At 69.1% G+C, this 57237-nt stretch carries 51 protein-coding genes and 2 pseudogenes (2 of these 53 cut by a window edge); 16 read left to right on the plus strand and 37 right to left on the minus strand.

Features of this window, described 5'->3' with window-relative positions:
• The 6 genes and pseudogenes from G6N48_RS07355 to G6N48_RS07380 all read left to right on the plus strand — a co-directional run.
• Nucleotides 1-903: the 3' portion of an SDR family oxidoreductase gene (locus G6N48_RS07355; protein ID WP_085271043.1), read on the plus strand. It extends 39 nt beyond the left edge of the window; 903 of the gene's 942 nt are visible here — the last part of the coding sequence; its start codon lies off the left edge, out of view; its stop codon occupies nt 901-903.
• A 28-nt stretch (nt 904-931) separates the two neighbouring features.
• The gene (locus tag G6N48_RS07360; RefSeq protein WP_161494241.1) at nt 932-1090 is read left to right on the plus strand and encodes a hypothetical protein; all 159 of its coding nucleotides are present in this window, start codon (nt 932-934) and stop codon (nt 1088-1090) included.
• A 6-nt stretch (nt 1091-1096) separates the two neighbouring features.
• Nucleotides 1097-1552: pseudogene (locus G6N48_RS07365) on the plus strand (amidohydrolase family protein); the annotation flags it as partial.
• Between the two features lies 1 nt (nt 1553).
• Entirely contained in the window at nt 1554-2801 is a 1248-nt protein-coding gene (locus G6N48_RS07370) for a M24 family metallopeptidase (protein ID WP_085271044.1), read from the plus strand.
• The gene (locus tag G6N48_RS07375; RefSeq protein ID WP_085271045.1) at nt 2791-3915 is read left to right on the plus strand and encodes a M24 family metallopeptidase; all 1125 of its coding nucleotides are present in this window, start codon (nt 2791-2793) and stop codon (nt 3913-3915) included. The genes G6N48_RS07370 and G6N48_RS07375 overlap by 11 nt, the downstream gene beginning before the upstream one ends.
• 129 nt (nt 3916-4044) lie before the next feature.
• A pseudogene (locus G6N48_RS07380) lies at nt 4045-5415 on the plus strand (HNH endonuclease signature motif containing protein); the annotation flags it as partial.
• Between the two features lie 11 nt (nt 5416-5426).
• Here G6N48_RS07380 and G6N48_RS07385 read toward each other — a convergent pair.
• The 7 genes from G6N48_RS07385 to G6N48_RS07415 form a co-directional block, all read right to left on the minus strand.
• Complete coding sequence (locus G6N48_RS07385) at nt 5427-6740, minus strand: hypothetical protein (RefSeq protein ID WP_085271491.1); 1314 nt, start codon at nt 6738-6740, stop codon at nt 5427-5429.
• On the minus strand, nt 6734-7498 hold the full coding sequence (locus G6N48_RS07390) for an SDR family NAD(P)-dependent oxidoreductase (protein ID WP_085271492.1): 765 nt from the start codon (nt 7496-7498) through the stop codon (nt 6734-6736). The genes G6N48_RS07385 and G6N48_RS07390 overlap by 7 nt, the downstream gene beginning before the upstream one ends.
• Entirely contained in the window at nt 7495-9828 is a 2334-nt protein-coding gene (locus G6N48_RS07395; protein WP_085271493.1) for a CaiB/BaiF CoA transferase family protein, read from the minus strand. The genes G6N48_RS07390 and G6N48_RS07395 overlap by 4 nt, the downstream gene beginning before the upstream one ends.
• Nucleotides 9829-9846: 18 nt before the next feature.
• The gene (locus G6N48_RS07400; RefSeq protein ID WP_085271634.1) at nt 9847-10818 is read right to left on the minus strand and encodes an enoyl-CoA hydratase/isomerase family protein; all 972 of its coding nucleotides are present in this window, start codon (nt 10816-10818) and stop codon (nt 9847-9849) included.
• A 31-nt stretch (nt 10819-10849) separates the two neighbouring features.
• Nucleotides 10850-11686: a mycofactocin-coupled SDR family oxidoreductase gene (locus G6N48_RS07405; protein WP_085271494.1), complete on the minus strand. Its 837-nt coding sequence runs from the start codon at nt 11684-11686 to the stop codon at nt 10850-10852.
• Complete coding sequence (locus tag G6N48_RS07410; RefSeq protein ID WP_085271495.1) at nt 11686-12885, minus strand: cytochrome P450; 1200 nt, start codon at nt 12883-12885, stop codon at nt 11686-11688. The genes G6N48_RS07405 and G6N48_RS07410 overlap by 1 nt, the downstream gene beginning before the upstream one ends.
• 270 nt (nt 12886-13155) lie before the next feature.
• The gene (locus G6N48_RS07415) at nt 13156-13863 is read right to left on the minus strand and encodes a TetR/AcrR family transcriptional regulator (protein WP_085271496.1); all 708 of its coding nucleotides are present in this window, start codon (nt 13861-13863) and stop codon (nt 13156-13158) included.
• Nucleotides 13864-14026: 163 nt separating this feature from the next.
• Between G6N48_RS07415 and G6N48_RS07420 the strand changes: the two genes are divergently transcribed.
• The gene (locus G6N48_RS07420; protein WP_085271497.1) at nt 14027-14869 is read left to right on the plus strand and encodes a sugar phosphate isomerase/epimerase family protein; all 843 of its coding nucleotides are present in this window, start codon (nt 14027-14029) and stop codon (nt 14867-14869) included.
• 40 nt (nt 14870-14909) lie between these two features.
• On the opposite strand, the gene G6N48_RS07425 is transcribed toward G6N48_RS07420, so the two are convergent.
• A complete protein-coding gene (locus tag G6N48_RS07425; RefSeq protein WP_085271498.1) occupies nt 14910-16511 on the minus strand; it encodes an arylsulfatase in 1602 nt (533 codons plus the stop codon).
• 62 nt (nt 16512-16573) lie between these two features.
• On the opposite strand from G6N48_RS07425, the gene G6N48_RS07430 reads away from it, so the two are divergent.
• A complete protein-coding gene (locus tag G6N48_RS07430; protein ID WP_085271499.1) occupies nt 16574-17593 on the plus strand; it encodes an NAD(P)H-dependent flavin oxidoreductase in 1020 nt (339 codons plus the stop codon).
• Between the two features lie 85 nt (nt 17594-17678).
• Here the strand turns inward: G6N48_RS07430 and G6N48_RS07435 are convergent, their stop codons facing one another.
• The 5 genes from G6N48_RS07435 to G6N48_RS07455 form a co-directional block, all read right to left on the minus strand.
• Nucleotides 17679-18947: an amidohydrolase family protein gene (locus G6N48_RS07435; protein WP_085271500.1), complete on the minus strand. Its 1269-nt coding sequence runs from the start codon at nt 18945-18947 to the stop codon at nt 17679-17681.
• A gap of 40 nt (nt 18948-18987) precedes the next feature.
• Nucleotides 18988-19761 (minus strand): class II aldolase/adducin family protein, encoded by a 774-nt coding sequence (locus G6N48_RS07440; RefSeq protein WP_179969856.1) that lies wholly within the window; start codon nt 19759-19761, stop codon nt 18988-18990.
• Complete coding sequence (locus G6N48_RS07445; RefSeq protein WP_085271501.1) at nt 19748-21346, minus strand: class I adenylate-forming enzyme family protein; 1599 nt, start codon at nt 21344-21346, stop codon at nt 19748-19750. Before G6N48_RS07445 ends, G6N48_RS07440 begins: the two co-directional genes overlap by 14 nt.
• 85 nt (nt 21347-21431) lie before the next feature.
• A complete protein-coding gene (locus G6N48_RS07450; protein ID WP_139825994.1) occupies nt 21432-21701 on the minus strand; it encodes a hypothetical protein in 270 nt (89 codons plus the stop codon).
• Between the two features lie 70 nt (nt 21702-21771).
• Nucleotides 21772-22719 carry a LysR family transcriptional regulator gene (locus G6N48_RS07455; RefSeq protein WP_085271502.1) on the minus strand — a complete coding sequence of 316 codons (948 nt, stop codon included), beginning with the start codon at nt 22717-22719 and terminating at the stop codon, nt 21772-21774.
• A gap of 95 nt (nt 22720-22814) precedes the next feature.
• Here G6N48_RS07455 and G6N48_RS07460 point away from each other — a divergent pair, with 95 nt between their 5' ends.
• Nucleotides 22815-23804: an alpha/beta fold hydrolase gene (locus G6N48_RS07460; RefSeq protein WP_232066564.1), complete on the plus strand. Its 990-nt coding sequence runs from the start codon at nt 22815-22817 to the stop codon at nt 23802-23804.
• On the opposite strand, the gene G6N48_RS07465 is transcribed toward G6N48_RS07460, so the two are convergent.
• The 8 genes from G6N48_RS07465 to G6N48_RS07500 form a co-directional block, all read right to left on the minus strand.
• A complete protein-coding gene (locus G6N48_RS07465) occupies nt 23801-24304 on the minus strand; it encodes a hypothetical protein (protein WP_085271503.1) in 504 nt (167 codons plus the stop codon). The genes G6N48_RS07460 and G6N48_RS07465 overlap by 4 nt on opposite strands.
• The gene (locus G6N48_RS07470) at nt 24297-25652 is read right to left on the minus strand and encodes a molybdopterin-dependent oxidoreductase (RefSeq protein ID WP_085271504.1); all 1356 of its coding nucleotides are present in this window, start codon (nt 25650-25652) and stop codon (nt 24297-24299) included. The genes G6N48_RS07465 and G6N48_RS07470 overlap by 8 nt, the downstream gene beginning before the upstream one ends.
• A 100-nt stretch (nt 25653-25752) precedes the next feature.
• Entirely contained in the window at nt 25753-26475 is a 723-nt protein-coding gene (locus tag G6N48_RS07475) for an SDR family NAD(P)-dependent oxidoreductase (protein ID WP_085271505.1), read from the minus strand.
• 157 nt (nt 26476-26632) lie between these two features.
• Nucleotides 26633-28015, minus strand: a complete 1383-nt coding sequence (locus tag G6N48_RS07480) for a fatty acid desaturase family protein (protein ID WP_085271506.1) — start codon at nt 28013-28015, stop codon at nt 26633-26635.
• A 28-nt stretch (nt 28016-28043) separates the two neighbouring features.
• Nucleotides 28044-29141: a ferredoxin reductase gene (locus tag G6N48_RS07485; protein WP_085271507.1), complete on the minus strand. Its 1098-nt coding sequence runs from the start codon at nt 29139-29141 to the stop codon at nt 28044-28046.
• Nucleotides 29142-29412: 271 nt separating this feature from the next.
• Nucleotides 29413-31329 (minus strand): YhgE/Pip family protein, encoded by a 1917-nt coding sequence (locus tag G6N48_RS07490; protein WP_085271508.1) that lies wholly within the window; start codon nt 31327-31329, stop codon nt 29413-29415.
• A 2-nt stretch (nt 31330-31331) separates the two neighbouring features.
• Nucleotides 31332-32009, minus strand: a complete 678-nt coding sequence (locus tag G6N48_RS07495; protein ID WP_085271509.1) for a hypothetical protein — start codon at nt 32007-32009, stop codon at nt 31332-31334.
• Nucleotides 32006-32656: a TetR/AcrR family transcriptional regulator gene (locus G6N48_RS07500; RefSeq protein ID WP_085271510.1), complete on the minus strand. Its 651-nt coding sequence runs from the start codon at nt 32654-32656 to the stop codon at nt 32006-32008. The genes G6N48_RS07495 and G6N48_RS07500 overlap by 4 nt, the downstream gene beginning before the upstream one ends.
• A 69-nt stretch (nt 32657-32725) precedes the next feature.
• Between G6N48_RS07500 and G6N48_RS07505 the strand changes: the two genes are divergently transcribed.
• A complete protein-coding gene (locus G6N48_RS07505; RefSeq protein WP_085271511.1) occupies nt 32726-33589 on the plus strand; it encodes a DMT family transporter in 864 nt (287 codons plus the stop codon).
• Here the strand turns inward: G6N48_RS07505 and fadD1 are convergent.
• Genes fadD1 through G6N48_RS07550 form a run of 9 tightly spaced genes read right to left on the minus strand, consistent with a single transcriptional unit; the run spans nt 33565 to nt 42599 of the window.
• Nucleotides 33565-35163 carry a fatty-acid--CoA ligase FadD1 gene (gene fadD1 / locus G6N48_RS07510; RefSeq protein WP_085271512.1) on the minus strand — a complete coding sequence of 533 codons (1599 nt, stop codon included), beginning with the start codon at nt 35161-35163 and terminating at the stop codon, nt 33565-33567. The two genes, G6N48_RS07505 and fadD1, sit on opposite strands and share 25 nt — an antisense overlap.
• Nucleotides 35160-36776 carry a flavin-containing monooxygenase gene (locus G6N48_RS07515; RefSeq protein WP_197745587.1) on the minus strand — a complete coding sequence of 539 codons (1617 nt, stop codon included), beginning with the start codon at nt 36774-36776 and terminating at the stop codon, nt 35160-35162. The genes fadD1 and G6N48_RS07515 overlap by 4 nt, the downstream gene beginning before the upstream one ends.
• The gene (locus tag G6N48_RS27920) at nt 36773-37741 is read right to left on the minus strand and encodes an alpha/beta hydrolase (protein WP_085271514.1); all 969 of its coding nucleotides are present in this window, start codon (nt 37739-37741) and stop codon (nt 36773-36775) included. Before G6N48_RS27920 ends, G6N48_RS07515 begins: the two co-directional genes overlap by 4 nt.
• Complete coding sequence (locus G6N48_RS07525) at nt 37738-38139, minus strand: Zn-ribbon domain-containing OB-fold protein (RefSeq protein ID WP_085271515.1); 402 nt, start codon at nt 38137-38139, stop codon at nt 37738-37740. Before G6N48_RS07525 ends, G6N48_RS27920 begins: the two co-directional genes overlap by 4 nt.
• Before the next feature lie 2 nt (nt 38140-38141).
• Nucleotides 38142-39344, minus strand: coding sequence for a thiolase family protein (locus G6N48_RS07530; protein WP_085271516.1), 1203 nt, complete (start codon nt 39342-39344; stop codon nt 38142-38144).
• Nucleotides 39341-39775, minus strand: coding sequence for a MaoC family dehydratase (locus tag G6N48_RS07535; RefSeq protein ID WP_085271637.1), 435 nt, complete (start codon nt 39773-39775; stop codon nt 39341-39343). Before G6N48_RS07535 ends, G6N48_RS07530 begins: the two co-directional genes overlap by 4 nt.
• 8 nt (nt 39776-39783) lie before the next feature.
• The gene (locus tag G6N48_RS07540) at nt 39784-40284 is read right to left on the minus strand and encodes a MaoC family dehydratase (protein ID WP_085271638.1); all 501 of its coding nucleotides are present in this window, start codon (nt 40282-40284) and stop codon (nt 39784-39786) included.
• Nucleotides 40281-41417 carry an acyl-CoA dehydrogenase family protein gene (locus G6N48_RS07545; protein ID WP_085271517.1) on the minus strand — a complete coding sequence of 379 codons (1137 nt, stop codon included), beginning with the start codon at nt 41415-41417 and terminating at the stop codon, nt 40281-40283. Before G6N48_RS07545 ends, G6N48_RS07540 begins: the two co-directional genes overlap by 4 nt.
• Nucleotides 41418-41420: 3 nt before the next feature.
• A complete protein-coding gene (locus G6N48_RS07550) occupies nt 41421-42599 on the minus strand; it encodes an acyl-CoA dehydrogenase family protein (RefSeq protein WP_085271518.1) in 1179 nt (392 codons plus the stop codon).
• 316 nt (nt 42600-42915) lie between these two features.
• On the opposite strand from G6N48_RS07550, the gene G6N48_RS27680 reads away from it, so the two are divergent.
• The gene (locus G6N48_RS27680; protein WP_169718464.1) at nt 42916-43080 is read left to right on the plus strand and encodes a hypothetical protein; all 165 of its coding nucleotides are present in this window, start codon (nt 42916-42918) and stop codon (nt 43078-43080) included.
• 7 nt (nt 43081-43087) lie between these two features.
• On the opposite strand, the gene G6N48_RS07555 is transcribed toward G6N48_RS27680, so the two are convergent.
• Nucleotides 43088-45865, minus strand: a complete 2778-nt coding sequence (locus tag G6N48_RS07555; protein WP_085271519.1) for an FHA domain-containing protein — start codon at nt 45863-45865, stop codon at nt 43088-43090.
• Nucleotides 45866-46053: 188 nt separating this feature from the next.
• The gene (locus G6N48_RS07560) at nt 46054-47094 is read right to left on the minus strand and encodes an alpha/beta hydrolase (RefSeq protein ID WP_232066565.1); all 1041 of its coding nucleotides are present in this window, start codon (nt 47092-47094) and stop codon (nt 46054-46056) included.
• Between the two features lie 161 nt (nt 47095-47255).
• On the opposite strand from G6N48_RS07560, the gene G6N48_RS07565 reads away from it, so the two are divergent.
• Nucleotides 47256-48101, plus strand: coding sequence for an SDR family NAD(P)-dependent oxidoreductase (locus tag G6N48_RS07565; RefSeq protein ID WP_085271520.1), 846 nt, complete (start codon nt 47256-47258; stop codon nt 48099-48101).
• A 98-nt stretch (nt 48102-48199) separates the two neighbouring features.
• On the opposite strand, the gene G6N48_RS07570 is transcribed toward G6N48_RS07565, so the two are convergent.
• From G6N48_RS07570 to G6N48_RS07590, 5 genes are all read right to left on the minus strand, one after another.
• Nucleotides 48200-48577: a hypothetical protein gene (locus tag G6N48_RS07570; RefSeq protein ID WP_139825995.1), complete on the minus strand. Its 378-nt coding sequence runs from the start codon at nt 48575-48577 to the stop codon at nt 48200-48202.
• Between the two features lie 70 nt (nt 48578-48647).
• Nucleotides 48648-49109, minus strand: a complete 462-nt coding sequence (locus tag G6N48_RS07575; protein ID WP_085271522.1) for a DUF1003 domain-containing protein — start codon at nt 49107-49109, stop codon at nt 48648-48650.
• Between the two features lie 10 nt (nt 49110-49119).
• Entirely contained in the window at nt 49120-51318 is a 2199-nt protein-coding gene (locus tag G6N48_RS07580) for a molybdopterin-dependent oxidoreductase (RefSeq protein ID WP_085271523.1), read from the minus strand.
• 180 nt (nt 51319-51498) lie between these two features.
• Nucleotides 51499-51738 carry a microaggregate-binding protein 1 gene (mbp1, locus tag G6N48_RS07585; protein WP_085271524.1) on the minus strand — a complete coding sequence of 80 codons (240 nt, stop codon included), beginning with the start codon at nt 51736-51738 and terminating at the stop codon, nt 51499-51501.
• Between the two features lie 138 nt (nt 51739-51876).
• Complete coding sequence (locus G6N48_RS07590) at nt 51877-52695, minus strand: transglutaminase-like domain-containing protein (RefSeq protein ID WP_085271525.1); 819 nt, start codon at nt 52693-52695, stop codon at nt 51877-51879.
• Nucleotides 52696-52813: 118 nt separating this feature from the next.
• On the opposite strand from G6N48_RS07590, the gene G6N48_RS07595 reads away from it, so the two are divergent.
• From G6N48_RS07595 to G6N48_RS07610, 4 genes are all read left to right on the plus strand, one after another.
• Nucleotides 52814-53260 carry a nuclear transport factor 2 family protein gene (locus G6N48_RS07595; protein WP_085271526.1) on the plus strand — a complete coding sequence of 149 codons (447 nt, stop codon included), beginning with the start codon at nt 52814-52816 and terminating at the stop codon, nt 53258-53260.
• Between the two features lie 300 nt (nt 53261-53560).
• Nucleotides 53561-54964, plus strand: a complete 1404-nt coding sequence (locus G6N48_RS07600) for a WS/DGAT/MGAT family O-acyltransferase (protein ID WP_085271527.1) — start codon at nt 53561-53563, stop codon at nt 54962-54964.
• A gap of 48 nt (nt 54965-55012) precedes the next feature.
• The gene (locus tag G6N48_RS07605; RefSeq protein WP_179969857.1) at nt 55013-55900 is read left to right on the plus strand and encodes an alpha/beta fold hydrolase; all 888 of its coding nucleotides are present in this window, start codon (nt 55013-55015) and stop codon (nt 55898-55900) included.
• 220 nt (nt 55901-56120) lie between these two features.
• On the plus strand, nt 56121-57237 hold the 5' portion of the coding sequence (locus G6N48_RS07610) for an acyl-CoA dehydrogenase family protein (protein WP_085271528.1). It continues 68 nt past the right edge of the window; the window shows 1117 of its 1185 coding nt (coding positions 1-1117); the start codon lies at nt 56121-56123; its stop codon lies off the right edge, out of view.

A 57237-nucleotide genomic window follows, 5' to 3' on the forward strand; every position in this document is an offset into this window, starting at 1 on the left:
GGCAAGTTCGCGATCGTGACCGGGGCCAACAGCGGCCTGGGACTGGGTCTGGCGAAACGTCTTGCCGCCGCGGGCGCCGACGTCGTGATGGCGATCCGCAACAGGGCCAAGGGCGAGGCCGCGATCGCCGGGATCCACCGCGAGTTCCCCGCCGCGAAGCTGAGCCTGCGGATCCTCGATCTGTCGTCGCTGAAAAGCGTTGCGGCGTTTGCCGACGAGCTGGCCGCCGAGGGCCGGCCGATCGACATCCTGATCAACAACGCCGGCGTCATGACACCGCCGCAACGCCAGGAGACCCGCGACGGCTTCGAATTGCAATTCGGCACCAACCATTTGGGACACTTCGCCTTGACCGGCCACCTGCTGCCGCTGTTGCGCGCGGCCGGCGCCCCGCGCGTCGTGACCATCAGCAGCCTCGCGTCGACGCAACGCAAGCTGGACTTCACCGACCCGAACGCGCAGCGCGGCTACCGGCCCATGCAGGCCTACGGTATCGCCAAACTCTCCCAGCTGATGTTCGCGTTCGAGCTGGACCGGCGCAGCCGACTCGGCGGTTGGGGCCTGATGTCCAACGCGGCCCACCCCGGGCTGAGCAAGACCAACCTGCTCAGCGGCGGGTCCTACGGTCGCGACAGGCCGACGCTGCAGGCGCGGCTCACCCAGCTGACCTGGCGGCTGCTGCCCTTCATGTGGCTCGACGTCGACGAAGGCATCAAGCCGACGCTGTACGCGGCGGTGTCGCCGGACGCCCGGGGCGCCACGTATTACGGCCCGCGCGGCTTCTACGAAACCGTCAGGGGCGGAGTGACATTCGCCGGACTTCCGAGCATGGCGCGCAGCGAGGCCGACAGAAGTCAGCTGTGGGCGCTCTCCGAGCAGCTCACCGGCCTCACCTACGGGTGATTGACGAACAGAAACTCGGAGGGCAACGATGCCTTTTGTCGCTCGCACGGACGTCAGGGACCCCGGCGCGGCCGACGGGTCGGGCCGGGCCATCCCCCCGCTGTCCAAGGAGTTGATCGAGAAGTATCTCGCCGACCTCGTCGATCGCTGGGACACTTCGGCTGGCTCTCGCCGATGTGGTGCGTGACCGGCACCCGGCGAGGTCAACAGCGTGGCGGTCGCGATGATGGTCAACATCGACTCGTTCCGGGAGATGTTCTCCAAGTACATCTTCGGCGGCATCCTCGACCGCCACCCGAGCCTGCGGGTCGGCTGGTTCGAGGGCGGGATCGCCTGGGTGCCGACCGCTTCGCAGGAAGCCGAACACGTGCTGGCCTCCTACCGGCACATGCTCACCGACCACCCGGAGCACGACGTCCGGCACTACTGGGACACTCACATGTGTGCCTCGTTCATGGTCGACGGGCTGGGCCTGGCACAGATCGATCAGATCGGAGTAGACAAGGTGATGTGGTCATCCGACTATCCACACAACGAAATCACTTTCGGCTACTGGGAGAGATCGCTGGCCGCGGTCGTGGACGCCGTCGGCCCCGAGGATGCCGTCCGGATCGTCGGCGGCAACGTCAAATCGTTTTTGGGGATGTAGCATGACGAACTCAGTTGCGGCCCGCGGGTCGGTCATCGAGATTCCCGACGAACCCGATTGGGCGCGCATGCGGTCCGAGACCGGCGCGCGGCTGCGGGCCGCGATGGCCGACCACGGCGTCGACGCGCTGATCCTGCTGATGAACGGCTACGTGTCGTACGCGACGGGCGTCAGCTGGCCGTTGCTCGACGCCGGGCTCTCGCACGCGGAGAGGCCGGTCGCGGTGGTGCTGGCCGACGACGAGCACCCGCACCTGTTCATGCCGCCCCGGTGCGCCCCGGCCTTGGGCTCAGCCGCGCAGGCGCCGGTACCCGACGACCACCTGCACGGACCCGTCTACCTCGAATTCGACTCGGGTGTAGAACTTTTCGCGCGTGAGCTGGCAGGGTTGATCCCACCGGGGGCGAGGGTCGCCGTCGACGAGCTGACCGGCCCGATGCGCCGGTCGTCGGCGACGCTCTTCGGAGGGCGGCCACCGACGGACGCGGCGATAGTCCTGGGCGCGGCGCAGCTGATCAAGACACGCGACGAGCTGTCCTGCCTGCGCCGGGCGTGCCGCATCACCGAGCAGGCCATGGCCGAGGTGCAGACGGCGCTTGCGCCGGGGGTTCGGCAGATCGACCTGTCGGCGGCGCTGGTCCGGCGCGCGTTCGAGCTGGGCGCGACCGCCAACATGCTCGAGGCCATCTGGCAGGTGATGCCCGCCTCGCGCGAGGCCGGCGTCTGGACCGTCCACGGCGATCTCGCCCTGCCGCTCCTTCCCACCGAGCGCGAACTGGCCGCCGGCGACGTGCTGTGGACCGACATCAGCTTCAATTACGCCGGCTACTGCTCGGACTTCGGTCGAACCTGGGTCGTCGGCCAGGATCCCTCGTCGCGTCAGCGGGCCCAGTTCGAGCAGTGGCGAACCATTCTGGACGCCGTGCTCGCGGTGACCAGGGCGGGTGCGACGTCGGGAGATCTCGCGCGGGCGGCCATCGCCGCCAACGGGGGCCGGCGTCCGTGGTTGCCGCATTTCTATCTGGGCCACGGGATCGGCACGTACCCCGCCGAACCTCCCATGATCGGAACCGATCTCGGCGAAGAATTCGACGACAATTTCGTGTTCGAACCCGGCATGGTTCTCGTCCTGGAACCGGTCGTCTGGGAGGACGGCACGGGCGGCTATCGCAGTGAGGAGATCGTGGTCATCAACGAAGACGGCTTCACGCCCATCACCGACTACCCCTACTCCCCCTATGGCGACTGAGGTTGCGCCCGACGCCCTGCGATTGCGGACGGGGCGGCGCGAACGGGCACTGGCGCAGATGGACGAGCACGACCTCGACATCCTGGTGCTCGGGCGGCAGGCGAACATCCGCTACGTGACCGGTGCTCCCCAGCTGTGGATCGCCGGGACGCGCCCGTTCGGGCCGATGTGCGTCCTGGTGCGTTCCTCCGGGGAGATCTACCTGAACAGCACCGACGACGAGGGGGTGCCCGAGGAGATCGATCACGACCACCTCTACGGGCTGGCCTGGAATCCCATGACTCTCATCGACGTGCTGAAGAAGGTCCACGGCGCGGAGGCGGCCCGCCGGGTCGGGACCGACGCCATCACCCCCACTTTCGCCGCGTTGCTCCCCGAGGCGTTCCCCAACGCCGAGATCGTCGATGGCGAGTCGGCGATGTGCGCAGCGCGCCGCATCAAGACACCCGACGAGATCGCCGCCATGGGATCGGCGCTTCGCATCGCCGAGCACGGGATCGCTGCCGCCGTCGCCGCATTGCGGCCGGGCTGCTCCGAACGGACGCTGGCCGGGACCCTGTTGGAAGCGATGGCGGCGGGTGGGGTGAGCACGCCCGCCACCCAGGACGCCGCGTGGGTGACGCCGCGGGTGCACCCGTGGCGGCGTGCCGCCTTGGGTGAAGTGCGGCCCGGCGACCTGGTCGCCTTCAATGCCGGTGCGCTCGCCGACGGCTATGTCGCCGAGGTCGGCCGCACCTGGCCGGCTGGGCAACCCACCGACGGGTCAGCCGAACTCTTCGCGCGCTCGAATGCATTGCATGACAGGCTTATTGCGGCCTGCCGTGCCGGCGCACAGACCCGCGAGCTGCTCGCAGCGTACGAGGCGGTCGATGAGCCCCTCCCGCCGATGCCGGTCGCGCACGGGCTGGGTCTGGGCTTCGATCCGCCGGTGGTGTCCGAGACCTTGTCGGCCGCCGGCCACGACGACCGCCTCGACACCGGAATGGTGCTGGCCGTCACCGGATACGTGTGGCAAGAGGGAGTCGGCGCGGTGTTGCGCCGAGACACCGTGCACATCACCGATGACGGCGCGGACGTGCTGACCACCAGCCCGTCGTGGTCGGATGCTGACTGAGATCGCCCGTCTCGTAGTGCAATCGAGCGTCGCCGCCTGATTCCGCGGTGCAGCAACATCTTTCGTCACTTCGGCGCCGATGGTCTCAACGCGGCGGTTTTTGTCGGTGGGGGTGGCTAGTTTCGGGTCATGGATCCCGATGTGGTGGGCGATGAGGCGATCACGGCGGCCTTCGACGCGCTCGATGCCGCGCTCGACGGGGTGGTGGGGTTGGGGTTCGACGCGCTGACCACCCCCGAGTGCCTGGCGTTGTTGGCGCGCTGCGAGAAGGTCCGCCGACGGCTGCCGGTGCCCGAGCATCGGCTCATCAACACCCTGGCCCGCCAGGCCACCCCCGAGGAGTTGGGCGGCAAACTGTCCCACGCGATTGCCGAGCGGACGCTGATCAACCGGGCGGAGGCTGGGCGCCGGATCCGCGACGCCGCCGTCCTGGGACCCCGACGCGGCCTGACCGGCGAGCCGCTGCCGCCCGTGCTGGCCCACACCGCCGCCGCGCAGCGCGAGGGCCGCCTCGGTGCCGAGCACGTCGCGGTCATCCGCCGCTTCTGCCAGGAGTTGCCGGCCTGGGTCGACCAACCCACCCGTGATCGCGCCGAGGCCGACTTGGCGCGCAAGGGCGCACAGTTTCGTCCCGAACAACTGGCCGGCCTGGCCGGCCTGGCCGACTGCCTCAACCCCGACGGCAACTACAGCGACGTCGACCGGGCGCGGCGCCGCGGGCTGATCCTGGGCAAGCAGCAACCCGACGGCATGTCGGCGCTGCGTGGCTGGCTGACTCCCGAGGCCCGCGCCACGCTGGAGGCGGTGTGGGCCAAGCTCGCCGCCCCCGGAATGTGCAACCCGCTCGACGAGCAGCCCTGCGTGGACGGCGCGGCCTCACAACAGGCCATCGACCGAGACGGCCGCTCGGCCGGCCAACGTCAGCACGACGCACTGCTGGCCGCCCTGCGCGCCCTGCTCGCCTCCGGCGAACTTGGCAAGCACAACGGATTACCGGCCTGCATCATCGTCACCACCACCCTGGCCGAACTCGAAGCCGCCGCCGGGCGCGGCCTCACCGGCGGCGGCTCTTGGCTGCCAATGTCCGACGTGATCCGCCTGGCCCGCCATGCCCATCACTACCTGGCGATCTTCGACCGGGGCAAAGCCCTGGCGCTGTACCACACCAAACGCCTGGCCACCCCCGCCCAGCGAATCGTGCTCTACGGCAAGGATCGCGGCTGCACCGCGCCCGGCTGCACCGTCGGCGGCTACTACTGCGAAGTCCACCACGTCACCGACTGGGCCAAAAGCCACACCACCGACATCAACGACCTCACCTTCGCCTGCGGACCCCACCACCGCCTACTACAACCCCGCGGCTGGACCACCCGCAAGAACACCGACGGCGACACCCAATGGATTCCGCCGCCCCACCTCGACCGAAATCAACCCCGCACCAACACCTTCCACCACCCCGAAAAACTCCTCCACGAAGAAAACGACGAGGACGGCGACCAAGAACAAGCGAGTTATGCGCGGGCGGTCGGCTCGGCGAGGGCGGCGTCGAGCAGGGCGCCCACGGGATGCCGCTCCCACAGGGTCAGGAGGTTCGACAGCATCTGCAACGGGGCCCGCACGCTTTCGTCGTCCCTGATCCGCGGGTCGGTGCGGCTCTCGGGCGTGGCGTCGCCGAACCGCTTGCGGAACAGGGCCGGCACGTCGAGCAGCCACGCGACCCCCATGGACGCCGCGTAGAGCAGCGTGTGCCGAAGCAGACGGTCCGGGCTCAACGCGGGGCCACCGTAGCGGTGGACTTCCGCGACGAACAGCTCCAGCAGGTCACCCACGTGGCTGTCCCACATGTCGGTTTCCGCGGCGGACATCGCTCCCCAGATGGCCATGCCGAGGTTCATCTGGCTCACGCATCCCCAGTCCAGCAGGCCGCAGTGCAGGACGCCCTCACCGTCCTCGTCGCCGTCGCGCCAGAACCAGGCATTGTCGACGTTGGCGTTCCAATGGCACAGCGCCACATAGTCCGAATCGCCGGCCAGTCGCCGCGCCACGGCGTCTTCGTGCAGCGACACTCGCGGCGCCTCGGCACGCAGGCGCGCCAGAAAGTCCGGTGAGGCGGCCTGCGCGGGCAACAGGCCCGGGGCGTCGCGGGCCAGTTCGGCCAGCCGGGTCAGTCGCCGATCCAGCCTTTCCACCGACAGCGGCACCCGTTCGCCGACGGTCGCGGCCCGCACGTCCAGCGGGAAGTGCGCGGTGAGGTCGGCCGGCAGGCGTCCGGACCGGTGAGCGCCGGCGAGGCGGGCCAGCGCGGTCAGCAGCGCGCGGTAGTGCTCGAGCGGCTCGGGCATCTCGTAGTCCAGGCACTTGTGGTACTGGCGCTCGACCCCGTTGCGGCCGAACATGATTCGCTCGGTGATGAGGATGCCGCTGCCGGTCCGGCGCTCGTAGTCGCCGAACTGCGCCCTGGGCACCGTGATGGGGAATCCGGCCGTCCGGGACAACGCGGCGAACCGCACCTCGGGTTCCATCTGCGCCCTGCCGCGATCGCGGACGGGGTCGTCGAGGTCGCGGGAGAACTTGACGAACAGGTCGGCGGGCAGATCGGTTGCGGCTTCGGCGTATTCGACCGAGAGCATCACCTTGCGTCCCGTGCTGCCCTCGGGCACCTCGCGGAAGCCGGCGATCCCCGTGACGGCGTTGCCGTCCGTGAGGACGCCGGTGGCGCGGAACGCGTCGGTCAAAAACTTCGGCCCGCCGCGGCGCAGCGTCTGCGGATCGGCCGGGAAGGCAAGACCGTACCGGTCGCCGATGGCCCAGTGCTCGGCTACCACGTCTGTTCGGCCGCGCGCACCAGCATGTGGTTGACCGCCACCCGGCGGTCGCGGGTCACCATGTAAAGCACGGCGTCGGCGATGTCTTCCGGCCGCAGCTTGACCATGCCGGCGGTCTGGCGTTCGAACGACTCCCGCGAGGGCTCCGCCAGGTGGCCGAAGATCTCGGTGTCGACCGTCCCGGGCCCCACCACGCCGACGCGGACGCGTTTGCCGATCAACTCCTGACGGATCCCCTCGCTGAACGCGTTCACGCCGAACTTGGTCAGCGAGTACACCGCGGTGTTGGGTCGCGCCACCCAGCCGGCCGTGGAGCTGATGGTCACCAGATCGGCCACGCCGCGCGGAGAGTCGCCGGCCGCGTCGATCAGATGCGGAAGCGCCGCACGCGTGGCGTAAAGCACCCCCCGGATGTTGACGGCCACCATGTCGTCCCAGTCCCGCAACGGCGCCTCGGCGGCCGGCGCGGACTGCATCAGCCCCGCGTTGTTCACCAGCGTGTCGAGCCGACCCAATTCGTCGACGGTGCGCCGCACGCCGGTTGCCACCTGCTCGGCGTCGGTGACGTCGGCGGCGACGACCAGCGCCGTGCCGCCGGCGGATTCGATCTCGGCTTTCAGATCGCTCAGCCGGTCGGCCCGGCGCGCCAGCAGCGCCACCGCGGCGCCGTGGGCGGCAAGCGCTCTGGCCGTCGCCGCGCCGATGCCGCTGCTGGCCCCCGTCACCAGGGCGACGGTTCTTGTCAGTGGTTGCGTCATCTGTCACCTGTCAGGATCTTGTTCAGAACGTAATCGTCGTCCTCACCCAGATCGGGAGCGCCCCTTTCGATCCGAGCCGCGGACCGCGTCATCCGCCATGACGGGCCGACTATCGGGCGCTGGCCTTCGCGGTGGTCGGAGACAAAGCGATACAACTCCCGGTCCCAAAGCCGTTGATCTGCGATGACTTCGGGCGCCGTGGCGCTCTTGCACGCCGCGACACCCACCGCGCGCAGGCACCGTGCCAGCTGTTCGGCGTCCCGCCCACGCGTGAGCCCCGCCAGCTCGGCATCCAGGGCGTCGGCGTTCGCGTGCCGCTGCTGGGCCGTGGCGTAGCGGCGGGCCAGTCCGGCGGCGTCGAGCCCGTCGCACAGCCGCCGCCATTCGCCGTCGTCGGCGACCGCGATGGCGATCCAGGCGCCGTCCGCGCACGGGTAACACCCGTGCGGGCACATGTCGGGATGCCGGTTGCCCTGCGGCGCCAGGCGTTGCCCGGTCAGGCTCTGCTCGAGCAGGCAGTCGCCGATCATCGTGGACAGGGTTTCGACCGCCGAGACGTCGACGAATTGGCCCGCCCCGGACAGTTCGCGGTGCAGCAAGGCGACCACGGCGGCGTACGCGGCGGCCGCGCCGACCGTGGAATCCCCGTAGCGCATGCTGCTGCCCAGCGGCGGCCCACCCGGATAGCCGACCAGCGAGGCCAGCCCGGCCAGCGCGGCAAAGCATGGCGCATAACCGGTTTGGTGACCCGAGGGCCCATCGTTGCCCCACATCTTGATGGACACCGATACGATGTCCGGCTTCAGTCGAGCGAGGTCCCGGTAACCCAGGCCCTGGCGCTCCATCGCGCCGGGCCGCAGGTTGTTGACGACGATGTCGCTGCGGGCGATCAGTTCCCGCAGCCGGGCCATGCCCTCGTCGGACTTGATGTCCAGGTCGACGCTGAGGATCTCGGGGTTGATGCTGAGGAAGAACGGCGCGTGGTTGATGTCGGTTCCGCCGTAGGAGCGCATCTCCTCGGGACTGGCGGCGGTCTCGACCTTGATGACTTCGGCGCCCAGCATCGCCAGCAGCTTGCCCGCATAGGGACCGGCCCACACCTTCGTGAGCTCGACCACGCGCACCCCTTCCAGCGGTCCCCCGCGCGAGTCCCGGGGCGCCTTGAGTTGCGGCGACCGCACCGTGGGGCGCGACCGTGGGGTGTCGAGGCCGGCCAGGACCGCGTCGGTGTGCTCGCCGAGCCCTGGCGCGGCACGGACGATCCGGGCGGGCGAGCCACTCAGCGCGTACGGCACGGTCGGATACGCCGCATCACCGAGTACGGGATGGTGAACCCGCTGGAAGAATCCGCGGTGCAGGTACTGCGGCAGGCCGTGCAGGTCGGCGGGCTCGTTCACCGGCACCAGGGGAACGCCAAGCCGTTGGGCCTGATCGGAGGCGCTGTCTTTCGACAGTCCCCGGACCCACGTCGCGAACCCTTGTCGAAACGCCGCGACCTTCTCCGGTGTCACGGAGAATTCGAGCCAGTCGTCGTCGAACGCTTCGAGCCACTTCGGGTGGTCCAGCAGTTCTTTCACACCCAGCCAGTGGGAGCGGCTGGTCACGTAGAGGTAGACATGGCCGTCCGCGCACGGGAAGAACGACGCCGGACCCGCCTGATCGTAATCGTCGCGCAGGCCCTCGGCCGTGACTTCGCCGGTGACGAACCGGCCGAGGATGCAGTCGGCGCGGGAGACGAGCACCGCCTGCGCAGACACGTCGATGACCTCGCCGTGCCCGGAGTGCAGGCGCCCGAACAGCGACGCGGCAACACACAGGGCCGCTTCCAGGCCCGCCTCGTAGTCGGTCAGGAAGCGGCCCGGACCTCGTAGCGGCGGCTTGGCGGGGTCGGGATGACTCGGGGTGTGGTAGCCCCACCCGCTGGCATGAAACACGTTGATGCTCTTGGCGTTCCGGTATTCATCGGGTGCGTCGTCGCCGAAGGGGCTGATCGAGCAGAAGACCACGCTCGGGTGCCGTTCGGCCCGCGCGGTCGCCCGGTCACCCACCACCGCGTCGGCGCTCGCGATCAGTTTGTCCAGCGCCTCGACGCCGGCCGGGGAGGTGGTGTCCACGACGACGGACCGCTTGTTGGTGTTGAGGTACGCGAACAGCGCGCTGCCGTCGGCGCCATCGGCGAGAATCGGCGCCAAGGCGCGAGTCCTGCTGCCGGCCCCCGGCGCCTCGACCTTGATGATCTCGGCACCGAAGTCGGCCAACAGCTTTCCGCAGTACTCCCCCGCGACGCAGTCGGCGAGCTCGATGATCCTGAGCCCGGCCAGAGCCGACATGCTATGCCCGCGTGGGCGTCACGGCTTTTGCCGCCCGGAGCGGCTCAGACGCCACTCCGGCGGGAAGTTCATGTCGTTGTCCTTCACGACATTGTTGAGACCCTTCTGGAACGTTCCCTCGGTGAGGTCGACCTCGTTCTGCTGGTCGTTGGTGATCATCGGGAGCATGCCCTCGACCATGCCGGTCAGCAGGCTGCCGAAATACTCACCCTTGTGCTGCTTGTAGAGCTCCAAGAAGGTCTTCTGTACGGCGACCGTGTCGGTGGGACGGGACTTCGAGCAGGCCAACGCATACTTCTTCGTCTCGTCCTCCAGCTTGTCGCGCGGCACGACGCTGTTGACGAACCCGCACTCGTACATCTCCTTGGCGCTGAACGGCCTTCCGGTGAAGAGCATCTCGGAGAACTTACGCAGGCCCATCGTCTCCGCCCACCACCACAGCCGCGGGCCCCAGCCGACGTAACGGAAGGCAGGGTGCCCGAACAGAGCGTCGTCGGAGGAGATCACCAGGTCCGCGTCGCCGGCTTGGTAGAAGTGCCAGCCGTAGCAGTAGCCCTTCGCCTCGATGATGCTGATCTTCCGGAGCTCCTGCAGGGGCCGGTTTCCCGCGCGTGCCTTCGCGTAGAAGTCCGTGACGGTGGACAGGTAGCGGTAGGAGCCGCCCGGCGGGTACTTGACATCCTCGTCGTTGATGGCGAGCTCGTGCAGCAGGGGCATCCCCGGGTTCTCCAGCATCCCCCGCTGTTCGGGCAGGTCGCCCCCGCTGCCGAAATCCTCGCCCTCGCCGCGGATCACGACGACCTTGACGTCGTCGTCCACGTTGCACTTGTGGATCAGGTCGGCGTAGAGCTGCCGCATGCCCAAACTGGTGGCGTTCTGCGCGTCCGGACGATCGAACGTGATGTAGGCGATCCGGTTCTGCTTGTCCTTCTCGAACTTGATGTACTGCTCGGCTTCTTGCTTCATCTTTTCGTAGTCGTAATCCGGCACGGTCTTCTCCACTCTTTGGTTGAGTTTAGGCTTACTTGAGCAACGCACCCGCATCTACGGGCAACGAAACGCCTGTGACGTAACGCGATTCGTCAGAGGCGAGAAACAACACGGCGTTGCTGATGTCACGGGCCTCGACCCAGGGCACCGGCATCATGTGCGTCATCTGCGAGAACGGGGCGAAGTCCTCGGGCCCGGGATTTTCCAGATCCGGCCGGAACAACTTGAACGTCACGTCGTTCATCGTCATCGGCGTGTTGACCTGGCTGGGGTGCACCGAGTTGACGCGGATGTTGTGCTGGCCCAGCTCAACGGCGAAGGCGCGCATCAGACCGATGACGCCGTGCTTGGCGGCGATGTAATGGCCGGTGTAGGCCATGGCCTTGTGCGACCCGACCGAGCCGGTGAGCACGATGGAACCACCGCGTTCGCCGGCGAGGATATGCGGCACGCCGGCTTTCACGGTGTGCCACACGCCGGAAAGGTTGACGTCGATCATGTCCTGCCAGATTTCCTCGCGAATCTTGTGCAGCTTGTTGCCGAACGTGCCGATGCCCGCGTTGGCGACGACGATGTCGAGGCGGCCCAGCTCTTCGACCCCGTTGTCCACCGCGGCTTTGAGCCCGTCGTAGTCGCGGACGTCGACCTGCGCGGTGACGATGCGCCGGCCCAGGTTCTTGACCAGGCCGGCGGTCTCGGCGAGATCCTCGGGCGTCGAATGCGGATAGGCCATGTTGTCGACCGGCCCGCAGATGTCGATCGCGATGATGTCGGCGCCCTCCTCCGCCAGGCGCACGGCATGGCTGCGGCCCTGCCCGCGCGCGGCGCCGGTGATGAAAGCGACCTTCCCTTCGACCCGGCCGTCCATCAGGGCACCAGCGCCGGCAGGGCCTCCCAGCCCCGCACGGTCGACGTCGGGCTGAGCGCGGCCTTGCTCAGGTCCACCTCCCACTCGGGGAATCGTTTGAGGATCTCTTCCAGGGCCACGCGCCCTTCCAGCCGGGCCAGGGCCGAGCCCAGGCAGAAGTGGGCTCCGACGCTGAAGGTCAGGTGGGGGCGGGCGGTGCGGTGGATGTTGAACTCGTCGGCGTCCGGACCGAACTGACGGGGGTCGCGGCACGCCGCACCGATCAGCATCATCAGCACGCTGCCTTCGGGGACGGTCTGGTCGTAGAAGCTGACGTCGCGGGTCACATACCGGGAGACGTGCGGCGCGGGCGGTTCGTACCGCAGCAGCTCCTCGATCGCCTGCGGAATGAGTGTGGGATCCTGCGCGAGCTCACGACGCTGGTCGGGGTGCTCGGCGAGAACCTTTCCGGCCCAACCGATCAGCCGGGTCGTCGTCTCGTTGCCCGCGCCGGCGACCACGTTGAGGTAGACCAGGATCTCGTCGCGGGTCAGCCGCCGCGTGACGCCCTTGTCGTCGACGAATTCGACGTTGAGCAGCTCGGTCATGATGTCGTCGGACGGGTGCTCGGCGCGCCAGTCGATGTACGCCTCGAACATCTCGCCCACCGACAGACCCTTGCTGTGATCCATCGGTTTGCCCGCTTCGGTGCGCAGCTGGGCGTTGACGTGGTCGCGGACGAACACCTGGTCGTCCTCGGGGATGCCGAGCAGTGCGCTGATGACCCTCATCGGCATCTGCGCGCCCAGGTCCGCGACGAAGTCGAAGTGGCCCGTCCCCACCAGCGGATCGAGCGATTGTGCACAGAACTCGCGGATCATCGGCTCCAGCGCGTTGATCTTGCGCGGGGTGAACATGCGGGACAGGAGCTTGCGGTGCACGTCGTGAATCGGCGGGTCTTCGAATATCAGCATGCCCGACGGGATGTCGAGGTTGGCCTTGATCAATTCGAGGATCGCGCCGCGGGCCGAGCTGAATGTGCCGTTGTCCACCAGGGCCTTGTTCACGTCGGCGTACCGGCTGACCGCGAAAAAGTCGTACTCGGCGTTGTAGTAAAGCGGAGATTCTTCGCGCAGCCGCGCGAACATCGGGTACGGGTCGGCAATCAGCTCGACATCGTACGGATCGAAACGAACATGGCTGTCGGTGCTCGCCGTCACGAAATTCCTCCTACCGCTTGCCGTTTCCGCATTCGGTTCTCGCCCGTGCCGGCGCTGGCGCCGGGACGCGTCCACCGGATCCGGTTCGGCGCAATTTGTACACTCCGCTTAATTGCGTTGGTTTGAAATGCGCACGGGGCTCGGTTGACCAGGGTTGCCCGACGGCCCGTGAACGTCGGTCAACTCTATTGTCGTAGAGAACCATATGGCGGATGCTCTGGCAAGACCCCGCGCCACGAAACGCCATGCCGGATCGCCGCGTCGGCGGGCTCATCCCGATGCCGCGGGAGGGCGGCGACCGGAAGCGCGCCGGTCGGCGGAGTCGGTGAGCCTGCCCTTGTCGGGGCTCTTGAGAATGCCCGCCGCGATCGCCGACAGGATTCCGTCGAGGCGCTCGGGGCTGTCGACGATCCGGTCGCCGTGTGCGAGCCGCAGCATGAGCCCGTTGATGAACGTGAGCGTGACGTTGCTCAGATCCTCGACGACCGCCGACTCCAGCTCCGCGCCGTGCGGCATCAGCTGCACGAGTATCTCGCGGTGCAGCTTGGTGAATTCGTCCGTCGCCTGCTGCAGGATCGCGGCGAGCGCGGGGTCTCGCGCCGCCTGCATCGTCAGTTCGTAGCGGGCCCGGGTGCGGGAGAACTGGGGCTCGCGGCCCGCCTGGATGACCACTTGCGACAACCGGGACGGCGACGGGTCCTCCCCCCGGCCGTCCGAACTGTCCGCGACCGACTGCAACTCGGCGAGGTCGAGCTCGGCCAACCGCTCGGCCACCGCGCGCAGAAGCGCCGACCGGGTCCGGAAGTAGAACGACGTCGTGCCGTCGGGCACGCCGGCCTTGCGGTCGACCTTGAGATGGCTCAGCCCCTTGGCGCCGTCGTCGGCGAGCAGCTGAATGGCCGCATCGCACAGGTCGCGACGCCGCTCCCCGGGGTTGGGTCTGCGTCGTTTCGCTACGGCAGGGGTGTAACGAGCCATGAGCGCGGGCTTTCGTGTCGACGGACGGAACTCGACCGTGATTCGCTGGCCGATGACCGACCATACTCTATGTTCGTAGTGTCGGCAAAGTGCCCCGGCCGGCTTGTGCACACCGCGGCGAGTGCTACACCTGACGGGTGAGCGGTCACAGGAGGGGCCTGCTATGACGGGCCGGCTGGGCATCGGCATGCTCAGCGTCTTCGGGCTTCCCCCCGTGGAGCTTGTCGAACTCGCCGCCGATTTGGGCTGCCCGCACATCTCGGTCGCCTCGCAGGGGATGCCGTTGGTGCCGCTCGGCTACCCGCGGTTCTCGCTCACCGGCGATGCGGCGCTCAGAAACGACCTGCGCGCCGCGATGGACGGCCGCGGCGTGACGATCTCGCTCGGTGACGGGTTCCTGGTGCTGCCCGGCTCTGAAATGCATTCCTACACTTGCGATCTAGATGCGCTGGCGGAACTCGGGGTGCCCCGGGTCAACGTCGTCAGCCTCGACCCCGATCTGGGCCGCACCTTCGACCAGTTTGCGGCGCTCACCGAACTGGCCGCTCAACGCGGCATCGCGACGGTCGTCGAACCGGTACCGGGCCTGACCGTCACCGACGTGCCCACCGCGCTGGCGGCCCGCGAACACGTGGGCCGCCCGGATTTCCAATTGCTGATCGACAACATGCATCTGGTGCGTTCCGGAGCCGGCGCCGCCGACGTCGCGGCGATCGACCCCGGTCACATCGGCTACGCCCAGCTCAACGACACGACGTTGCGGCCCCTCCCGCAACACGCGGGAAAGTACATGGAGGAAGCCATGTTCGAGCGCCTGGTTCCGGGCGAGGGCGAATTGCCGCTGCGCGACATCTTGTCCGCCCTGCCGCGCGAAATCGTCATGGAAATCGAGGTCCCGCGACGGGCACTGGCGCTCTCGGGTGTCGGCCCGCTGGACCGCATGCGTCCGTGCGTCGAGGCGGCGCGGCGGCTGCTGAGCGAAATCCCGTCGAGCGCAAGCGACTAATTGGGCGCCCGCCGGGCGAAGGCGGGCGAAGGCGGCGGCGCTACAGCTCAGCGTCGAAAATCGAGACCGGGTCCAGGATCACGCCGTTCTCGTCGACGTAGCGATCCCACAGCACCAGCAGCTCCGCGAGCTTGTCGGGGTGCGCACCGGCCAGGTCCTCGGTCTCGCCGGGGTCGCGGGACAGGTCGTAGAGCTGCCAGGATCCCGTTCCGTAGGGCGCGGGCAGATGGACCGCCTTCCAGTCACCCTGACGAATCCCGCGGCGGCCGAACAGTTCCCAGCCTGTTGCGGAGCCGACGTCGTGCACCGCCTCGTGGTCGCCCGACAGATACGGGACCAGCGAACGGCCGCGCATCGGTTCAATCTCGCGGCCGCGGTAGGAGGTGCCCGGATGCGCGGCGCCGGCGAGCTCCAGCACGGTCGGGGTGATGTCCATGACCGTGGCGAACGCCGTACCGATCTGGCGCTGACGGGTGAAACCCGGCCAGGTGACGAAGCCGACGACCCTGATCCCGCCCTCGGTGGTGAACGCCTTGTGCAGGCGCGACGGCGCCGTCGCCGCCTGCGCCCAGCGCGGGCCGTACCAGATAAAGGAGTTGGGGGCGCCGAGGTTGTCGACGCTGTTGTCGCAATGCTTCTCGATCGCCGACGAGATCACGTCGCCGAGGAGCGGCATCGCCTCGACGATCGCGCCCTCCGCGCCGTTATCGGACAGGAAGATGACCACCGTGTTGTCGAGTTCGCCTGTGCTGTCCAGGTATTCGATCACCTTGCCGACGTTGTGGTCCATCCGGTCGACCATTGCGGCATACACCTCCATGGTGCGGGCCGACAGCGCGCGCTCGTCGTCGGTCATGTCGGCCCACTCCGGCGCCCCGTCGGCCACGACCGGGTGCGCCCTGACGTCGGCCGGGCACAAGCCGAGGTCCTTGAGCGCCTCGAGTCGCGCCGCACGCAGCACGTCGGGACCGGCGTCGTAGCGGCCGTGGTACGCGGCGATCGATTCCTCCGGGGCCTGCAGCGGCCAGTGCGGCGCCTGGAAGGGCAGGTACGCGAAGAACGGGCGGTCGTCATCGGTGCCGCGTTCGCCCAGATACCGCAGCAGGGTATCGGCGTAGAAGTCCGACGAGTAGAAGTCGTCGCCGACCGTGACGAACCGGTCGTCCTCGGTGTAGAGCGTCGGCGCGGGCAGGAAGTCACCGGCCGCCGCGCCGCCGTAGTGGCTCGCGCCCCCGGGTAGCAGCGCGAATGAACGCTCGAAACCGCGCGCCCACGGCGACCGGTCGATCGTGTTGCCCAGGTGCCACTTTCCGGCCATCAAGGTCAGGTAGCCGGCGTCGCGCAACAGCTCGGGCAACGCGACCACCCGGTCGTTGAGGTAGCCCTCGTAGCCGGGTGGACCGCGGAATCCCGGGGGTGCGACCTCCAGCATCGTGCCGATGCCGGCGACGTGATGGTCGGTTCCGGTCAGCAGCATCGAGCGGGTGGGCGAGCAGGCCGGTGCCGAGTGGAAATCGGTGAACCGGACGCCCGCGTAGGCGAGCCGATCGAGATTCGGTGTGTTGATCTCGCCGCCGAAGGCGCCGATATCGGAATAGCCGAGGTCGTCCGCGACGATGACGAGAAAGTTGGGCCGCTTCACGTCCTCGCATCCTGCCAGCGTTAGGGTGGGCTCGCCGCACCGGGACTCCTAAGGACGCTGCGATGTTGACACAGTTTGGAATGTCCATCCCCCTTGTCGCCGCGCCGATGTCGGGCGGTCCGAGCACCCCGGCAATGGTGTCGGCCGCGACCCGCGCGGGCGGACTGGGCATGCTGGCCGCCGGCTACAAGACCGTGGAGGCCGTCGAAGCCGAGGTCAAGGCGGTGCGCGCCGAGGGAATCCCGTTCGGCATCAACCTCTTCGCGCCCAATCCGGTACCGGTCGACCCCCAGAGCTACCGGACGTACGCGGCGATCGTCCAGCGCGAGGCCGACCAGTTCGGGTTGACGCTGCCGTCGGAGCCCGTCGAAGACGACGACAGGTTCGACGAGAAGATCGCGCTGTTACTCGACGACCCGGTCCCGATGGTGTCGTTCACCTTCGGCATCCCCACGCGCGACGTGATCGCCGCGCTGCGCCGGGCCGGCAGCGTCGTCGTCCAGACCGTGACCACGCCGGACGAGGCCCTGCAGGCCCGCGACGCCGGTGTCGACATGCTCGCCGTGCAGGCTGCGGTCGCCGGCGGGCATTCGGGGACGCTGTCGCCGGGAAGGCCGTTGACGCCGGTACCCCTCGCCGAGCTCGTCGGCCGGGTCGCCGCGGCCGTGCCGCTGCCGATCATGGCCGCCGGTGGGCTCGCCACGCCCGGCGCCGTGGCCGAGGTTATCCGGGCGGGCGCCGCGGCGGCGGTGGTGGGAACGGTTCTGCTGCGATCGAACGAAAGCGGCGCATCGGCCACCCACCAGGCGGCCCTGGCCGATCCCGCCCGTACCGAGACGGTGCTCACGCGCGCCTTCACCGGCCGTCCGGCGCGCGGCCTGCGCAACCGCTTCATCGACGCCCACGAGGCCGAGGCCCCGCTCGGTTACCCGGCCGTGCACCATCTGACGAGCCCGCTGCGCAAGGCGGCGGCCGCCGCGGGCAAGCCCGACTATGTCCATCTGTGGGCCGGCACCGGGTACCGGCACGCCACCGCCGAACCCACGGCCGACATCTTGCGGCGACTGGCTCGCGATCTGTGACGGTTCAGAACCCGAAGCGGTTCAGCATGTCGTAGTTGCGCGCAGGCAACGCCCACGCCTCCGGCGGCACCGCCTGACGCCGCGCTCAGAACGCGTCGGGGTCACGCTGGATCTCGGCGGGCACGGGGTGGGAATACAAACGAGAAGCGTTCTCCCAGGTCACCTTTCGGACGACGTCGGCGGGCAGGTCGCCGATCTGTTCGTGGATGCTCCGCTGGGTGTGCGGCCAGGTCGAGTCGCAATGCGGGTAGTCGGCCTCCAGCATGATGTTGTCGGCGCCGATCCGGTCGTGCTGGACGAAGGATGACTTGTCCTCGACGGCACAGAACCAGAAGTTGCGAGCGAAGACCTCCGCGGGGGTCAGGCTCTCGCCCAGCGCCTCCCAGGTGCCGTACATCGCGTGATAGCTCAGCATGTGGTCGAGCCGGTCGAGCAGCCCGGCGACCCAGCCGATGCCGCCTTCGGACAGGCAGATCCTGAGGTTGGGGAACCGGGAGGGCAGCCCGGAGTACAGCCAGTCCACGGCCGCCGATAGGGCGTAGGCGAAGAACAGCACTCCCTGCACGTCGGGGGGCGCGTCCTCGGTGGTGGACGGCGCGGATCCCGATGACCCGATGTGCAGGTTCACCACGGTGCCGGTCTCGGCGCACGCGGCCATCATCGGATCCCAGTGCCCGGAGTGGATGCTGGGCAGTCCGAGCATCGCCGGGTTCTCGCTGAACGTGACGGCGTGGAAACCGCGCGCGGCGTTCTCGCGGATCATCGCCGCGCCCACCTCGGGGTCCAGCAGCCACGGCAGTTGGCACGGGATGATGCGGCCCGGATGCGAGCCCGCCCAGACGTCGAGGTGCCAGTCGTTCCACGCGCGCACCGACGCCAGCGCCAGGTCGCGGTCCGCGGTCACCTGCTGCAGCCGCTGACCGGCGAAACCCGGCAGGAACGACGGAAAGTTGAGCGAGGCGTAGACGCCGTTGAGGTCCATGTCCTTGACGCGTTCGTGGATGTCCCAGGCGCCCCTGCGCATCTCGTCGAATCTGACCGGCTCGAAGCCGTACTCGGCCACCGGGCGTCCGACGACGGCGTTGAACCCGACGTTGGGCAGTTCCCGGCCGTCGTAGACCCACGTCTGTCCCCCGCTGTCGGTCTCGACGACCCTGGGCGCGCGGTCGGCGAACTTGCGCGGCAGCCGTCCGGTGAAAGTGTCCGGTGGCTCGACGATGTGATCGTCCACCGAGATGACCGTGTAGTAGCGCGGCGCCCGCGGCGGGTCCGGGAGCAAGGTGACCGAGCGGGCGTCCCCGGTCTTGGCGGTGGTGAAGTCCAGGTTGGCGGCCAGCTCGTCGATCGATTTCACTGGCCGATCCCCTTGCGGCACTGCGGTCTTGCCGGCCGGCTCACGTGAGCACGCCGGGGTCGGCCTTGATGGTCATCCGCGCCGCGCCCGCCCAGTACACATCGGCGGCTCGTTCGAGCAGCGACCGCTGCATGCCGGCCATGTCCGACCAGTTCATGGCGACCGGTTGCCTGCCGGTCAGCATGACGTCGTAGGCCAGCTTGCACACCCGCTCGATCGACGCCGCGCGGTACACGGCCTCGGGCAGGTTGCGACCGGTGGCGATGACGCCGTGGCTCGCCAGGATCGTCACATTGGCGCCGCCGATGCGGGCCGCCAGCTCGGCCGCGCGGGCGGGGCTGTCGACCTCGCCGTCGTAGGTGTCGACCAGACACAGGTCGTCGAGGAACAACGAACCCGTCTGGTGCACCAGCTCCGGCAGCCGGCCGAGCGCGGCGAGCACGCAGACGTGGTAGGGGTGGTTGTGGATCACCACCCGCGCGTCGTCGCGGACGCGGTGCAGTTCGGTGTGGATGTGGATCGCCGGGGTGACGTCCCAGCGACCGCGGACCACCCGGGCGTCGCTGTCGACGGCGCAGATGTCGGACGCGGTGAGTTCGGCCCACCACAAGCCCCACGGATTGACCAGCATGTCGGTTTGTCCGTCCAGCTGCCAGGTGATGTGCCCGGCCATGTTCTCCGCGAATCCGGTGGCGGCCAGGTGGCGGAACGCCACCGCCAGCGCCTGCTCGTCGGACAGCTCCACGCCGATCGGGGGAACCACCGCCGGCGCCCAGACCTCCAGCCCGCCCCGGCGCGGGTCAGCAGCGTTCACGGTCCACCTCCGTCCTGACTCGAATATCCTCGCGCAGCCGGCCCTTGGCTACCTTTCCCCCGGAAGACCTCGGAAGTTCGTCGACCACGATCAGCCGTTCGGGCAGCAGTTCCTTGGACACCCCGAGCGCCAGCAGGTGGGCGACCAGTGCGGGCAGGTCCACGGCCGCCGAGTCGGCCAGTTCGGCGTAAACGCAGACCTTTTCACCGAACACCGGGTCGGGCATCGCAACCGCCGCCGCCAGCGCGACCCCTGGATGGGTCATGACCGCGTCTTCGACCTGGCTCGCGCTGATGTTCTTGCCGCCGCGCAGGATGAAGTCCGACGTGCGGCCCGTGACCGTGAGGTAGCCCTCGGCGTCGATCTCGCACAGATCGCCCATGCGCATCCAGCCGTCGGCGGTGAAGAGCTTGTCGTGGTCGGTGCCGCCGAGGTAGCCCAGGCTGGTCGCCGGACCACGGCAGGCGGGCTGGCCTCGCCCCGTCGCGGTGACGTCGCGGTCTTCGTCAAACAGCCGGACCGCCATCTCGGGCACGATCCGTCCGCCCGTGCGCAGTCGCCGTTCGCGCGTGTCTTCGAGGGTGGTCGCGCTGAGCAGGCCGGTCTCGTTCGAGCCGTAGAACTGCAGGATCTTGGCGCCGGTGAGGTCCTCCAACTCCGCGGCGGGCCGGTACGGCAGCGCCTCGCCGCCGGTGAACACCACACGCAACGAGCTCAGGTCATAGCCCCGGCGGTCGGGGTCGGCCATCAGCATGGTCAGTTGCGTGCTGACGCAACACAATACGGTGACGCGGTGGCGGGCCACCGCGTCGGCGACCGCGCGGGTGCTGAACCGCCCGAGGATGACGGCGCTCGCCCCGAGGTGGATCGGCGTGGTGTGGCTGGTCCAGATCCCGAAGCCGAACGGCGTCGGGATCACCGGCAAGAAGACGTCGTCGGCCGTCAGCAGGCCGTTGGCGACGGCCTTGCGGTGAAAGTAATGCCAGCGATTCTGGGTGTGCACCACGCATTTGGGCAGGCCGGTGGTCCCGGAGGTGGAGTTGATCAGAAACACCTCGTCCGGACCGAGCCGGGTGTCGTCCCCGATGGTCCCGGCCTCGGTGTCGACCTCGAGGCGCAGGGCGTCGCGGTTGCACGTCAGCACGGGAATGTCGGCCGCGCTCGCCGCGGACGCGCTGCGCTGTTCGTCGGTGACCAGCACGCGCGGCCGCGACGCCTGCAGTATCGCGCCGACCTCGCGGGTGCCGGCCCGCGCGCCGATGCCGACCACGACGGCGCCGCAGCGTTCGACGGCGACGAACAACACGTGGATGGCGGCGGAATCACCGTGCCATATTGCGACCCGATCGCCCCGGGTGATGCCCGCACCGGCCAGCTGCCGCGCCAGTGCGTCTGCCGCGCAATCGAATACACCCCAAGTTAGGGACGCCCCGGGGAAGTCGATGTAGGCGGGACGGTCCGGCGCATCTCCGGCGTGGCGGCGCACCGCGTCCGACAGCGTCGCATCCGACCACCAGCCGGCGGCGTAGAAACGCGCCGCGTCCTCGTCGGTGAATGCCGGCGAACCCACGGCATCGGTGCTCATCACCGAATGATAGGAAACCCGCGAGGCCTGCGGCCCGCGAAACGGCCAAAGGCGGCCAAGCGCGGCTGAGGACAGCTAAGGGCGGCTAGGGGCTTTCCGGCGGAGGCGCGGCGTGCTGCTGGTCAGCCGGAGCGGTCGGACGGCGAACGTGTGGCGGCGGGCAGGTGATGTTTCGGATGCATCCACAGTTGAGGCCGATGATGCAGGCGCCTCCACCGAGGGGCGGGGGCACCTCGGAGGACGAGGCGAGGGCGGTCGCCGGCCGCGTGGCGTCCGGCGCCACCCCGAACGCAAAGGCGAACGCGGCCACAACGCCGCACAACGCGACCGTGGTCCTGCTCTTACGACTCGTCATGAATTTAACTGTAGCCCCGCCGCACGTCGTACGCCGTGCGGCGCTCCGACTCCAAGAAGACTCCAAGACGTCACGGAGAGTCCTCCAAGGGACTCCCACGCCCGCATTGGTTAGTCCCGTTGCGGGCCATGTCTTCGAGCGCGGCGACCAGGTGGGCCAGATCGCGGCGGCGCGACTCGGCCGGCCACACCACCCAGGTGCGACGCACCAGCGGCCGCCCGGCCAGCGCCAGCCAGCAGACCGACTCCGGCAACGGTGCGAATCGCCCGGCGGGCGCGAGCGCGAACTTCCCGCCCGCGCTGACCGCGGCCAGCTTCAATTCCGGCAGCAGATCCTGCGTGTAGGAGGCCGGCGGCCCGGGTTGCACCCCGTGGCTGCGCAGCACGGCCGTCACTTCGTCGTACCACGCCGGGCTGCCGTCGCGGGGAAAGCCCAGCCACTGCAGGCCCGACAGCCGGTCGAGGCGAACCCCGCCGTCGACGATCTCCAGCGCCTCCGCCTGCTCGACCGCAAGGAGGACGCCGAGCGGCTCCTCGATCACGGTCGAGACGTCGAGGCGTTCACCGGTAGGCCGTTCGCGCACCAGCCCCAGATCCAGCTCCCCGGCCCGCAGCGCCTCGATCTGCCTGGCGGTGGACATGTGACGGACCTCCACGACGGTCAAGGGGAACGCCGCCGCGAGCGACGCCAGCCCGTGCGAAAGCGGCTGCGGCGGCAGTTCCAAGGGAATGCCCACCCGGAGCGACCGGCCGGCCCGCGGTGAGTGCTTGGCCATCGCGGCCAGCGCCTGGTCGTAGCGCGCGATCACCGCCCGCGCCTCGCCCAGCAGGGTCATGCCGGCCGCGGTGGGCGCGACACCCGTGCTGCTGCGGGTGAGCAATTGCACGTCGAGGTGCTTCTCCAGAGCCTGGATGGTCTGCGACAGCGACGGCTGGCTGATGTGCAGACGACGGGCGGCCGCAGACAGTCCGCCGTCCTCGACCACGGCGACGAAGACTCGCAGGTCCCAGATCTCCATGCGTACTCCAACCCATCCACCGCGCACGTTAATGCCGATGCGGCACGGCTTCCATCGACGCCCCCGATGAGCCCCATTCCGGATCCGAATGGGCAATGGTTGAGCGCGTCGACCCGGTCGCGTTGGATGGACCCGACGAAGGGACCACCGAGCATGTCTTCAACGCTTCGCCGCCCGGCCGAACCCACCCCGGAGCCGGGCGAGTGACCGGCGCCGACGTGTTGCGGACCCTCGACCGTTACCGATCGCGCGGAGCGCGCTTCAGCGCGGACGGAATCGCCTCGTTCGTGCTCGACGAGGGTCCGCCCGACGCGCCCGCGGTGGTGTGCGTGCACGGCGTTCCGGCTTCGGCTTACCTGTACCGCAAGGTGGTGCCGGAGCTGGCGGCACGAGGACTGCGGGGCATCGCGATGGATCTGCCCGGCCTGGGCTTCGCCGAACGGCCCGCCGACGGCGACTACACGTGGACCGGCCTCGGCCGGTGGCTGCTCGCGGCGATCAACGCGTTGCGGCTCGACCGCTTCCATCTCGTGGTCCACGACATCGGCGGCCCGGTCGGATTCGAGGTGGCCACCGCCGTCCCCGACCGGGTGCGGTCGTTGACGCTGCTGAACACCGTCGTCGAGGTGGAGTCGTTCCACCGGCCGTGGCCCATGGAACCGTTCGCGCACCGGGGAATCGGCGAGGCGTGGCTCGCGTCGATGCATGTGCCCGGTGCGTTCGGCGCGATCATGCGGCTCGTCGGCGTGAGCCGCCGGGTTCCGGCCGTCGAGCTCGCGTGCTGGCTGCCCCTGCTCTTCGGAGACGACGGCGGGCGGGCCTTCCTGAAGATCATGCGCGGCTTCGAGTTGACCGCGGCAAAGCAACAGCGCTACCTCGACGCCGTCACCAGGCCCCCCTATCCGGTGCAGATCGTCTGGGGCGCGCGCGACACGATGCTGCCGTGGCGGCGCTACGGTGTCCAGGCTCAGCACGCCACCGGCGTACGCGATCCGATCTTGTTGCCGGGCAAGCATTTCCTGCAAGAGGACTTTCCCGCCGAGATCGCCGACGCGGTTCATCGTCTGAGCACCCGCGGCGGCTAGCGCCCCGGCGTAGCGCGCCGGCGTGCGATCGCCGAGCGGAGGGCGTAGAGGCCTGCGCTGACTCCGAACATCGCCGCGGTCAGCAGCAGCCAGCGCCCCAGGAACGGGTCCTGGGTCTGGCCCGTGGCCGCGCGGTAGGTCGGCGCCCCCTGCTCGATGATGCCGGGCAGGAACACCAGCAGCGTCAACCCGGCGCCCATCGCAGGCGCCCGGATGTAGTTGAGCGCCGGCGCCCCCGAGCCGGCCGGCTTCGCCCAGAGCTTGCGGGTCAACAACCGGTCGAGCAGGGCATAGAGGGGGAACAGCACCAGGTCGTGCGCGATGACGGCCGCGGCGAACCACACGATGATCGACTGCCACCACACCTGCGGGTTCCACAGGGTGATCGGACGCATGGTGGCCACCACGTAGCCGCACAGCGCGAACCCGGCGATCAAGGTCAGCAAATGCAACGGGTGCGATCCGTAGATCCTCGCGAAATCGCTTCTGCCGCTACGCATTCACAGCCACCAGGAAGTCGATCGACGTCACCCATTTGGTGTTGTGCACGCCGGGCAGCGCCGGCACGACGATGCGGGCGGGAAAGCCGTGATCCGGCGACAGGTCGGTACCGTTGACCCGCAGCGCCAGCAGCGCGTCGCGATGCAGCACCTGGCTGCCTTGAAGCGCCGCGCTGCCGAACGCGCCCGCACGGTCCAGCGACGACACGTGCGCCAACCGCGGGGCGGGCACTCCCGCAAGGCCGGCCAGCTCCGCCAGGCGCACCCCGCTCCAGGTCTGGGTCGTCGACCAGCCTTCGACGCAGGCGATCGGCAGCACCGCGGTGTGCTGCGGCATCGCCAGCAGGGCGGCGCGATCCAGCACCACCCGCCGCGGGCCACCGCTCAGCGTGAGCCGCCAGCGCCCCCCGGTGTCCCCGGGCGCTATCCCGGCCGCCGCGGCGGTCCTGTTGACCTGGAAGTCGTTGGGGCCGTTGCCATAGGTGCGCCCGCGCGGGAGCAGCACGGCGGCTCGCCGGGTGAATCCACCGACGGTCTGGCCCGCGGTGAGCACCGTCATGAGCAGCACACCGCCGCCCACCAGCGACAGCGCGCCGCGGCGGCTCATCGTCGCGGGGCCCGGGTCGGCGGCCACCAGCCCGTCGGGCTCCCACGGCTGCGGACGGGTGTCGCGCCGCCCGGAGCGCAGCACCTCCCGAGGCGGGATCGAGCGCACACCGGACCACATCCGCGGGATCTTGATCGCCACGTGGACCACGAAGCCGGCGATGAACACCCAGGCGCCGAAATAGTGCGCCGTGTAGAAACTGAAACCGAAGATGTAGTCGTACTGGATGTTCAGGACCCCGGTCACGATCTCGAACAGGATGCCGCCCACCAGCATCAGCAGCGAAATCCGTTCCAGCAGTTGAGCAACCGAACGTGCCGGCGGCCAGGCGAACAGGCGCGGAATCACCGACCAGAGCTTGGCCAGCACGACCGGGATGAGGATCAGCCCCAGGCCGACGTGAACCCCTTGACTGAGCCGGTACAGCCACGCCGGATCGGTGGGCCAGTCGAACGTCGGCAACTTGAGCCAGCCCACGTCGGCGGGAATCGCCTGGCCCAGTTGCGGCCCGTAGGCAATGTAGGAAAGGAGCCCGGTGATGATCACGATCGGCAGCGTCACCAGCAGGGCCGCGCCCAGGACCGAGGTCAGCCACGGCCCCCGCAACGGGCTGCGCCACCGTTGCAGCCGGTCCACCCCGGGCGGCGGATGCTTGTCCAGCACGCGCCACATCCGCTCCGGGAAGTGCTGCCCGGCGGGTGCCGCCGTGGTGCCGTCGTCGTCCGAGTCGGGTTTGCTCATCGTCACGGCTTCAGCCCCATCTGACCCTGCGGCGCGGTGCCTGGTCACGTCCATTGAACAGCACACCCGGGTTGGGCACGCGATGTTGTTTGCGCGGTCCTCAGACGGCCGATCCGCCTCCGTCGACGTAGAGCGTCGATCCGGTCACGTAACTGGCGCGAGGAGACGCCAGAAACAGGACGGCCTGGGCGATCTCGGCGGGACTGGCGGTGCGGCCCAGCGGCACCGATGCCCCGATGTCTTCGATCGATTCGCCCCACTCCGCCAGCACGCCGTCTGTTCGGGTCGGCCCCGGCGAAACACTGTTGACGCGGACACCGGCGGCTCCGAACTCCGCCGCCCAGGTGCGCGTCAGCGACGCCAGCGCCGCCTTGGTCGCGCTGTAGACCGATGCGCCCGGCATCCCCTTGACCGCCGCCAACGACGTCACGTTGACGATGCTGCCCCGGCCGCGCGCAATCATGCCCTTGGCGAGTTCGGCCACCAGAAAGTACGTGCCACGCAGGTTGGTGTCGACCATCGCCTCGAAGGAGGCCAGGTCCTGCTCCACAGTGGGAGCGACCGGAAACGCGCCGGCGTTGTTGACCAGGATGTCCACCGCACCGGCCCGGCTAGCCAGCTCGGCGATGCACCCCATGTCGGCCATGTCGGACTGGACGAAGCTCGCCTTTCCGCCGATCTCGGCAACGGCGCTAGCGCCCCGTTGGGCGTCGCGGCCCGCGATGACGACTTCGGCGCCTTCGGCGGCCAAGAGCCGGGCGGACTCGAGGCCGATGCCGGCCGTACCACCGGTGACCAGCGCGATCCGAGATTGCAGTTCCATGACGCTAGTCAAGCCTGCGGCGGCGCGAATCGATCCGCGGTGCCCATTGCGATCACCGATGCGCTCGATCGGGAATGCGTATGGGGCGCGATCAGCCCTGGACCGTTGTCGAGTTCGGTGTCGACGAACCCCGCCCAGGCTAAACAGCGGGCTCCACTCAGGCGTTGTTGCGCGGCGGTGGCGCCACCTCGACGCCGCCGCCCTCGTGCTCGGGCCCCGCGGCGGGGTGTTCGGCCGGCACGCGGTCGCGGAACCGGGTGCCCTCACTGGGCCGCTGCGGGTCCGCATGACCGTCCTGGCTGCGGTACGGCCCGGGCTTGGGCCGCGGCTTTCCGCCGGGAAGCGCCAGCCGGAAGATGCTGCGGTGCACCATGAGCCACTGCTTCCCGAACGGGCCCGAGTTGTAAGGCAGCTCGTAGCGTTCGCAGATGTCCTTGATCTTCGGGGCGATCTCGGAGTACCGGCTGCTGGGCATGTCCGGGTAGAGGTGGTGCTCCACCTGGTAGCCGAGGTTGCCGCTCATGACGTGGAACAGCGGGCTGCCCTCGATGTTCGCGGCGCCGACCAGCTGCCGCAGATACCAGCCACCGCGCGTCTCGCCCTCGACCTCTTCGGGCGTGAAAGTATAGGTCTGGTCGGGGAAATGGCCGCAGAAGATGATCGCGTGCGCCCACACATTGCGGATGATGTTGGCGACGGCGTCGGCCCCCAGGGTGCGCAGGTAGGTGCTTTCGACGCCGGGCAGCACCTTGTCCAGGAAGTTCGCCGTCCTGGCGGCCCTGCCGCTGTTGGACACCCGGCGAATCCTCCTGCTGACGCGAGACTCCGCGGGCTGCGAGAGCCTCCCGCGCAGGGCCAGCTGAGCCAGGGCGAACGCCCCGGCGCTGATCGCCGGCCAGCCCAGGTAGTCCTTGTAGATCTGCGCGCGCGCCTTGCCGCCGATGCCTTTGAGGTCCTCGCGCACCTCCGACCAAGGCTTCTCGCGCTTGCGGATCGCCTCGATGTCCAAGTCGTGCACGGCCACGCCCCACTCGAAGAGCAGCGTGAGCAGCAGGTTGTACAGCGGCTGGAGCAGGAAGCGGCGTTCCCATTTCTGGTTGGGGTCGATCCGCATGATCTCGTAGCCAAGATCCTTGTCCTTGCCCAGGATGTTGGTGAACGTGTGGTGGATGTAGTTGTGCGAATGCTTCCAGGCCTCCGCGGTGGACGCGGTGTCCCAGTCCCAGACCGAGGAGTGGATGTCGGGATCGTTCATCCAGTCCCACTGGCCGTGCATGACGTTGTGGCCGATCTCCATGTTTTCGAGGATCTTGGCCGTTCCCAGGCAGGCGGTGCCCAGCAGCCAGGCGGTCTTCGAGCGCGACGCCAACAGCAGCACGCGCCCGACGACGACGATCTGGCGTTGCGCGGCAATCACCGCCTTGATGTAGCGGCGGTCGCGCTCGCCCAGGTCGGCGAACACCTCGTCGTGGATGGCGTCGAGTTCCTTGCCCAGCTTCTCCAGTTCCTGCTCGGACAACCTGGAAAGTGGGCTCTTCATTGCAGAGGTCACCAGCCCCTCCTTTCGGTCACAGTTCGAGTTCCACGTCACCTTCGGCGGTGTTGATGCAGATTCGAACGTCTTGTTCGGTGGGTTCACTCACTTCACCTGAGCGCAGGTCACGCAGCTTGCCCGACTTGAGCGTCCCGACGCAGGTGTGACAGATTCCGATGCGGCAGCCGTAGGCCAACTCGAGGCCGGCCTTCTCCCCCGTCTCCAAAATTGATGTGCCGCCGTCGCATTCGACGGTTTCGTCGCTCTTCAGGAAGGTGATCTTGCCGCCCTCGCCGGCGTTGGCGTCACCGCCGATCTTCGGCTGGAACCGTTCGAAGTGCAGGCGGTCGCGGTCGCCGTTGCGTTCCCAGTGCTCGATCAGCGCGTCGAGCATTTCGCTGGGTCCCGAGCAGAAGGTCTCCCGCTCGCGCCAATCGGGGCACACCTCGTCGAGGTCCCCCGGCGAGAGGCGGCCCCGCTCCGACGTCAGCCGCAGGTCCAGCCGCATGGATTGATGGCGCTGGTCGAGGTCTTCGAGGACCGACAGGAACATGACCTGCTCGCGTGTTCGCGCCGAGTGTGTGACGACCACATCGCCGAACGCGTCACGGTGGTCGAGACTGCGCAGCATGCTGACGATCGGGGTGATGCCGCTGCCGGCGCTGATGAACAGCATCTTGGCGGGCAGCGGCGTGGGCAGCGTGAAGACCCCTTCGATCTCGCCGAGCCGCACCAGTTCACCCGGCTGGATCCGCTGCACCAGATACGGCGACACCACACCGCCGTCCACCTTCTTCGGCGTCACGCTGATCAGCCCGTCCTCGGGCGTGGGATCCGACGTCAGCGAATAAGCCCGCCAGTGGTAGACACCATCGATCACGACGCCGAGCCGCACGTATTGACCGGGCTTGTGACCGGGCCACTCGTATCCGGGCCGGATCAGCACGCTCGCGGCCTCGGACCCCTGCGGCTCGACGGCCTCGACCTTCCCGCGCAGTTCTTTCGTGGTCCACAGCGGGTTGATCATTTCCAGGTAGTCGTCGGGCTGCAGCGGACTGAACAGTCGCCGCACCGCCCTCAAGAACAGCCGCCGGCCCCAGGGGACCTGGGGTTGCGCTCCGCGTTCGGCCATGTCCCGAGAGTACACACTTGTACACTCACTCTAAACATTGACATCAAAATCACAGGTCGGCCAATATATTTGGTTGAGTTCGCGCAACGCAAAAAAAGAACGCGCGTTCATCGACCGCGTCGAAGCCGGCTTCCTGAGGATGTGCGGATGTGTCACATGTCACGCTGGGCACTCGTGGCTTGCCCACTCTTCGTCCACCGCAAACATCGATGGCCCACGGGATGCATTTTCGATGCCACCCGCCAGGACGCGGCCCGACCTCGGGCAGCTCCTACATCTTGATCGCCGGCATCAGCCTGCTCAGGTTCCACAGCTGGTCTCGTCGTGCGGACAGACACGACAGCGCGAGTGCGCCGGCCGATATGCAGGCCAGCACGATGAGGGCTTGCCACAACCGGGCATCGACGCCGCCGAGTATCAGCTGCCGCAACCCGTTCACGCCGTACGTCATCGGGTCGAATCGGTGCAGAATCTGGAAGGGCCGCGACGTGGTCTCCACCGGGTACATCCCTCCCGCGCTGACCAGCTGCAGCATCAGCAGCGCCATGATCAGAACGCGGCCCACCGCAGGGCCGACGAGCGCGTTGATCGCCTGCGTCGCGGCCACGAAAGCGCCCGAAATCAGCATCATGAAACCCAGCATCGCCACGGGGTGCACCACGTGCATGCCGAGGCCGAAGCGGACCACGCAGTAGAGGATCACCGCCTGAAACACCCCGATCGCCGCGGCGGGGAGATAGCTGGCGAGCACGACGCGGATCGCGAGCACCTCCGCGGCGATCGCGCGGCTCTGCAACGGCCGCAGAACCATCCACAGCACCAGCGCGCCGAAGAACAGGGCGAGGGTGAGGAAGAACGGGGCCATGCCGGTCCCGAAGTTGGGCGCGGCGTTTTCGTGCGACGCCGCGAGTTGCACCGGGCCTCCGATGGTGTCGGCGACCGCATCCTTCTGCCGAGTCGACCAGCTGGGCACCTGCTTGGCGCCGTCGGCCAGCCTGGCCGCAAGCTCAGAGGTTCCCGACTTGAGGGCTGTCGCGCCATCGTCGAGTTTGGCAATCCCGCTTGCCAAGTCGGCGTTGCCCGCGGCTACCTGCGCAGCACCGTCGCGTAGCGAGGTGAGTTCGTCGGTCAGCTGCCGTCCCTTGCCGCCGACCTCGTTGAGGGTCGTCGCGAGCGGACTCCCGGGCGTCCGCAGCCCCTGCGTCATGGCGATCGCCGCGGCCTGCGCGTCGGTGAGGCGCTGGCGGATCTCGGGCGTGAACTGATGACCCCGAAGCTGATCCCTGATGCCGCGCAACGTGTTTGCCGCGTTGCCCGCGACCGGATCGGGACTCGCGGAAAGCTGATCGATCACCGAGGACAAAGAATTGCCGGCGGCGTCCTGCGCCGCGGCGATCACGCCGATCTGATCGCTGGCCTGTTGCAACGCGGCGGTGCCCTGCTGCAGTTGTTCGGTGCTGCCGCCGATCTGCGAGACCGCTTTGGTGACCGCGAGCAGCGGATCCGTGGCCCGGTTGATCCCGTCGGAGAGTTGCCTGGCGCCGGCCGCGAGGTCCGCCGAGCCGGATCGGGCTTTGTCGAGACCGACCGCCAGCTGGCCGGCGCCGTCGTCCAGTCGAGCGGCCCCCTCGGCGGCCTGCTTCACTCCCGCCCCCGAGGACACCACCACCGACAGCATCTGGTTCACCGCCTGCCCGGAGATGCGGCTGGACACGGCGTTGAGCACCTGGCTGATGGCGGTGCGACCGATGGTGGTGGAGATGTAGTTGTTGGCATCGTTGTACACGGCGATCAGGTTGGCCTTCTTCGGCTGCCCGGTCACCGGCGACGCGATCGCGGCGCTGAAGTCCGGTGGCAATTCGACCATGAAGTAATACTTGCCGTGATCGACTCCCGCACGGGCGTCCCGCAAATCGACGACATGCCAGTCCAGGCTGCCGTCGGCGGTCAGGCTCTTGGCGATCTCGTCGCCGGCGTTGAACTGCTCTCCGGAGACGACGGCGCCGCGATCCGAGTTGACCAGCGCGACCGGCATCTTGTTGATGTGGCCGAAGGGGTCCCAGAACGCCCAGAGGTACAGCGCGCCGTAGACCAGCGGTAGCAGCATCAGCACGACGATGGCCGCGCGCGTCATGCGGCTGCGGCCGAACCGCTTGATCTCCGATCCGAATGCGAGTCCTGCCAGCATCGTCAATCCTCTCCGCTCAGGGTGCGGTGATCGTGAAGTTCGTGGTCGGGGCCGGACTCGCCGAGCGGGTTGGTGACCCCGACGACGACAGTGCGCCGACTGGCGAGCGCGCCGAGCCGGCGCGCCGCGGTCGCCCGCTGGGAGTTGTCGCGAACCTGCTCGAGATCGCCGACCACCAGGATCGGGCGATTCGACAGCACCGCCAGGGTGATTCGCAGCAAGAACAGTTCAAGATCGGACAGCTCCGCGATGTAGGTGCCGGCGGCGGGTGGGGCGGTCTCGCCGAACACCTCCGCCAGTTCGTCTTGGCCGCCCTCGCGCGGCACCGACGCGTACCACGGCGACAACCACCGGCGTTGTTCGGTGAGCACGGTGCCCACCGTGACCGATTCGTCCAGATCGTCGATGTCGGCGAAGGCCGCGATCGAGCAGTGCCGGCGAATCGCGCGCGGCGCCGTGTCACCGAGAACCGTCAGTGTGCCGTGGCTGGGCTTGAATCGACCCGCGAGCGTCAACAGCAATGTGGTCTGTGCCGGTCCGCCGGACATCTGGATGGCGTGAAAGCCGGCCGCGAGCGCGAGGTCGATATTCGAGAACAGCGGGCCGTGTTCTCCGTCGACGCCCAGTCCCGTGGCGGTGATCAGCGCGGGCGCGGACACCGGCTCGTTCTGCGCGTTCACGAGTCGGTCTCTCGATGTGGACGCGCCGGGGTCACCGACGCCGATTCCAGCAGTCCCGCGATCAGTTGCGTCAGCAGGTCGGGGTCGACGGTTCCGGGCCGCAGGACTTCTTCCATCCCGATGCCCAGGTTGATGCTGACGACGAGTTGCGCGAGATCCGCGAGCCGGCGACCCGGCGCCATGGTCGCCGTTTGTCCCACCACCTGGGCAGCCTGCTCGACGGCGGCGCGCCGGCGGGCGATGAGCCGCTCGCGCAGATTCGGGTCACGCATGGCGCGCAACCAGTACTCGACGAACAGCACGTGGTAGTCGGCGCGCGCCTGAACCCCCTCCAGCACGGACCGGCTCAGTGCGCGCGCCGTCGCGACCGTGTCACCGTCACCGCTGTCGAGCGCCGTCGCTATCCGCTCGCCACGGACCCCGAACTCGCGGTCGAGCAGAGTCAGAAACAGTTCGTCTTTGGATCCGAAGTTCGAGTACACCGCACCCTTGGTGAATCCCGCGGCCTGGCCGATCGCATCGATGGTGGCACCCGCGAAGCCTTCGGCGGCAAAGACTTTCGAGGCCGCATCGAGGATCCGATCGCGGACCTCGGGCCGGGTGGGACGGGTTCGCGGCGGCTTGACGGGCGACATGACCGCTAGCATACTCATCAGTATCGTCTGGATACTAATCGGTATTCTCCGTGCGGGGTGGGTCTTCCGTATTGTCGATGCGTGCTGATCGGCTTCTTACTCGCTCTGGGCTGCTCGGTCTGCTACGGGACGGCGTCGGTGTTCCAGGCGGCGGCGACGCGCTCGGTCGAGGCGGGCAGCGGGTCGGGAGTCGACACCGTGCTGCTCGTGCGTGCGGTAAGGCAGTGGCGCTATCTGCTCGGCGTCGGCCTCGACGGGCTGGGCTTCTTGCTGCAGGTCGCCGCGCTTCGGTTGGTACCGATCTATGTGGTCGCCGCCGCGCTGGCCGCCTCGATCGCCGTCACCGGCGTCGTGGCCGCGTGGGTCCTGTCGGCGCGCCTGTCCCCCGCGGAATGGACCGCCGTGGCCGTCGTCTGCGCCAGCCTCGTCGCGCTCGCGCTGGCCGCCGGCCCCGGGCACTTCCACCGTGCCCCCGCCGGGCTGGGCTGGGCGCTGTTGGGTGTGGTCGGCGCGATTTTCGTCGCCGGGGCCGCCGCGGGCCGGCTGCCCGACCGCCCGCGCGCCCTCGCGCTGGGGCTGGCGGCCGGGAGCGGTTTCGGCGTCATCGAGGTCGGGGTGCGCCTGCTCGACGTGCTGGACCCCACGAAGGGTTCCTTCTACGCCAACCCGGCGCTCTACGCGGCCGCCGCGGGCGGGGCGGCGGGATTCTTGTTGCTCACTTCCGCGCTGCATCGCGGGTCTGTCACCACGACCGCCGCCGGAATGGTCGTCGGGGAGACCATCGCCCCCGCGCTGGTCGGCGTGGTGTGGCTGGGCGACGCCGCGCGCGACGGCCTCGGCTGGTTGGTCGTCACCGGCTTCGCCGTCGCCGTATCGGCAACGCTGGTGCTCGCTCGGTTCGGGGAGGCGCCCGAATCGGCTCAGGCCGGCGAGGCCGTCACCTGACGGTAGGACGTGCCGCGCGCCGGACGCTCCCACAACACCCCGTCCTGAGCGGTGACGCCCGCGGCGATCAGCGCGCGCTTGAGGATCTTGTTCGTCGCCGTCGTAGGCAACTCCGCGTTGATGCGGACGTAGCGCGGCCACGCCTTCGGTGACAGGTCGGGCTGCGCGGCGAGGAACTCCTCGAAGCCGGCCGGCTTCAGGTGCGAGCGGTCCCGCAGCACCAGCGCTGCCATCACCTGGTCGCCGACGCTGTCGTCGGGGACCGCGTAGACCGCGACCTGGCTGACCTCGGGCAGCCGCTCGAGGATGCGCTCGATCGGAGCGGCCGCCAAATTCTCGCCGTCCACCCGCATCCAGTCCGCGGTCCGGCCGGCCAGATAGATCCAGCCGTCGGCGTCGCGGTAGGCCAGGTCGCCGGACCAGTACATTCCGTGCCGCATGCGCTCGGCCGTGGCGGCCGGGTCGTTGTAGTAGCCGACGAATGGGCCCGCCCCCGTCGTGTTGACCAGCTCGCCGACTGCCTCGTCGAAGTTGGTCAGGGCGCCGTGTTCGTCGAACTGCGCGACGGCGCATTCCTCGAGCGTCACCGGGTTGTAGATGCTGACCCCGGCATAGGGTTTGCCGATCGAGCCCGGTGGGGTGCCGTCTTCTCGCACGACGATCACGGCGAACTCGCTGGAGCCGAAGCTATCCACCACCCGGCAGCCGAAACGCTCTGCGAATCGGGCGATGTCGCGGTCGGTCGCCTCGTTGCCGAACGCCACCCGCAGCGTGTTCTCGGCGTCGTCGGGACGCTCGGGGGTCGACAGGATCAACGCGAGGGGCTTGCCGACGTAATTCAGGTAGGTCACCTTGTGCCGGCGCACGTCGTCGAGGAAGCGCGACGGCGAGAACCGGGCCGGGACCATGGTGGCGCCGCTGCCGACGGCGACCGCCCACCCGGCGGCCACCCCGTTGGAGTGGAAAAGCGGCATGGCGAGATAACAGACGTCATCGGCGGTGACGTCGTACTGGTAGATCAGGCTCGCACCGCACATGATCGCCATCGCGTGGGCGAGCCGGACGACCTTGGGATCGCCGCTTGTTCCCGAGGTGAAGATCATCATCAGGGTGTCGCCGCCGGCGACCTCGCGGTGCGGTACCAGGACGGGAGCCCCGGGAAGGCGAGCCACCAGCTCGGCGTACCGATCACCGCTCACGTCGAGAACTTCAATACCGTTGAGGTCCAAGCCGTCCAAGAGCTGTCGGTGCTCGTCGTCGACGAGCAGGATCTGGCAGTCCGATCGCCGGATGTCGGCCAGCAAGCCGGCCCCGCGCCGGGTGGTGTTCAGGCCGCACAGCACGTAGCCGCCGAGCGCGGCGGCGGCCATGGCGCGCAGCATCGCCGGAGAGTTGGGCAGCAGGGCCCCGACGTGCAACGGGCGGTCCGGGTCGGCGAGCGCGATCAGCGCGGCGGCCTCCGCCTCGGCTTCGGCGAGGTGTTCGCGCCACGTCCAGATCCGGTCCCCGTGGGCAACCGCCGCCGAGTCGTCGTGCCTGCGCTGCCGCAGCAGCTGCTGGACTGTCTCGATCATCGGTTCACCCCCTCGCCCGCGTTGCGGGCCGTCAGCACCAGCCCGGTGTAGCCACGCCCGGCCACGTCGTCGCAGTGACGGCGGTAGGTCCCGAACCCCCCGGCGTACGGCATGAAGGTCCGCGGCTTGCCTTCGATGTTGGCGCCCAGATACCACGACGACGCAGCCTTGGGAAACAATGTGCGCTCGGCGGCTTGTGCGACGAGATCGGTCCACGCCACCGCCGCGTCGCGGCGGGGTTCGACCTCGCTCACCCCGAGCCGGCGCGCCGTGAGCGCCAGGTCGATCGCCCAGTCGACCTGAACCTCGGCGTGCAGCACCATGTTCGCCAGGACCGAGGGTGCGCCGGGCCCGCTGATCGTGAAGAGGTTCGGCAGTCCCGGCACCATGAGTCCGAGGAACGTCACCGGGCCGTTCGCCCAGCAGTCGCGCAACCGGTCACCCCTGGGCCCGGTCGGGTCGATCCGCGTCAGTGCGCCGGTCATCGCGTCGAACCCGGTGGCGAACACCAGCACGTCGCACCCGTAGTGGGTTTCACTGGTCTGCACGCCGTCGAAGGTGATCGCGCGGATGGGTTCGCGGCGCAGGTTTACCAGTGCCACGTTGTCGCGGTTGAAGATGTCGTAATAGCCGCTGTCGGTGCAGATCCGCTTCGTCCCGATCGGGTGGTCGTCGGGAGTCAGGTCCGCGGCGACACCGGGATCGGCGACGATCTCGCGGATCCGCTCCTCGACGAACGCGCGGGCGATGTCGTTGGCCGCCAGGTCGGCGTTCTGGTCGGGGAATGTCTTGGCGAACAGCACGCCGCCCTGGCGCCAGCGTTCCCACAGCGCGTCCGCGCGCTCCCGTGGCTCGGTGTCGACGGCGTTCTTGTGGTAGGTGCCGTGCGGGGTGCCCGCGGCCGCGTAGGCCGACGCGCGCCGGCGCTCGGGGTACTCCTCCTGAATCTGCCGCAGTTCCTCGGGCGACCAGGGCCGGTTGGGCATGGGGATCGTGTAGTTCGCCGACCGCTGGAACACCGTCAGCCGTTGCGCCTGCGCGGCGATGATCGGCGCCACCTGGATGCCCGACGAGCCCGTGCCGATCAGGCCCACCCGTTTGCCGCGCAGACTGGGGTCCTCCCGCGGCCAGGCGGCGGTGAAGTACACCTCGCCCGCGAACTCGTCGAAGCCGGGGATGTCCGGCCGGTTGACCGCGGAGAGGCAACCCGTCGCGCACATCAAAAACGTTGCGGGATAGATCTCGCCGGTCGCCGAGCGGACATGCCATCGACCGTCCTCCGGGTCGAAGGTGGCGCCGACGATGTCGACACCGAACCGGTAGTGACGGCGCAGATCGAAACGATCGGCGACGTGGCGCAGGTAGGCGAGGATCTCGGGCTGGGCGGCGAAGCGTTCACTCCACGTCCAGTCGCGCTGCAGCGACTCGTCGAAAGAGTAGGAGTAGTCGACACTTTCGACGTCACAGCGGGCGCCGGGATAGCGGTTCCAGTACCAGGTGCCGCCCACGTCGGGGGCCGCCTCGACGCCCAGCACGGACAGGCCCGCCGACGCGGCCCGGTGCACGGCGTAGAGCCCGGCGAAGCCGGCCCCGATGACGATGATGTCGGTCACCGCGACGACCCCCGCGACGGCGCCGGGCCGAGCAGCCGGCGCAGATCGCTGTAGAGCAGGTCGCGCGCCGAGATTGCCGGACCGAAGGACTGAATGGTCATGAAGCCGTGGAACAAGCCGGGGAAATCCCGGTGGACGACCGGCACGCCGGCGTCGCGGAGCCGGCGCGCGTAGTCGCATCCCTCGCTGTGCAACGGGTCCAGGCCGGCGGTGATGATCACCGCCGGCGCCAGGCCGGCGTGGGATGCCGCCCGGGCGGGCGCGACCAGGTGGGCAGGGTCGAGAACCCCGCGGTCGCCGAGGTATTGCCGCCAATACCACTGCATCGCGGCCCGGGTGTTGAAGTGCCCGGTCGCATAGCGCCGGTAGCTTTCCGTCTCCGGGGACGGGTCGATGGCCGGGTAGAGCAGGAATTGCGCGGCCGGTGCGGCGCCGCCTCGTTCGCGGCACAAAATGGCCGTGACCGCGGCGAGATTGCCGCCGGCGCTGTCCCCGCCGACGGCAATGCGCGCCGGATCGACGCCCAGCTCGGCCGCGTTGTCCACCGTCCAGCAGAACGCGGCGAAAGCGTCGAGCGCCGCCGCCGGTGCCGGGTGTTCCGGGGCCAGGCGGTAGCCGACCGAGACGACCACGGCCTGGCTGCCGCGGGCCAGCCCGCGGCAGAAGCCATCGTGCGAGTCGAGGTCGCAGAACACGAATCCGCCGCCGTGGCAGAACACGATGGCGGGGTGTGTGCCGGACGGCCCGTCGTGCGGGTGATAGACGCGCACCGGCAGGGCGCCGCCCGGGCCCGCAATCGAACGGTCGACGCTGCTGCGCACGTCGTCGCCGTTGGTCACCGGCATGCGCCGCTTGGCGATCTCGGCGCGGGCCGCCGCCCCGGTCATGGTCTCCACCCGGGGAAAGTCGGCGTCCAGGAGGCGCAACACGGCCCGGACGCGGGCATCCACCTGCGGCTCGCTCATGCCGGCCGGTATTTCAGCAAAGTGATGCCGGTGTCGGGCAGGTCACAGAACACGGGCCCGACCCGCATGCCGATCCGGACGGCATCCGGGTCCACGTCGACCAGCTCGGTGCTGATCCGCGGCCCGGCGTCCCACTGCACCACGGCCAGCAGCTGCGGCAGCGCGCCGGCCCAGGGCGGCCCGGTGGGCCGTCGGGCGATGGTGTAGGTGTAAAGCGTTCCCGCGCCGTCGATCTCGCGCCATTCCAGGTCGTCGGCCAGGGTGCCGGGAGCCAGGGTGCGCGGATAGAACACGTAGCGCCGCAGCGAGGGCGAGTATTGGACCCGGATCTGGTGCTGCGCCAGCGCATCCCAGAAGGGCCGCGAGACGGGCGTGGGCTCGGGGACAGGCATACTCATCGTCAATCCCCCTTCATCAGCAGCGCGACCTGCTCGCTCATGATGCCGCCGTTGCCGGTGACGAATGCGGTGTCGCAGCCGGGCACCTGCGCCCCGCCGGCACGGCCCATGACCTGCCGGGCGCCGTCGACCACGTGGTGCATGCCGCCGGCCATGCCGGCCTGGCCGAAGGACAGCTGACCGCCCGCGGTGTTGAGCGGGAAGTCCCCCCGCCAGGTCAGGTCGCGATCGGTAATCCAGGACATGCCTTGGCCTTTGGCGCAGAAGCCGGCGTCCTCGAGGGTCATCAGCACCGTGATCGTGTAGCAGTCGTAGATCGAGGCGACGTCGACGTCGGAGCGGCTCAGCCCGGCCATGGCGAAGGCCTTGTCGGCCGCGCGGGCAATCGGTGTGCGCAGCAAGTCCTCGGCGTAGGTGGGGGTCTTGAACGCGATGTGTTCGCCGAAGCCGTTGATCCACACGGGCCGGTGGCGGCCGCGGCGGGCGATCTCGGCGTTGGCGATCAGCACGCCCGCTCCCCCGTGCACGCGCATGACCGTTTCGAGCATGTGGATCGGGTCGGCGATCATGGGGCTGGCGAGCACGTCCTGGGCGGTGATCGGGGTCCCGTGGAACACCGCGCCCGGGTGGGCGCACGCGTTGGTCCGCTGGTCGACGGCGATCTTGGCGACGGCCTCGGGGTCGTAGCCGAACTGCGCGGCGTAGCGCTGCGCGATCTGCGCGTAGGGGGCGTTCTGTCCCACGTTGCCGTACGGGATCTCGAACTCGGCCTGTGGCGAGCCGTAGTTGTTCGACGACGCTCCATACCAGTTCGGCGCGGCGGGCGCCCTGGTCGCCGGCTGCGGCAGCGACGCCGAGCCGGGCACCACGGCGAGAGCGGCCTCGCAGACGCCGAGCTCCACGGCGGCCGCCGCCCGCCAGATCATCGCCGCCGACGTGGCGCCGCCGAGGTCGACTCGCTCGCCGTAATCCAATGGCATGCCCAGGTATTCGCACAGCGTGGCCGGGGCGAACATCGCCGACTCGGCAACTCCATGGGTGAGCAGGCCGTTGACCCGACCGGGATCGACGCCGGCGTCCTCGATCGCCATCTTCGCCAGCAGCGCGTACTGGTCGAGGGTGAACCGGGCCGGCCCCGCCGGTCGTCGCTCGGCCGGCAGTTCGGCGATCCCGACGATGGCGGCCTCGCCCCGAAGCCCCGTCACGGCTGCCGCCTGGGCAGCTCGACGGTCGCCGTTCCCGGCATCAGCACGGTGTCGCCGCGGCGGCCGGCGATGTCGAGGTCGATCAGCCCGGCGCCGTCCTCGCTGAGCCGCCTGCCGGTGACCTGCCCGCCGAAGGTCAGCGGTTCACCCGGATAGGCGACCGCGCGGTTCTGCACCGAGAACGCGACCAACCGTCCGCGTCCGCCGATCCAGTCGGTGATCGCCCGGGCGAGCAGCGCGGCCTGCAGGGGTCCCTGCACCAGGACATGCTCGTAGCCTTCGGCTTGCGCCCACTGCTTGTCGTAATGGATGCGATGGCCGTTGTAGGTGGCGGCGCTGAAGAAGAACAGCTGGGTTTCGTCGGCGGTGAGGGTCAGCGCGGGCAGCTGCTCGCCCACGCTGACATCGTCGTAGAACACCTGCTCGCTGATGGGGACTCCTAGGGCCGGGCGATCATCGAGGTCGACGCTTCGGCGAGCAGGTCGCCGTCCTGGTTGCGGTACACGGTGCGCCAGGTGACCAGGACGAAACTGCCGGAGCGTCCGCGCTTTTCGACGATGGACTCGATGGTGCGCACCATGTCGACCCGGTCGCGGTGGTAGGCCGGCAGGTGGAACGCGAAACTCTCCCCGCCCGCCATCCGCTTGGGGGCGCGGGGAAACGCGAGGCTGCCCGACACCGCGCCCGAGGAGCCGTCGGGCCGCAGGGCGTCGAGGCGGGTCACACCCAGCACGGCGTACTGCAGGAACAGCGGGGGGCAGACGATGTCGCGAAAGCCGTTGGCCCGGGCATGGTCCGGATCGAACCACAGCGGGTTGTGGTCGCCGACCGCGGCCGCCCACCGTTGCCAGTCGCGCCGGTTCACCTCGCCGCTCGCGGAGGCGGCGACGGTGCCGACCCGCGACGCCGACTCGGCGTCGATCAAGGTGTCCTCACTCACCGGCACTCCTGCGTTGCCAGGCATTCCTCGAGCCACGAGGCGGCGACGTCGGCACCGCCACCGAGCGTCGAACCCAGCCGTGCGCGCTCGGTCCACAGGTGCAGATCGGTCTCGGTGACATACCCCATCCCGCCGTGCAGTTGATGGGCGTCCAGGGTTATCGCCCTGGCCGCGGTGGCCGCGCGCATGCGCGCGATGGCCGTCTCCTTGGTCGCCGTGTGGCCGCGCGCGATCTGGAATATCGCCCAGTGCGCCGCCAGTCGGGCAGCGGCCCAGGCGATGTGCATGTCGGCGACCAGATGCTGGGCGGCCTGGAAGGACGCGATCGGCCGGCCGAACTGGTGGCGCAGCTTGGTGTATTCGACGGTGCGGTCCAGCGCGGCCCGGCCGGTTCCGACCAGGTCGAGAGATCCAAGCGACACGGCGGTGTTGGCGACCCGACGCAGCGCGGGGCCGGTGACGCCGTCGAGCACCGTGGCGTCGGCGCCGACGCGTACGTCGTCGAAACGCACGGCGCACGCCCGATAGCCCCCCGCCATCGCCAGCGGTTGCACCGTCACGCCGTCGGCACGCGGGTCCACGGCGACCACCACGGTGCGCCCGCGCGCGGCGGCGGCGACGACGAGGACGTCGGCGATGTCGGCGTCGGCGACGTAGTCCGCGGATCCGGTGAGCCGCCATCCGCCCTCGATCGGCGCCGCCCCCGCCGGTTCGGCGCGCAGCGCCGGCGAGACGTCGGCGGCGTCGCGCGCGCTCCACAACGCGGTGGTGCCGCGGCAGGCGCCGGCAGTCAGGTGCGGCAACCACGCGGCCTTGGCTGCCGGGGCGCCCAGCTCGTCGATCGCCAGGACGGCCGCAATGGTGCTGTGCACCGACGTCGGGCACAACGCGCGGCCGGCCTCGACGGAGAAGACGGCGAGGTCGTCGAGCGAACCGCCCGAACCGCCGTGCTCGGGCGCGACGGCGAGCCCGAACACCCCGGCCTCGGCGAGCGCTTTCCACAGTGCCGGTGTGCTGCGGTCGGTGCCGGGCTCGTCCAGGGAGCGCACCAGGCTCACCGGGCACTCCGCCGCGAGCAACGCACGCATCGTCGCGCCGAACTCCCGCTGCTCGACGGTGGGTGTCGCCCTCATCGATCAGCGTCCATACGAGGGCATCCCGTGGCCGCGCTGGGCGATGATGTCCCGCAGCACCTCGTTGGTGCCGCCGCCGAAACGCATCAACGGTGCCGATCGGTAGAGACGCTCGAATTTCCCCGCCAGGGGTGCGCTTTGGCTGCGATGGGCCAGCAACCCGTCGGGTCCCAACACGTCGAGCGCCAAGTCGGCGATCCGCTGGCGCAGTTCGCTGGTGAAGATCTTCTCGACGCTGACCTCCACGGAGGGGATGACGCCCCCGTCGAGGATCGAGGCGGCCTCGTAGCCCATCAGCGTCGCAACCGTCACGTCGGCTTCGGCCTGCGCCAGCCGGCGGCGCAGCGCGGCGCTGTCGGCCGGCACAGTGCCGTCGCGGCGCGGGCGTCGCGCGAGTTGGGCCAGTTCGTCGACGGCCAGACGCAGATCGCCGGCGTTGGTCAGCGCACCACGCTCGAGGTCCAGGGCGCCGGTGATGTACGTCCAGCCGTGGTCGACCTCCCCGATCAGATTGGTGACCGGCACGCGCACGTCGCTGAAGTGAACCTCGTTGGTCCGGTAACCCGACCACGCGTACAGGGGGCGGATCTGGATGCCCGGGCTGTCGATCGGGACGATGATCACCGAAATACCCTTGTGGCGAGCACTTTTCGGGTCCGTGCGCACACAGAGCCACTCGTGGGTGGCTCGCTGCGCCCCGCTGTTCCAGATCTTGGTTCCGTTGATCACCCACTCCTGGCCGTCGCGGACCGCGGCGGTCCGCAGGCCCGCCAGGTCGGTACCCGCGTCGGGTTCGGAATAGCCGACGGCACAGATCATCTCGCCCCTGGCAATCAGCGGCAGCCAGTCGGTCTTGTTCCGCTCGGTGCCGTGGCGCATGATCATCGGCGCCACCGAGGTCACCGTCAGGTCGGGCCCCGGCACACCCCAGTACTCGAACTCGCTCATCAGCAGATGCTGATGGACCGCGCCGAGCCCGAGCCCGCCGTACTCGCGCGGCCAGTTCAGCCCGAACCAGCCCTTCTCGCCGATCTTGCGACGAAATCGCGCCACCTCGCCGTCGCGGAACTCGAGGTCGTGCCGCGCCAGCTCGGCCCGCAGCGCGGGGGTGACGTTGTCCCGGAGGAATTCACGGACCTCGGCCAACCAGGCGCGCTGGTCGGCGTCGAGTTCAAAATCCATTCCGGCCCACCTCACCTTTCACCGGGCAGCGCCAGCGTAACGCCGCGGCGACGTTGCTCCTCGGATTCTCGCAGTGGCGTTAAGCTCGGCGTTTCCGGGGCGGCGGACGAGTCGAGGCGCGCGGTCCGCGCCGTGTCTTGCGGTCCACGCGCCCGCACGGACCGGCGAGGCGATCCGCACTGTTAACGTGCTGTCAAACTCCCGTAAAAACACCTTGGCGCAATCGCTTATCCATACCGGGCCTGCCAAAATTCTCGGATCGGGCTGGTGTGGATGGCCGGGCACTTTGTTCAGTTCCCGGCCAGAGGGAGAAGTCATGCGCACTGATGAGACGCGCCTCCGCCAGGAGCTGCGCACCTGCGCTGTCGAGTTGCGGCAGCTGGCGTACACGCTGCCCCACGGGGTGGGCGAACATGCCCTCCTGCAGCTGTCCGACCGGATGCGCGCCGCCGCCGACGAAGTGATCCGCAAGCGGGCCTGACGGCCGATCAGCCGCCTCTGAGGCGGATCTTCCAGCGCACGAATCCGAGATAGCACAGGCTGATCACGACCAGCATGGCCATGTCGAACCACCACGCGCCGGGGGTGTGGTTCCAGTGCGAGTCCTTGGGGTTCACCGGTCCGGGCACCAGTTTGAGCAGATCGGCGGTGGACGCCGACGCGGCGAAACCCCACCGGGCCGGGGTGGCCCACGACATCTGGTCCAGACCGATGCGGTCGGTCACGGGAATCATGCCGCCGGAAAACACCAGTTGCGACATCACCGCGACCACGAGCAGCGGCATGATCTGTTCGTTGGACTTCGCGACGGCCGACAGCGCCAGTCCGAGCATGGCCGAGGCGACGCACGTCGACGCAATGTCGGCGAACAGCTCCAGGCCCGGGCTGCCCAACGCCACGGCCCCCTGGGTCGGTGCGCCCTTGCCGAACAGCACGATGACCGTCACGATCGCCGACTGCACGACCGCGAACACCGTGTAGACGCAGACCTTCGCCAGCAGGTATGCGGACGTCGACAGCCCGACCGCCTGTTCGCGCCGGAAGATGGGCCGTTCACCGATGAGGTCGCGGATGGTCAGCGCGGTGCCCATGAAGACCGCGCCGACGTTGAGCAACACCAGGATCTGGCCGGGTTCGTTGGGCGCCGCGCCCATCGGGTTGGGGATGCCGAAACCGACGTCGCCGGGCACCGACATGGACAGCGAACCCATGATGAACGGCAGTAACGCCAGGAAGAGGAAATAGCCGCGGTCAGAGACGATCAACCGGATCTGCCGCCGGGCGATCGTGGAGAACTGCCGGAACAGGCTGGTGTGCGACGGGTCGCCCAGCTCGGCGGGCCGGTCGGCCGGCGGCGGCGGCGGGGGCGGCCCGGTCCGCGCGAGGTAACGAGCGTGGGATCCGTCCGGGTCGTTGGCGACCGTGCTGAAGATGTCAGCCCAGTTCGTCGTGCCCATCGTCGGGCCGATCTGGCTGGGCGGCCCGCAGAACGCGGTCTTGCCGCCGGGAGCCAGCAGCAGCACCTGGTCGCAGACGTCGAGGTAGGTCAGCGAGTGGGTGACCACCAGCACCACGCGGCCGGCGTCGGCCAGCTGCCGCAACATGGTCATGACCTGCCGGTCGAGGGCGGGGTCCAGGCCGGAGGTGGGCTCATCGAGGATCAGCAGCGACGGGCCCGTGAGCAACTCCAGCGCCACCGAAGCGCGCTTGCGCTGCCCGCCGGACAGCTTGTCGACGCGCGTGTGCAGGTGCTGGGACATTTCGAGTTCCTCGAGCACCCTGGCCACCACCTGCTCGCGGTCGTCCCTGGTGGTGTCCGGCGGCAGCCGCAACTCGGCGGCGTACATCAGCGCCTGTTGGACCGTCAGCTGCCCGTGCACCACGTCGTCCTGCGGGACCATGCCGATCCTGCTGCGCAGCGACGCGTACTCGGCGTGCACGTTGTGCCCCTCGAACGACACCGTGCCCGTGGTCGGGTGCGTGTATCCGGCCACCAGGCGGGCGAACGTCGACTTGCCCGCCCCGGACGGGCCGATGACGGCGGTCAGCGTCCCGGGCAGCGCGGCCAGCGAGATGTTGTCCAGGAGCGTCTTGTTGTTCTCGATCGTCCAGGTCACGCCGCGCACGTCGAGACCGCCGGTGCGGGTTTCGGTCGCGATCTGGTCGCGGCGCGCCAGCGTACCGCCGTGGAAGACCAGGTCGATGTTGCCGATCGTGACGACGTCGCCGTCGCGCAGCGGCGCGGAGTCGACCCGGACGCCGTTGACGAAGGTGCCGTTGATGCTGCGGTTGTCGTGGATCTCCGCACCGGTGGGCGTCGGGATCAGGGTCGCGTGGTGGCGCGACGCCAGCACCTCGGGGATGACGATGTCGTTGTCGTTGGCGCGGCCGATCTTGACGGCGCCCGGCACCGAGTCCACCGCCGATCTGCCCGGTCGCAGGATCTTCATCATCGAGGTGGCGATGTTGGCGGCGTCGCCGCCGATGCGGCCGGTCTCGCCGGCATCCGAGGGCGGGGCGGGCGCGGGCGGCACCTTCATCGGTGGCGCCCGGTAGATCTGCGGCGCGTGCTGCGGCCCGCTGGCCGGCGCGTGCTGCGGCCCGCTGGCCGGCGCGTGCTGCGGCCCGCTGACCGGCGCGTGCTGCGGCCCGCTGACCGGCGCGTGCTGCGGCCCGCTGGCCGGCGCGTTGGGGCCGGCCTGCTGCCCGCCGGTGGGATAGCGCGGCAGCGGCCCCGACGGGTGGCTCGGGATCGGCCCGCTGGGCGGGTGGCTCGGCGCGGCGGGCGGATACCCCGGCTGCGCAGGATGACGGAACGAGGCCGACGGCGGCTGCTGGGGCTGGCCGGGCCACGGCGCCCCAACCGGCTGGCCCTGCGGCATGGCTGCGCTGGGAGGACCGAACGGGCTGGCGATCGGTATGGACGTCGTCAGCGGAGGCCGGCCCGCCGAGCCCTGGTGCCGCCCGACCTCGAAGGTGAGCGCGGGACCGTCGGGGTTGCCGATGTTGACGCGCAGGCCGTCCTGGATTTCCACGAAGGGGACGCGACGATTCTGCACATACAGCCCGTTGAGGCTCCCGTTGTCGATGCCGATCCATCGGCCCTGGTCGAAACGGACGATGAGGTGCGTCCGCGAGATCAGGGGATGTGCGACTCGGACGTCCGCGCGAAGGTCACGCCCGATGACTACGTCGGTGCCTGCAGCGAATGTGCGCTCGGATCCCTCGTACCGCACGGTCAGCACAGGTGGGGCTGGTCGGCTCATCAGGACCAACTGTATCGGCAGCGGCGCAGATCAACGTGAGGACGTCGGCGCGGCCCGACATCCGAGTTCAGGGGCTCGCCCGGCGGGTCGCCGGACGGGACGGCCCAGCCCGCGCGCCGGCGCACTCCCGGTGCGCCAGTGCGACGGTGCCGAGCCCGAAACGCGCTGTGCAGCAGCGCTATTCGCCACTAGACCGCCGCGGGGGTCGCGTCTATCTGCTGGCGCCATGCCGCGCTCCGCCGGGCGCTGCGGGTCGCGCCCGCCGCGTCGGTGACCTCCTTGATGAAGTCCCCGATGTACCGGATGGCTCGCCGGCCCTCCGGCAAGATGTCGGCCGCCAGCGGGAAGTCGTGAATCTGCCCGTCCCACAGGTGCAGATCGCAGCGGACTCCGCTGCCCTCCAGACGCTCGGCCATCAGCTCGGCGTCGGCCAGCAACAACTCGTCGGAGCTCGCGTGGATGGTGACGGGCGGCAGCACCGACAGGTCGGCGTCCACCGGCGAGGCCACCTCGGTGGCCGAACTCTTCCGCGCTCCGACCACGTGTGCCCTGCTCAGGTACTCCGCGAACATCGTGAACGCGCCGCGGGTGAACATGGAGCACTTGCGCGCGTTGCGGTGGGTGAGCTTGCGGGCCGGATCGGCGTCGGTGAACGGGGAGACGGCCGCGATGCCGGCCGGGTTCATGATGCGGCCGCGGATGGCCAGCAGCGCGGTCATGAACGCCAGGTATCCCCCGGCGGAGTCGCCGGCGATGACGACACGATCGCCGTCGAAGCCACGCTGCCGCAGCCAGTTGAGCCCGTCCAGCCCGTCGTCGATCGCGTCGGCGATCTGATGTGTGGGCAGCTTTCGGTAGCCGATGGTGAGCACGGCCGCGTCGGCCGCCTCAGACAGCCTGGTCACCAACGAGCGGTGGGTGTTGAGCCCACACGTGACGAAGGCCCCGCCGTGCAGGTAGAGGATCGCCCGGTCGGCCGATACGCCCGGCGCGCGCACCCATTCGGCATCGCAGTGCTGCAGCCGCACGGGCTCGATGTGTGCGGAGCCCCCGAAGTGGGGTATCAGTCCGGCCAGGGTGTCGACGTACTCGAAAGGCCAGTGCAGGTTGGGCTGGAAGGCCCACGCGCGCACCGCGTTCTTCACGAGCAGTCGGCTGGCCAGCGCCACCGCGACGGACTGCGGGCTGTGACGGTGATGAACGCGCCGCTGCAACGTTTCGCTGGCCAACTGTCGACTCCGTTCCTCGCGCCATTGCGATCAAGTTCAGATTCTTTACCCGCCCCATCAGGTGCAAAACCACGCGGTCCGCTGCGGCAAATGTGGCCTTTCTCACGTTTGGGCCCCGAAAGCGGTGCTGACGTGCGGCCGAGTGGCCCAAGATATGAGCGATGAGGGACGTCCCCAACGCCGAGGCGCTGCTTTCCGGCCGGGTCGCGGTGGTTACCGGCGGCGGGGGCGGCATCGGCGCGGCCACCGCGCGACTGTTCGCCCGGCAGGGCGCTCACGTCGTCATCGCCGATGTCGACGCCGAACTCGCCGGACGGACCGTCGAGCACATCGCGGCGTCCGGCGGTTCGGCGCTGGCGGCGATCGTCGACGTTCGCGATCGCGACCAGGTGACCGGGTGGGCCCGCTCCGTGCTGGATCGCTACGGCCGGGTCGACGTGCTGGTCAACAACGTCGGGCACTGGCTGCGCCACCCGGGCAACTTCGCCGACACCGATCCCCAGCTGTGGGACGAGCTCTACCGGATCAACCTGCACCATGTCTTCGTCGTCACGCACGCGTTCCTGCCGGCGATGATCCGTGCGCGCGCCGGAGCGATCGTCAACGTCTCGTCCGTCGAGGGGCTGCGCGGCTACCCCGAAGACCCGGTCTATGCCGCGTTCAAAGCCGCCGTCATCCACTTCACCCGCAGCCTCGCGGTCCAGGTGGGGCGTGACGGCGTGCGGGTGAACGCGGTCGCGCCCGACGTCACGGAATCCCTGCAGGTCCCCTACTCGCGCTGGCTGTCGGCCGAGGAGCAGTCCCAGTGGCCGCAATGGGTGCCCGTCGGGCGGATGGGGGTGCCCGAGGACCAGGCCCGGGTGATCCTGTTCCTGGCCTGCGACCAGTCGGCGTTCGTCACCGGCCACACCATTCCCACGGACGGCGGCACCGGCGCCGCGGGCGGATGGTTCCGCTCGCCGCGCCGGCCCGACCGGGAGTGGACCAACCGGCCGATCGCGCCGTGACCGCTCACCCTGGTCGTGTGGGCGAATCGCAGACCTGCGGTCGGTTGCGTTCGGTGCGCTCATGACCCCGCCCCCAAAAGTTCGATCCGGCCCCGCGGTCAGCTCCCGGGCACGTCCAGGTTGGCCTGCTGCTCGGTCAACAGCCCCTGCTGCTCGTCCTGCATGGCCTGCTGATTGGCCTGCTGCTCGGCCTCTTCGGCCTGCTGCTCGGCCTCTTGGGTCTGCTGCTGGTTGATCAGCTGCTGCTGCAGTTGGGCTTCGTCGTCGTCGTCGCCGTCGGTCGCAATGCCACCGGATCCGAGCAGATTCGGTGCTTCGGCGACCCGGTCGGCCAAGCTCACCGGGGCGACGATGTTGGCCGTGTCGCGCAGATCCGCGGCGTCGAGGAGCGCAAGCGTCGCGACGGTGGCGGCGCCTGCCAGAATTGCTTGACTCACCCTGATTCGCCGGCGCCGGGCGCCGAATTGTGCTGCCATCCCATGAATCTGCGCCGCGTTGCTAGCAGCAGACTGGTTGGCGGTTAGCCATTTGCTGTGAGCGCGGCGCTCAGGCCGGCCCGTGGAGCAGGCGCCGGTGCAGTTCCGTTGTGAGAAGGTGGATTTGGCGGGTAAGGTCGGTGTTGGTCTTGAGTTCCAGCTCCTGCGCCTCGAAGTCGTGATCGGCCTTGGCCTGCTGGAAGGCCGCTTGGCGGTTCTGGCCGATCATGACGAACGTCGACAGGAAGATGGCCTCCAGGGAGACCACCAAAGTCAATGTCGGCCAAGGGCTTTTCTCCAACAACAGCATCCACACGGCGAACAGCGCCGCGTGGATCCAGACGAAGTTCATCGAGCCGGCGAACGAGGTGATGCGGTCGGCCAGGCGAAGCTGAATCTTGTCGCTGCGCCTCCTGGCCTCCTCCAGCACGGCCGGGTGATGGCGTTGGCCGCTGCGCAGCAGGCGGTGCGGGATGAGCTGGGGTCGGGGACCGGACGGGTGCCGCTCGCCCTCGGAGCGCGGGGTTGTCATCGACCCATTGTCAGCTGATCGTCACCGGGATGCCATTGAGCGCGCCGTTGCCGGAGGGCTCGTCGAGAAAGGTCGGCGGGGACAGCACGTTGGTGTTGGCGCCGGGCCTGCCGTTGGCGACGGACATGCGGGTGCCCGGCTTGCCATGGCCCCAGCCGTGCGGCATCGAGACCACGCCGGGCTTGATCGCGTCGGTGACCTCGACGGGCACCCGGATCTCGCCGGCCTCGGATTTCACGGTGACCACGTCGCCGTCGGCGACCCCGCAGCCGGCGGCGTCATCGGGGTGGATCAGCAACGTGCAGCGGTCCCTTCCCTTCATCAGCGCGGGAACGTTGTGCAACCAGGTGTTGTTCGAGCGCAGGTGGCGGCGGCTCACCAGGACCAGCGGTTCGGGTGGGCGCTGCAGTCGCGCGGCGAGGCGGGGCAGGTCCTCGAGCAGGTATTGCGGGGCGAGGCGGACTTTCTTGTCCGGGGTGCCCAGAATGCAGGGCAGCTGCGAGACCATCGGCCCGAAGTCGATACCGTTCGGATTCGCCTTGAGCATGTCCAGCGTGAGCCCGCCCGGGTTCTCGCCGTACCGGTCCCCGAAGGGCCCGGTGCGCAGCGTCAGGTCGAGCATCCGCTCCGGGCCGCCGTGCTCGTAGAGGTTGCGGAGCTGCGCGCCGTCCATGCCGACGGTGAATGCCAGGTAGTCGAAGAAGCCGTCGTCGATCGCGGCGACGTCGACGTCCTCGGCGGGGGTGCCGGTGCACAAGCCGGTCAGCCGGATCAGGATCTCCCATTCGTGCGGGCGGTCACCCGGGTCGAACACCGGCGCCGAGTAGTTCGCAATGCTGTGGATCGCGAACAGCAGGATCAGGTCGTCGTGGTGTGGCTGTTCGAGCGGCGACAGCCCGGGCAGGATCACGTCGGCGTGCCGCGTGGTCTCGTTGAGCCAAAGGTCCACGGAGATCATCGCTTCCAGCATCGGAAGCGCCTCGTCGAGCTTGTCGCCGCCGGGCGTGGACAGCACCGGGTTGCCGGCGACCGTGATCAGCGCCTTGAGCTGACCGTCGCCCGGGGTGGCGATCTCCTCGGCCATGCACGACACCGGGGCCTGCCCGAGGACTTCCTTCGCGCCGCGCACGCGCGTGTGCCAGCGGCCGAATTCCGCCAGGCCGCCCTCCAGGCCGGGCAGCGGCTGCGTGGTGATCGACCAGGCCGTCGGCTTGGGAAACATAGCGCCACCCGGGGTGTCGAAATGCCCGGTGAGGATATTGATCACGTCCACCAGCCAGCTGGCCAGGCTGCCGAATTCCTGATTGCACAAGCCGATTCGGCCGTAAACCACCGATTTCTCGGTGCCGGCGAGTTCGCGGGCCAGGGTGCGGATGCGGTCCTCGTCGATGCCGGTGACGCCGCTCACCCGCTCCGGTGGCCAGTCCGCGGCGACCCGGCGCATGGTGTCGACGCCGTCGACGTGTGGCCCGGGACGGACCAGACCCTCGTCGAAAAGCGTGTGTGCGACGGCCAGCAGCAGCGCGGCGTCGGTGCCCGGCACGATCGGCAGCCACTCGTCGGCGCGGGCGGCGGTCGCGGTGCGCACCGGGTCGATCACGATCACCTTGCCGCGCTTTCGGATCCCGTCGATCAGGCCCATCACGTCCGGAGCGGCCAGCAGTGAGCCCTGCGACGCGGCGGGGTTGGCGCCCATGATCACGAGCAGGTCGGTGCGCTCGATGTCGGGCACCGGGAAGTTCCACCAGAGGCCGTACATCAGGTGCGACGACAGGTTCTTGGGCCACTGGTCGACCGTGCCCGGCGAGTAGGTGACCGGCATCCCGGACATGCCCATCAGCACGCCCGCGTACCGCGCCAGCGAGAAGGAATGTGCCAGCGGGTTACCGGTATAGGCCGTGACCGCGCCGATCCCGTACTTCTCGATCACGGGCGCCAGCAATTCGGTGCACCGCCGGAAGGCCGCATCCCAGCCGACTTCCTGCCAGTGACCGTCGACCTTGATCATGGGACGCCGGATGCGGTCCGGGTCGTCGTGCACCGCGGCCAGCGAAACGCCCTTGGGGCACAGGTGCCCGCGGCTCCACACGTCGTCGGGGTTGCCGCGGATGCGAGTGACCCTGCCGCCTTCGACGTGAATCTCCAAGCCGCACATGGCTTCACAGAGCGGGCAGGTTCGCAGATGCTTGCCGTCGGCACCGGGCTTCATCCGCCCACCTTATTCCGCTACCGGCGGTAGCGGAAGGAGTGAAGCGCCCGCGGTCACGGCGGGTGCGCCGCGACGGCGTCGGGTGGACCTGGGCGGCGGCGCCCGGTATCGGCAAGGCCGCGCGCGACTGACACGGCCGTGGCCCGGTCCGTTCCCGGACCGGGCCACCAACGCCGGTTGTTACTTCTGCTGCTCGGCCTTCTCGCGGGCCTCGTTGACCTCGGCCGCCTCGCGCGCGCTCTCGGCCTCGGCCTCCTTCTTGCCCGCCTCGCGCTGCGCGTCGGCCTTGTCCTGCTGCGCCTGACCCTCGCGGAGCAGGTCCTCGCGCCCGGTCACCGCGCCGGCGACCTCTTTGGCCTTGCCCTTGACTCCCTCTACCAGTCCCTCGACCGCTTCTTGCGGGCCGCTCTTCTCCGACATGCGTCCTCCATCCGTATGGTGCACCGCGCCGTGTGGCACACCGAGCGGCGCAACCGCTCGCTTCACGCGTATTGCCCCCCTTGCGGCGCCCCGAAACCCGATCGCCGCGTCGCGTCGACCACACCGGTCCGCCCGAGGTCAGCGCAGGCTCACCAGCTGGTGGACCGAGTCCTTGGGCAGTTCGCCGTCCACCACCGCGGTGATGGTCGTGCTGTTGAGCGTGATGGCGCCCTTGTGGTTGTCCAGGAAGGCCGTGTCGGCGGCGTCCCGGCCGGTGGCGATGCGGAGCATCGACTGCCGGGGCGACAGACAGGTCGCGTCCACGACGCGCCACTCGCCGTCGACGAACGCCTCGGCCACCGCATGAAAGTCCATCGGCTGGCAGCCCGGCGCGTACACCGCGGCCAGGCGGGCCGGCACGCTGAGGGCACGCAGCAGGGCGATCACCAGGTGGGCGTAGTCGCGGCAGACGCCCGCGCCGGCCAGCAACGTGTCGGTGGCGCCGTCGATCGGGTCGCTGGACCCGGGGACGTAGTCCAGGCGCGTCCCCACCCAGGACGACACCTCCTCGAGCAGCTTCACCGAGGTGCTGCACGTGCCGAATTCGGTTGCGGCGAAACCGAAGAACTTGTCTGCTTCGGCGTAGCGGCTCGGCCGCAGATAGGTGATCAAGTCGATGTCGCGCACCGGTTCGACGTCTGCCTCCCCCGACACCGTCGCCCAGTAGGACAGGGCCACCGTGCCCACGTCGGCGTGCAGCGTGTGGATGCGGGTGCCGTGCTTCCCGATGATCTCGCGGGCCTCGATCTCGGTGCCGTCCCGGGTGATCGCCAACGACTCGACGACCTCGAGGCCCGACTGCCGGGCCACCGCGACCTGGAACTCCAGAGTCGTCGGCTCGGTGACCTCGACCTCGATTTGCGCGCCGACGTTGCGCTTGAGATCGCTTGTGATGATGTGCCCCCGTCTCGTTGCCGCGAACCGGACCCCGCTGGCCGGTGCCTACGCTAGTAATCCAACACAAGGAACCGTCGTTGCGCAGCGCGACCGGCGGCCGGGATCAGGAGTCACGACGATGCAGACCTGGGAACTGATCGCCCGGGAACAGATCCGGGACACACTGGCGCGGTACAACTGGTCGGGCGACGCCGGCCGGCTCGACGAGTTGGCGGCGACGTTCAGCGCCGACGGCGTTCTCGAGGTGCGCGGCCGGGATTCGCTGCGGGGGCGGCCGGCGATCGCGGCGTTCCTCGGCGGCGTCGCGGGAGGCCTGGCCGCCGCGGCCGGCGACCCCGGCATCAAGCCCGTCGTCCGGCACAACCTCACCAACGTGCTGTTCACCGCTCTCACCCCGGCGCGGGCGCAGGTCTGTTCCTACTTCACCGTGGTGACCCACGTCGGCCTCGACCATTTCGGGCGCTACCGCGACATTCTGGTGCCGGGAGGCCAGACGTGGCTGATCAAGCACCGCAAGGTCACGACGGACTGGGCGGCCGAAACCTCGGCACTGGCCCGGCCCTGACCCGGCCCTCACCCGGCCCTTACAGCGGCCGCCCGTAGACGTGAGACCCTGCGCCGCAACCTAACTGGCCGCGTGCGGCCCGCCGTCTCACGACGTCCCGGCGAGTTGTCGCGCGGATGAATATCGTGAGGTGCGCGTGGCGGCGGACCTCAGCATGTTTGCCGAGGCCCGCGTAACGGCTACAGGTAGAGACATACCAGTAAACGACGGCCGCCCAGTTCATTCGGCCCGCGGGTTGCCGTAACTGACCACCGGTCACCAGTGACCAGCGGTCATAGTGACGCAAACGAAATGAGCGGTATGCAACGCCTTAGTGGATTAGACGCATTCTTCCTGTACCTGGAACGACCGACGCAGCCGCTCAATGTTTGCTGCGTGATGGAGATCGACCCGGCCACCATGCCCGGCGGGTACACATTCGACCGGTTCTGTGAGGTGCTGGCCGCACGAGTGGACGGCGTGCCGGAGTTCCGGCTCAAGCTGGCCGACAACGAGCTCAACTTCGACCACCCGGTGTGGGTGGACGACGACCAGTTCGACCTCGCGCGCCATCTGCATCGAGTCGGCCTGCCGCCGCCCGCGGGCCGCAGGGAGTTGGCGGAGATCTGCGGGCACATCGCCGGGCTGACGCTCGATCGCGACCATCCCCTGTGGGAGATGTGGGTGATCGAGGGTCTGCACGGCGGCGACGCGATCGCCGTCGTGCTCAAGGCCCACCACGCGCTGGTCGACGGAGTCGGCGGGGCCAACCTGCTGGCGCAGTTGTGCAGCACCGATTCGGGCGCGCCAGCGCCGGCGCCGGCACCCCGCATGGGCGCGGCGAATCCCCTCAAGATCGCCGCCTACGGAATGATCGGCGCCGCGCTGCGGCCGTGGCGAGTCGCGAAAGTTCTGCCGGCGACGGTCGCGACGGTGGCCGAGACGATCCTTCGCGCGCGCGGCGGGCGGCACACGATGGCCGCCCCGTTCGCGGCGCCGCCGACCGCGTTCAACGGTTCGTTCAGCCGCCGTCGCAACGTCGCGCTGGCCGACCTCGACCTCGAGGAGGTCAAGACGGTCAAGAACCGGTTGGGGGTGACCGTCAACGACGTGGTGACGGCCCTGTGCGCGGGCGCGTTGCGGCAGTTCCTTCAGAATCGGGGCGAATTGCCGGACCGGCCGATGGTGGCCAGCGTGCCGGTGTCGGTGCACGGCAAGTCCGGCCGGCCCGGTCGCAACCACACGACATGGATGCTGTGCCGGCTCGACACCCACCTCGGGGATCCTGCCGAGCGGCTCCGCAGCATCGCCGACGGGAACACCGCCGCCAAAGAGCACGCCGCCGCGATGGGCCCCACCCTGCTGCAGGACTGGACTCAGGTGGCGGGGCAGACCATGTTCGGGGCGGCGATGAAGCTGCTGCCCCGGATCCCCCTGCCGGAGAGCCCGCCCCACAACATGGTCCTGTCCAACGTGCCCGGACCACAGGACCAGCTCTACTTCATGGGCTGCCGGGTCGACGGGATGTACCCGCTGGGCCCCATCATCGCGGGCGCCGGACTCAACGTGACCGTCATGTCGCTCAACGGCCGACTCGGCATCGGCATCGTGTCGTGCCCGGACCTGGTGGCCGACCTGTGGGATCTCGCGGAGGCTTTCCCCGCGGCGCTCAAGGAGCTGCTGAACTGCAGCGAATCCGCTGGGCACCCGGCCCGGTCCCGGTGAGCGGAACCCCGCCCCGCGCCGCGGCGGCGGCATGGCAGGGTGACATACGTGACCCACTCATCGGAACCGTCCGCCGTCGCCGAGCGGGACGTGCGCGAAATCGACACCGCCAAAGGCACTTTGCGCTATTACGACTGCGGCCCCCACGCGCGCCCGGTGCTGCTGTTCCTGCACGGCTCGGGTCCCGGCGTCACCGGCTGGCGCAACTTCCGCGGGGTGCTGCCCACGTTCGCCGAGCACTTCCGTTGCCTGATCCTGGAATTCCCCGGCTTCGGGGTCAGCGACGACTTCGGCGGGCACCCGATGGTGGACGCGTTCGGTGCCGTTTCGCCGTTGCTGGACGCGCTCGACGTCGAGCGGGTGCACATCGTCGGCAACTCGATGGGCGGCGGGGTGGGCATCAACTTCGCCACCCGCAACCCGGACCGCGTCGGCCGGTTGGTGACGATCGGTGGCGTCGGCACCAACATCTTCAGCCCGAGCCCAAGTGAGGGCATCCGCCTGCTGCAGGAGTTCGTCGAGGATCCGACCCGGCAGCGGCTCGTCGACTGGCTGAAATCCATGGTGTACGACCAGGCCCTGATCACCGACGAACTCATCGACGAACGCTGGCAGCTGGCGACCGATCCGGACACGCTGGCCGCGGCACGCCGCATGTACGGCAAGGCGGCGTTCTCCGCGATGAACGCCGCGATGGCCGCCTCCGATCGGCCGCAGCCGTGGGCGGTCATGCACAAGCTGACGGCGCCGACCCTGCTGACCTGGGGCCGAGACGACCGGGTGAGCCCGCCCGACATGGCGCTCCTCCCGATGCGCACCATCCCCCACGCGGAACTGCACATCTTCCCCAACTCGGGGCACTGGGCCATGATCGAGGCCAGGGAGGCATTCGAGAGCACCGTGCTCGCGTTCCTGTCCCGGGGCCGCCAAGACTAGAACGCGCGCAGGGCTGACCACCGACCCGGTGGGGCGATCGAAGGCCTGAAAGCAGTTGGCGCGGGTGCGGATTCGCCCGTCGCCGATCGGGTGGTCCGTGGGGATCAGCAGGCCGGCGGCGCCGCTTTTCGGTTATTTCGGCCCGCTCACCGGGATCACCCTTGGCTCGGCACCGCCGTCGGTACACCATTAGTAGGCCGACACACGTAAGGACAACCACATGAGCGAGCGCGTCATCGACCAAGTAATGGCTCTGGCGGATCAGTTGCGCGACCAGGCCGAGGAGGCCGAGCGCATCGGGCGGCTCACCGACGACACGGTCAAGCTGATGAAATCGGCCGGATTGATCCGGCTGCTGCAGACCCGACAATACCAGGGTTTCGAGGTTCATCCCCGCGAGTTCGCCGAGACGACGATGGCCACCGCCGCGCTGGATCCCGCGGCCGGCTGGATCGTCGGCGTGGTGGGCGTGCACCCCTATCAATTGGCCTACGCCGATCCCAGGGTGGCCGCCGAGATCTGGGCCGACGATGTCGACACCTGGATGGCCTCCCCCTATGCGCCGCAGGGCGTGGCCAGGCCGGTCGACGGCGGTTACCTCTTCAGCGGGCGGTGGCAATTCAGCTCGGGCACCGACCACTGCGACTGGATCATCTTGGGAGCGATGCTCGGCGACGAGATGGGCGTGCCGCTGATGCCGCCGCAGATGCTGCACATGATCTTGCCGCGCAAGGACTACGAGATCGTCGAGGACTCCTGGAATGTGGTGGGGCTTCGCGGAACGGGCTCCAAGGATGTGATCGTCTCCGAGGCGTTCGTCCCGGCCTATCGGACGATGGATGCGACGAAGGTGATGGACGGCACGGCCCAACGTGAGGCGGGCATGACCGAACCGCTGTATCTGATGCCCTGGTCCACCATGTTCCCGTTGGGCATCTCGGCGGCGACCATCGGCATCGCCGAGGGGGCGCTGGCCGCGCATCTGGACTATCAGCGGGCGCGCGTGGGCGCCACCGGAACCGCGATCAAGGACGATCCGTACGTGATGCACGCCATCGGCGAGGCGGCGGCCGATATCAACGCCGCCCGCCAGGAGCTGCTGACCAACGCCGACCGCATCTACGACATGGTCGCCGCCGGCAAGGAGGTGTCCTTCGCCGACCGGGCGGCCGGCCGGCGCACCCAGATTCGCGCGGTGTGGCGTGCGGTGGCCGCCGTCGACGAGATCTTTGCCCGGTCCGGCGGCAACGCCGCGCGGATGGACAAGCCGCTACAGCGGTATTGGCGCGACGCGCACGTCGGCCAGCTGCACGCCATCCACGTCCCGGGCACCACCT

The organism is Mycobacterium parmense, from assembly GCF_010730575.1.
GTDB lineage: Bacteria > Actinomycetota > Actinomycetes > Mycobacteriales > Mycobacteriaceae > Mycobacterium > Mycobacterium parmense.

Coding starts and splice junctions, on each gene's coding strand:
- G6N48_RS07460 (WP_232066564.1), top strand. CDS start 22,815: ATGGTTGAGCGCGTCGACCCGGTCGCGTTGGATGGACCCGACGAAGGG.
- G6N48_RS07465 (WP_085271503.1), bottom strand. CDS start 24,304: ATGCGTAGCGGCAGAAGCGATTTCGCGAGGATCTACGGATCGCACCCG.
- G6N48_RS07575 (WP_085271522.1), bottom strand. CDS start 49,109: ATGACAACCCCGCGCTCCGAGGGCGAGCGGCACCCGTCCGGTCCCCGA.
- G6N48_RS07370 (WP_085271044.1), top strand. CDS start 1,554: ATGACGAACTCAGTTGCGGCCCGCGGGTCGGTCATCGAGATTCCCGAC.
- G6N48_RS07470 (WP_085271504.1), bottom strand. CDS start 25,652: ATGAGCAAACCCGACTCGGACGACGACGGCACCACGGCGGCACCCGCC.
- G6N48_RS07485 (WP_085271507.1), bottom strand. CDS start 29,141: ATGGCCGAACGCGGAGCGCAACCCCAGGTCCCCTGGGGCCGGCGGCTG.
- fadD1 (WP_085271512.1), bottom strand. CDS start 35,163: ATGATCGAGACAGTCCAGCAGCTGCTGCGGCAGCGCAGGCACGACGAC.
- G6N48_RS07375 (WP_085271045.1), top strand. CDS start 2,791: ATGGCGACTGAGGTTGCGCCCGACGCCCTGCGATTGCGGACGGGGCGG.
- G6N48_RS07445 (WP_085271501.1), bottom strand. CDS start 21,346: ATGAGCACCGATGCCGTGGGTTCGCCGGCATTCACCGACGAGGACGCG.
- G6N48_RS07570 (WP_139825995.1), bottom strand. CDS start 48,577: ATGGCAGCACAATTCGGCGCCCGGCGCCGGCGAATCAGGGTGAGTCAA.
- G6N48_RS07455 (WP_085271502.1), bottom strand. CDS start 22,719: ATGGAGATCTGGGACCTGCGAGTCTTCGTCGCCGTGGTCGAGGACGGC.
- G6N48_RS07545 (WP_085271517.1), bottom strand. CDS start 41,417: ATGAGGGCGACACCCACCGTCGAGCAGCGGGAGTTCGGCGCGACGATG.
- G6N48_RS07550 (WP_085271518.1), bottom strand. CDS start 42,599: ATGGATTTTGAACTCGACGCCGACCAGCGCGCCTGGTTGGCCGAGGTC.
- G6N48_RS07555 (WP_085271519.1), bottom strand. CDS start 45,865: ATGAGCCGACCAGCCCCACCTGTGCTGACCGTGCGGTACGAGGGATCC.
- G6N48_RS07420 (WP_085271497.1), top strand. CDS start 14,027: ATGACGGGCCGGCTGGGCATCGGCATGCTCAGCGTCTTCGGGCTTCCC.
- G6N48_RS07490 (WP_085271508.1), bottom strand. CDS start 31,329: ATGCTGGCAGGACTCGCATTCGGATCGGAGATCAAGCGGTTCGGCCGC.
- G6N48_RS07580 (WP_085271523.1), bottom strand. CDS start 51,318: ATGAAGCCCGGTGCCGACGGCAAGCATCTGCGAACCTGCCCGCTCTGT.
- G6N48_RS07525 (WP_085271515.1), bottom strand. CDS start 38,139: ATGAGTATGCCTGTCCCCGAGCCCACGCCCGTCTCGCGGCCCTTCTGG.
- mbp1 (WP_085271524.1), bottom strand. CDS start 51,738: ATGTCGGAGAAGAGCGGCCCGCAAGAAGCGGTCGAGGGACTGGTAGAG.
- G6N48_RS07405 (WP_085271494.1), bottom strand. CDS start 11,686: ATGGACGGCCGGGTCGAAGGGAAGGTCGCTTTCATCACCGGCGCCGCG.
- G6N48_RS07390 (WP_085271492.1), bottom strand. CDS start 7,498: ATGACGCAACCACTGACAAGAACCGTCGCCCTGGTGACGGGGGCCAGC.
- G6N48_RS27680 (WP_169718464.1), top strand. CDS start 42,916: ATGCGCACTGATGAGACGCGCCTCCGCCAGGAGCTGCGCACCTGCGCT.
- G6N48_RS07430 (WP_085271499.1), top strand. CDS start 16,574: ATGTTGACACAGTTTGGAATGTCCATCCCCCTTGTCGCCGCGCCGATG.
- G6N48_RS07475 (WP_085271505.1), bottom strand. CDS start 26,475: ATGGAACTGCAATCTCGGATCGCGCTGGTCACCGGTGGTACGGCCGGC.
- G6N48_RS07600 (WP_085271527.1), top strand. CDS start 53,561: ATGCAACGCCTTAGTGGATTAGACGCATTCTTCCTGTACCTGGAACGA.
- G6N48_RS07595 (WP_085271526.1), top strand. CDS start 52,814: ATGCAGACCTGGGAACTGATCGCCCGGGAACAGATCCGGGACACACTG.
- G6N48_RS07415 (WP_085271496.1), bottom strand. CDS start 13,863: ATGGCTCGTTACACCCCTGCCGTAGCGAAACGACGCAGACCCAACCCC.
- G6N48_RS07360 (WP_161494241.1), top strand. CDS start 932: ATGCCTTTTGTCGCTCGCACGGACGTCAGGGACCCCGGCGCGGCCGAC.
- G6N48_RS07450 (WP_139825994.1), bottom strand. CDS start 21,701: ATGACGAGTCGTAAGAGCAGGACCACGGTCGCGTTGTGCGGCGTTGTG.
- G6N48_RS07500 (WP_085271510.1), bottom strand. CDS start 32,656: ATGCTAGCGGTCATGTCGCCCGTCAAGCCGCCGCGAACCCGTCCCACC.
- G6N48_RS07565 (WP_085271520.1), top strand. CDS start 47,256: ATGAGGGACGTCCCCAACGCCGAGGCGCTGCTTTCCGGCCGGGTCGCG.
- G6N48_RS27920 (WP_085271514.1), bottom strand. CDS start 37,741: ATGAGCGAGCCGCAGGTGGATGCCCGCGTCCGGGCCGTGTTGCGCCTC.
- G6N48_RS07480 (WP_085271506.1), bottom strand. CDS start 28,015: ATGAAGAGCCCACTTTCCAGGTTGTCCGAGCAGGAACTGGAGAAGCTG.
- G6N48_RS07395 (WP_085271493.1), bottom strand. CDS start 9,828: ATGTCGGCTCTGGCCGGGCTCAGGATCATCGAGCTCGCCGACTGCGTC.